Source organism: Gabonibacter chumensis, assembly GCF_024741215.1.
GTDB lineage: Bacteria > Bacteroidota > Bacteroidia > Bacteroidales > Marinifilaceae > Gabonibacter > Gabonibacter massiliensis.
Genome location: NZ_JANSKB010000001.1, coordinates 1,441,782 through 1,499,452 on the forward strand (window position 1 = coordinate 1,441,782; position 57,671 = coordinate 1,499,452).

48 protein-coding genes and 3 tRNA genes (2 of these 51 cut by a window edge) are annotated in these 57,671 nt (G+C 41.0%); 23 read left to right on the forward strand and 28 right to left on the reverse strand.

The genetic code is table 11. The features are described from left to right. From gadC to NVS78_RS06165, 3 genes are all read right to left on the reverse strand, one after another. A protein-coding gene (gene gadC, locus NVS78_RS06155; RefSeq protein ID WP_286358368.1) for a glutamine/gamma-aminobutyrate antiporter GadC crosses the window boundary here: on the reverse strand, nucleotides 1-383 show its beginning. 1,171 nt of this gene lie to the left of the window's left edge; 383 of the gene's 1,554 nt are visible here — the first part of the coding sequence; its start codon is at nucleotides 381-383; its stop codon lies off the left edge, out of view. A 138-nt stretch (nucleotides 384-521) separates the two neighbouring features. Then, the gene (locus NVS78_RS06160; protein WP_286358369.1) at nucleotides 522-1,706 is read right to left on the reverse strand and encodes an MFS transporter; all 1,185 of its coding nucleotides are present in this window, start codon (nucleotides 1,704-1,706) and stop codon (nucleotides 522-524) included. Nucleotides 1,707-1,782: 76 nt separating this feature from the next. Continuing rightward, nucleotides 1,783-2,961, reverse strand: coding sequence for a THUMP-like domain-containing protein (locus tag NVS78_RS06165; RefSeq protein WP_286358370.1), 1,179 nt, complete (start codon nucleotides 2,959-2,961; stop codon nucleotides 1,783-1,785). Between the two features lie 72 nt (nucleotides 2,962-3,033). On the opposite strand from NVS78_RS06165, the gene NVS78_RS06170 reads away from it, so the two are divergent. The 5 genes from NVS78_RS06170 to NVS78_RS06190 all read left to right on the forward strand — a co-directional run bounded on the left by NVS78_RS06170 (nucleotide 3,034) and on the right by NVS78_RS06190 (nucleotide 7,089). After that, the gene (locus NVS78_RS06170; protein ID WP_286358371.1) at nucleotides 3,034-3,462 is read left to right on the forward strand and encodes an N-acetyltransferase; all 429 of its coding nucleotides are present in this window, start codon (nucleotides 3,034-3,036) and stop codon (nucleotides 3,460-3,462) included. 80 nt (nucleotides 3,463-3,542) lie between these two features. After that, nucleotides 3,543-4,334, forward strand: coding sequence for a UDP-2,3-diacylglucosamine diphosphatase (locus tag NVS78_RS06175; RefSeq protein WP_286358372.1), 792 nt, complete (start codon nucleotides 3,543-3,545; stop codon nucleotides 4,332-4,334). A 10-nt stretch (nucleotides 4,335-4,344) separates the two neighbouring features. Continuing rightward, entirely contained in the window at nucleotides 4,345-5,484 is a 1,140-nt protein-coding gene (locus NVS78_RS06180; RefSeq protein WP_286358373.1) for a glycosyltransferase family protein, read from the forward strand. Between the two features lie 48 nt (nucleotides 5,485-5,532). Then, entirely contained in the window at nucleotides 5,533-6,453 is a 921-nt protein-coding gene (locus NVS78_RS06185) for a bile acid:sodium symporter family protein (RefSeq protein WP_286358374.1), read from the forward strand. A 198-nt stretch (nucleotides 6,454-6,651) separates the two neighbouring features. Further along, nucleotides 6,652-7,089, forward strand: coding sequence for a putative signal transducing protein (locus tag NVS78_RS06190; RefSeq protein ID WP_286358375.1), 438 nt, complete (start codon nucleotides 6,652-6,654; stop codon nucleotides 7,087-7,089). Nucleotides 7,090-7,098: 9 nt separating this feature from the next. Here the strand turns inward: NVS78_RS06190 and NVS78_RS06195 are convergent, their stop codons facing one another. The 4 genes from NVS78_RS06195 to NVS78_RS06210 form a co-directional block, all read right to left on the reverse strand. Beyond that, nucleotides 7,099-8,034, reverse strand: a complete 936-nt coding sequence (locus NVS78_RS06195; protein ID WP_286358376.1) for a DMT family transporter — start codon at nucleotides 8,032-8,034, stop codon at nucleotides 7,099-7,101. Between the two features lie 75 nt (nucleotides 8,035-8,109). After that, a complete protein-coding gene (locus NVS78_RS06200) occupies nucleotides 8,110-8,916 on the reverse strand; it encodes a sensor histidine kinase (RefSeq protein ID WP_286358377.1) in 807 nt (268 codons plus the stop codon). A gap of 896 nt (nucleotides 8,917-9,812) precedes the next feature. Beyond that, complete coding sequence (locus NVS78_RS06205; RefSeq protein ID WP_286358378.1) at nucleotides 9,813-10,085, reverse strand: GNAT family N-acetyltransferase; 273 nt, start codon at nucleotides 10,083-10,085, stop codon at nucleotides 9,813-9,815. 77 nt (nucleotides 10,086-10,162) lie between these two features. Beyond that, entirely contained in the window at nucleotides 10,163-11,065 is a 903-nt protein-coding gene (locus NVS78_RS06210) for an alpha/beta hydrolase (RefSeq protein ID WP_286358379.1), read from the reverse strand. A gap of 354 nt (nucleotides 11,066-11,419) precedes the next feature. On the opposite strand from NVS78_RS06210, the gene NVS78_RS06215 reads away from it, so the two are divergent. The 3 genes from NVS78_RS06215 (at nucleotide 11,420) to NVS78_RS06225 (ending at nucleotide 14,151) form a co-directional block, all read left to right on the forward strand. Then, nucleotides 11,420-12,757: a type III secretion system chaperone family protein gene (locus NVS78_RS06215; protein ID WP_286358380.1), complete on the forward strand. Its 1,338-nt coding sequence runs from the start codon at nucleotides 11,420-11,422 to the stop codon at nucleotides 12,755-12,757. Between the two features lie 10 nt (nucleotides 12,758-12,767). Further along, nucleotides 12,768-13,847, forward strand: a complete 1,080-nt coding sequence (locus NVS78_RS06220) for a trypsin-like peptidase domain-containing protein (RefSeq protein WP_286358472.1) — start codon at nucleotides 12,768-12,770, stop codon at nucleotides 13,845-13,847. 76 nt (nucleotides 13,848-13,923) lie between these two features. Then, complete coding sequence (locus NVS78_RS06225) at nucleotides 13,924-14,151, forward strand: hypothetical protein (RefSeq protein WP_286358381.1); 228 nt, start codon at nucleotides 13,924-13,926, stop codon at nucleotides 14,149-14,151. Here NVS78_RS06225 and NVS78_RS06230 read toward each other — a convergent pair. The 6 genes from NVS78_RS06230 to mtaB all read right to left on the reverse strand — a co-directional run bounded on the left by NVS78_RS06230 (nucleotide 14,148) and on the right by mtaB (nucleotide 20,525). Then, a complete protein-coding gene (locus NVS78_RS06230; protein WP_286358382.1) occupies nucleotides 14,148-15,044 on the reverse strand; it encodes a helix-turn-helix domain-containing protein in 897 nt (298 codons plus the stop codon). The two genes, NVS78_RS06225 and NVS78_RS06230, sit on opposite strands and share 4 nt — an antisense overlap. 188 nt (nucleotides 15,045-15,232) lie before the next feature. Then, nucleotides 15,233-16,132: a helix-turn-helix domain-containing protein gene (locus NVS78_RS06235; RefSeq protein ID WP_286358383.1), complete on the reverse strand. Its 900-nt coding sequence runs from the start codon at nucleotides 16,130-16,132 to the stop codon at nucleotides 15,233-15,235. A 376-nt stretch (nucleotides 16,133-16,508) separates the two neighbouring features. Beyond that, a tRNA-Ser gene (locus NVS78_RS06240) sits at nucleotides 16,509-16,593 on the reverse strand. A gap of 35 nt (nucleotides 16,594-16,628) precedes the next feature. Continuing rightward, a complete protein-coding gene (nhaA, locus tag NVS78_RS06245) occupies nucleotides 16,629-17,978 on the reverse strand; it encodes a Na+/H+ antiporter NhaA (RefSeq protein ID WP_286358384.1) in 1,350 nt (449 codons plus the stop codon). A gap of 64 nt (nucleotides 17,979-18,042) precedes the next feature. Beyond that, nucleotides 18,043-19,074 carry a GDP-mannose 4,6-dehydratase gene (locus tag NVS78_RS06250; RefSeq protein WP_286358385.1) on the reverse strand — a complete coding sequence of 344 codons (1,032 nt, stop codon included), beginning with the start codon at nucleotides 19,072-19,074 and terminating at the stop codon, nucleotides 18,043-18,045. Between the two features lie 137 nt (nucleotides 19,075-19,211). After that, the gene (gene mtaB / locus NVS78_RS06255; RefSeq protein ID WP_286358386.1) at nucleotides 19,212-20,525 is read right to left on the reverse strand and encodes a tRNA (N(6)-L-threonylcarbamoyladenosine(37)-C(2))-methylthiotransferase MtaB; all 1,314 of its coding nucleotides are present in this window, start codon (nucleotides 20,523-20,525) and stop codon (nucleotides 19,212-19,214) included. Nucleotides 20,526-20,734: 209 nt separating this feature from the next. Here mtaB and ispF point away from each other — a divergent pair, with 209 nt between their 5' ends. After that, entirely contained in the window at nucleotides 20,735-21,214 is a 480-nt protein-coding gene (gene ispF, locus NVS78_RS06260) for a 2-C-methyl-D-erythritol 2,4-cyclodiphosphate synthase (RefSeq protein ID WP_041504477.1), read from the forward strand. Between the two features lies 1 nt (nucleotide 21,215). Further along, nucleotides 21,216-22,358, forward strand: a complete 1,143-nt coding sequence (lpxB, locus tag NVS78_RS06265; RefSeq protein WP_286358387.1) for a lipid-A-disaccharide synthase — start codon at nucleotides 21,216-21,218, stop codon at nucleotides 22,356-22,358. Between the two features lie 248 nt (nucleotides 22,359-22,606). On the opposite strand, the gene hcp is transcribed toward lpxB, so the two are convergent. Then, nucleotides 22,607-24,250 carry a hydroxylamine reductase gene (gene hcp / locus NVS78_RS06270; protein ID WP_286358473.1) on the reverse strand — a complete coding sequence of 548 codons (1,644 nt, stop codon included), beginning with the start codon at nucleotides 24,248-24,250 and terminating at the stop codon, nucleotides 22,607-22,609. 129 nt (nucleotides 24,251-24,379) lie between these two features. Between hcp and NVS78_RS06275 the strand changes: the two genes are divergently transcribed. Beyond that, nucleotides 24,380-24,865 (forward strand): pyridoxamine 5'-phosphate oxidase family protein, encoded by a 486-nt coding sequence (locus tag NVS78_RS06275; protein ID WP_286358388.1) that lies wholly within the window; start codon nucleotides 24,380-24,382, stop codon nucleotides 24,863-24,865. A gap of 6 nt (nucleotides 24,866-24,871) precedes the next feature. Here the strand turns inward: NVS78_RS06275 and NVS78_RS06280 are convergent, their stop codons facing one another. The 9 genes from NVS78_RS06280 to NVS78_RS06320 form a co-directional block, all read right to left on the reverse strand. Further along, nucleotides 24,872-26,338: a tetratricopeptide repeat protein gene (locus NVS78_RS06280; RefSeq protein WP_286358389.1), complete on the reverse strand. Its 1,467-nt coding sequence runs from the start codon at nucleotides 26,336-26,338 to the stop codon at nucleotides 24,872-24,874. 142 nt (nucleotides 26,339-26,480) lie between these two features. Beyond that, nucleotides 26,481-27,302 carry a twin-arginine translocase subunit TatC gene (gene tatC, locus NVS78_RS06285; RefSeq protein WP_286358390.1) on the reverse strand — a complete coding sequence of 274 codons (822 nt, stop codon included), beginning with the start codon at nucleotides 27,300-27,302 and terminating at the stop codon, nucleotides 26,481-26,483. Further along, a complete protein-coding gene (locus tag NVS78_RS06290; protein ID WP_286358391.1) occupies nucleotides 27,299-27,505 on the reverse strand; it encodes a Sec-independent protein translocase subunit TatA/TatB in 207 nt (68 codons plus the stop codon). The genes tatC and NVS78_RS06290 overlap by 4 nt, the downstream gene beginning before the upstream one ends. Nucleotides 27,506-27,517: 12 nt before the next feature. Then, complete coding sequence (locus NVS78_RS06295; protein WP_286358392.1) at nucleotides 27,518-28,030, reverse strand: ECF transporter S component; 513 nt, start codon at nucleotides 28,028-28,030, stop codon at nucleotides 27,518-27,520. Nucleotides 28,031-28,041: 11 nt separating this feature from the next. Next, nucleotides 28,042-29,931, reverse strand: coding sequence for a TonB-dependent receptor plug domain-containing protein (locus NVS78_RS06300; protein WP_286358393.1), 1,890 nt, complete (start codon nucleotides 29,929-29,931; stop codon nucleotides 28,042-28,044). Then, a complete protein-coding gene (locus NVS78_RS06305) occupies nucleotides 29,928-30,344 on the reverse strand; it encodes a DUF1893 domain-containing protein (protein WP_286358394.1) in 417 nt (138 codons plus the stop codon). Before NVS78_RS06305 ends, NVS78_RS06300 begins: the two co-directional genes overlap by 4 nt. Before the next feature lie 48 nt (nucleotides 30,345-30,392). Beyond that, nucleotides 30,393-31,871 carry a 4Fe-4S binding protein gene (locus tag NVS78_RS06310; RefSeq protein ID WP_286358395.1) on the reverse strand — a complete coding sequence of 493 codons (1,479 nt, stop codon included), beginning with the start codon at nucleotides 31,869-31,871 and terminating at the stop codon, nucleotides 30,393-30,395. A 351-nt stretch (nucleotides 31,872-32,222) separates the two neighbouring features. Next, complete coding sequence (locus NVS78_RS06315; protein ID WP_286358396.1) at nucleotides 32,223-32,750, reverse strand: flavodoxin; 528 nt, start codon at nucleotides 32,748-32,750, stop codon at nucleotides 32,223-32,225. 110 nt (nucleotides 32,751-32,860) lie between these two features. Further along, on the reverse strand, nucleotides 32,861-33,400 hold the full coding sequence (locus tag NVS78_RS06320) for a flavodoxin family protein (RefSeq protein ID WP_286358397.1): 540 nt from the start codon (nucleotides 33,398-33,400) through the stop codon (nucleotides 32,861-32,863). Between the two features lie 342 nt (nucleotides 33,401-33,742). On the opposite strand from NVS78_RS06320, the gene NVS78_RS06325 reads away from it, so the two are divergent. The 9 genes from NVS78_RS06325 (at nucleotide 33,743) to NVS78_RS06365 (ending at nucleotide 47,320) form a co-directional block, all read left to right on the forward strand. Beyond that, entirely contained in the window at nucleotides 33,743-34,858 is a 1,116-nt protein-coding gene (locus NVS78_RS06325; protein ID WP_286358398.1) for an MBL fold metallo-hydrolase, read from the forward strand. Between the two features lie 29 nt (nucleotides 34,859-34,887). Next, the gene (locus tag NVS78_RS06330; RefSeq protein ID WP_286358399.1) at nucleotides 34,888-35,892 is read left to right on the forward strand and encodes a DUF362 domain-containing protein; all 1,005 of its coding nucleotides are present in this window, start codon (nucleotides 34,888-34,890) and stop codon (nucleotides 35,890-35,892) included. Between the two features lie 620 nt (nucleotides 35,893-36,512). Next, nucleotides 36,513-37,067, forward strand: a complete 555-nt coding sequence (locus tag NVS78_RS06335) for an RNA polymerase sigma factor (RefSeq protein WP_286358400.1) — start codon at nucleotides 36,513-36,515, stop codon at nucleotides 37,065-37,067. Nucleotides 37,068-37,204: 137 nt separating this feature from the next. Continuing rightward, nucleotides 37,205-38,377, forward strand: a complete 1,173-nt coding sequence (locus NVS78_RS06340; protein WP_286358401.1) for a FecR family protein — start codon at nucleotides 37,205-37,207, stop codon at nucleotides 38,375-38,377. 102 nt (nucleotides 38,378-38,479) lie between these two features. After that, nucleotides 38,480-42,124: a SusC/RagA family TonB-linked outer membrane protein gene (locus tag NVS78_RS06345; RefSeq protein ID WP_286358402.1), complete on the forward strand. Its 3,645-nt coding sequence runs from the start codon at nucleotides 38,480-38,482 to the stop codon at nucleotides 42,122-42,124. Nucleotides 42,125-42,134: 10 nt separating this feature from the next. Then, a complete protein-coding gene (locus NVS78_RS06350) occupies nucleotides 42,135-43,673 on the forward strand; it encodes a RagB/SusD family nutrient uptake outer membrane protein (protein WP_286358403.1) in 1,539 nt (512 codons plus the stop codon). Nucleotides 43,674-43,690: 17 nt separating this feature from the next. Next, nucleotides 43,691-44,596, forward strand: coding sequence for a hypothetical protein (locus NVS78_RS06355; protein ID WP_286358404.1), 906 nt, complete (start codon nucleotides 43,691-43,693; stop codon nucleotides 44,594-44,596). Between the two features lie 159 nt (nucleotides 44,597-44,755). Continuing rightward, nucleotides 44,756-46,012: a thioredoxin family protein gene (locus tag NVS78_RS06360; protein WP_286358405.1), complete on the forward strand. Its 1,257-nt coding sequence runs from the start codon at nucleotides 44,756-44,758 to the stop codon at nucleotides 46,010-46,012. Nucleotides 46,013-46,063: 51 nt separating this feature from the next. Beyond that, on the forward strand, nucleotides 46,064-47,320 hold the full coding sequence (locus tag NVS78_RS06365; RefSeq protein ID WP_286358406.1) for a thioredoxin family protein: 1,257 nt from the start codon (nucleotides 46,064-46,066) through the stop codon (nucleotides 47,318-47,320). Nucleotides 47,321-47,376: 56 nt separating this feature from the next. Here the strand turns inward: NVS78_RS06365 and NVS78_RS06370 are convergent. The 4 genes from NVS78_RS06370 to tsaD form a co-directional block, all read right to left on the reverse strand. After that, nucleotides 47,377-47,449: transfer RNA gene (locus tag NVS78_RS06370), tRNA-Gly, on the reverse strand. A gap of 196 nt (nucleotides 47,450-47,645) precedes the next feature. Further along, a tRNA-Tyr gene (locus NVS78_RS06375) sits at nucleotides 47,646-47,727 on the reverse strand. Between the two features lie 208 nt (nucleotides 47,728-47,935). Beyond that, a complete protein-coding gene (locus NVS78_RS06380; RefSeq protein WP_286358407.1) occupies nucleotides 47,936-48,865 on the reverse strand; it encodes an NAD(P)-dependent oxidoreductase in 930 nt (309 codons plus the stop codon). A 37-nt stretch (nucleotides 48,866-48,902) separates the two neighbouring features. Then, nucleotides 48,903-49,928, reverse strand: coding sequence for a tRNA (adenosine(37)-N6)-threonylcarbamoyltransferase complex transferase subunit TsaD (gene tsaD / locus NVS78_RS06385; protein ID WP_286358408.1), 1,026 nt, complete (start codon nucleotides 49,926-49,928; stop codon nucleotides 48,903-48,905). A 282-nt stretch (nucleotides 49,929-50,210) separates the two neighbouring features. On the opposite strand from tsaD, the gene NVS78_RS06390 reads away from it, so the two are divergent. Continuing rightward, the gene (locus tag NVS78_RS06390) at nucleotides 50,211-54,608 is read left to right on the forward strand and encodes a translocation/assembly module TamB domain-containing protein (RefSeq protein ID WP_286358409.1); all 4,398 of its coding nucleotides are present in this window, start codon (nucleotides 50,211-50,213) and stop codon (nucleotides 54,606-54,608) included. Nucleotides 54,609-54,719: 111 nt separating this feature from the next. Then, complete coding sequence (gene rocD / locus NVS78_RS06395; RefSeq protein ID WP_286358410.1) at nucleotides 54,720-55,931, forward strand: ornithine--oxo-acid transaminase; 1,212 nt, start codon at nucleotides 54,720-54,722, stop codon at nucleotides 55,929-55,931. A gap of 104 nt (nucleotides 55,932-56,035) precedes the next feature. Here rocD and NVS78_RS06400 read toward each other — a convergent pair whose 3' ends face one another. Further along, a complete protein-coding gene (locus NVS78_RS06400; RefSeq protein ID WP_286358411.1) occupies nucleotides 56,036-56,437 on the reverse strand; it encodes a bactofilin family protein in 402 nt (133 codons plus the stop codon). A gap of 536 nt (nucleotides 56,438-56,973) precedes the next feature. Between NVS78_RS06400 and NVS78_RS06405 the strand changes: the two genes are divergently transcribed. Beyond that, nucleotides 56,974-57,671, forward strand: the start of a protein-coding gene (locus NVS78_RS06405; RefSeq protein WP_286358412.1) for a TldD/PmbA family protein. It continues 1,009 nt past the right edge of the window; only the first 698 of its 1,707 coding nucleotides appear in the window; it begins with the start codon at nucleotides 56,974-56,976; its stop codon lies beyond the right edge, outside the window.

Sequence of the window (57,671 nt, forward strand, 5' to 3'; positions counted from 1 at the left end):
AATAGTGCGTCTCCTGTAGGGTTCATTCCTATGTAAGCAATGGATACGGCTCCGAAAGTCAACACCGTCGGATACCAGATGGTGCTCTCGATCCACTGGAGAAAAATTGCCAAAAAACCGAATCGTTTTCCATAAGCTTCGCCGACCCAACGGAAAACTCCACCTTGCTTTTGTGAAAACATTGCAGCTAATTCGGCAGCGACTAAGGCCGTTGGAACAAGAAATACGATAGCTGCAAACAAATAATAAAATGCGGAGCTTAATCCGTATTCTGCTTCTGCAGGTAGTCCCCGAAGGCTTACTACGGCTGCTACGTTCATGATTGCTAAAGTCATGACGCTGAGCTTTGCTACGGAACTCTTTTTGTTTGAATTTGTTGCCATAATTTAAATTGAAGTTTGGTTAATTAATTTAGAATATTGTTTTATAGTTTACTAAGCTTTATTTGTATTTCAATGTAAGTACGGGAAACAGGGATGAAGGTTTAATTCCTCACAATATTTAACTTTGACGAAGTTTTATCATTCGTCTGGGGAAATTCCTACCGTTTTTGTTTTTCGGCGGAAGTAGACAAACAGGGTGAAAGCAGCACTGATAAACGTATTTAACCAAAAAGGGAAATAGGATGAATCTGTCGAGAATAAGTTTTCCAATGCCCTAATTATGAATGGATAGGTGATAATGGCAATATAATTCATCGACATGACCAGGGCGAGGGCGTAAGTCGGATGGGTAGAACTGTTGGCTGTTTTATCGTAGATGACGGGTTGCATGCAACCGTATCCCAAACCGATTAAAGTCACGCCTAAGACGAGGGTAAATACATCACCTTTGAATGCAAATAGAATTAATCCTGATGTGATGGCAGCCATTGCTATAAAATTCGTGTAGTTTTTAAACCAGGATATGATTTTATTGATAAAAAAACCGGGAAGTGTCATGGATAAGAAGAATACTGAAATGAGGCTTCCAGACATATCGGATTTTCCGATGTGTAAGTTTTCCATGTAAAGAGCTAAATTGAAGGGAATCGTTAAGGCTAAGATCGTGATGAGGTAATAGAATAGCATTAAACCGACCGGCCAATGAAGAGTAAAAGATCGGTGTGGTGTCGACGGGTGTTTGGAAACGGGTGCCGGATCGTTTTTCAGCTTGAAGGCAAATAAAAGGGATATCCCCGATAAGCAATAGACCAAAAAGGAATAATGCCAATTAATATTGGCCAGAATGCCGGATAACAAGGTAGCCAAGACTAACGTGATGTTTGTTATGGAAGAGGCTATACCTAATTGTTTGGTTCGATATTTACCTGTAAAATAATTTGCGATCAAACCGGTTGAAAAAGGAATAACCATTCCGGCACCGATGCCTAATAATGCGCTGATTATCAGTAGAAGAATTAAGGTTTTTACAAATGGATAGATGATGCTGCATCCGAAGAATATGCTTAATCCGATGATTAAGACCTTTTTTTGATTCGTATGCATGGATAGCCTGCCGGCTAAAAGGATAAAGGGGACGATGATAAAGGAGGGAAGTGATTCCAACATTTGTAATTGCAGATCGCTTGCACCTTTAAAAATGGTTTCGAGGGATCCGAGTATAGGAGAAATGGCCAAGCCCGGTAAAGAAGTTACCATGGATATGGAATAGATGGCCAGTAGTGTAAATAGGGAAATGGTTCCTTGTCCCGTTTTTATTTTCATCTTTTTTCTAATTATCGTTCTTTTCGATGATACGAGTATTAGGATAAAAAGTTGAAGATGGCGATGGTTTCGGAATTTATTTACGGCATTGAATAAGAATGGGGGTATTCGGGTGTAAGGTAGTTGCGAATAAGTATATATGGCCACCTTCCGTGATTCTACTTTTTTGACGTAAATCTTTTACCGATAAATTGAAATTTCTTGTTGTTATGTTGGCTTGTGGAATAGTTCGACAGAGCTGTTTTAATCCTTTTCCGGAAAAATCGAAGACTTTGTCAACGACGAATTTTCTCCCGGGAAACTCTTCAATCCACAGATCGGAAGTATAGAGATGACTGTGTGGATGCAGCTTCTCTACATTAAAGCGTTTCGCGGGTAATTTAAAAGCTCCGGCCTTTAATATGGAACTGTTGGGTTCATATAAAAATTTCTTAATATTCGGAGTGAAGGTTATTGTTGTTTCTTTTTCTGCAGAAAGTTGAAAGTCGAAAAGTTGTTTCTCTCCAGTAGAAGTGATATTTAATGTGGAGACGATGGGGTCAACATTTTTTTTTCCGTTTTCCAACACATATAAAAGTTCTTTACTTTCGTTTTTGACTGAAAGCACGTGGATTTCTGCGGTCTCTGGCAAAAGCCTTAGCGTCTCCATAATATCAGCCATAGGTGAGATCTTGATAATAACCCGTTTGGCATTATCTAACAAAAGGGGTTTTAATTGTAGTACGTCCGGTTCGCATTCGGATAAAGCGAATACCCGTTTGTTGCCTTTCGTTCTACGAGCCGGATCGATGTAAAAGGTGTCTACCTTAACGGATTCGGCAATTTCTCCCGCCTCCTGATTTAAGACTTGGATATTGTTCGCCTGTAATAGGCTGAAATTGTGTTTTGCCGCTTCACAGTAATGGGGAGATCGTTCCACGTAAATCACTTTTTTTACTTGTTTTGAAAAATAGAAAGAGTCTACCCCTAAACCGCCGGTAAGATCGCATAATGTCTTTCCTCGAGTCAATTTTTGTTTGTATTCTGCCGTAACCTCGGAAGAGCATTGTTCCGTGGCCAGACGGGAAGGATAAAATAATTCCCGGCAAGCGTACCAAGAGGGTAATTTTTCTTTTATTTGCCGTCTGGCTATGATTTGGTCCACGATTACAGGCATGTTGATTTCCGGGTATTTGGAGGCCGAAAGTAATAATTTATCCGTGTTATCGTTTTCGTGGAGTTTTATAAAATCAATGATAGAATGGGTTAGGATCATACATAAAATGAATTGGGATTTGATTTTCAAACATACGAAAAATTATTATCTTTATCTGATAAAAGAAGTAATATGATTCGTAAATATACGGTTTCGGACGAAGACGTCCTTGTGAAAATATGGTTGGAAGCCTCATCTCTTGCTCACGATTTTGTTCCGGAATCTTTTTGGTCGGAACAGGTCGAGAAAATGAAGAGTCATTATTTGCCTTCGAGTGAGACTTGGATACATGAGGGAGAAAACGGGGAGATCGATGGCTTCGTATCTTTAGTCGGAAATTATATGGCGGCTTTATTCGTGAGACCCGACCGGCAAAAGATGGGAATAGGAGGCGCTCTGATGCAATGGGTAAATAGAAAATATGAACGACTGGAGTTGAATGTATACACGAAAAATATTTCGGCGGTTGCATTTTATGAACGACATGGTTTTAAGGTGTTAAGACGACAAGTCGATGAGATGACGGGATGCGATGAGTTCGTGATGGTGTTTGAGGGGTGAACTTCACGGTATAGTCATTGTTTCTACATCTATTCGTAACAAAATGGTTGTTATTTTGTTGGAGGAGATAAAAAGAAATTATGACAAACAGATTAAAATTTGCAACGGTGATCCTGTCAGATGTACATTTGGGATCGGAACATTCGAAAGTGGAAGAACTGACCAATTTCCTTAAAAGTGTGAATTGTGATAAATTGATTTTGAACGGTGATATCATCGACGGTTGGAAATTGCATCGGAATCCGTTCGGTCGTTGGAAGCAATCCTATACGAACCTAATCAAGGTCATCATGAAAATGATGGAGAATTACGGAACCGAAGTGATTTATGTACGTGGAAATCATGATGACTTTTTAGACAAATTGACCCCGTTGACTTTGTCTAATATTTCGGTAGTAAAGGATTATATTCACGTTTCTTGCGGGAGGCGATACTATGTGACTCACGGTGATATTTTCGATCATATTACGACCCATATGATTTGGTTGGCGAAATTGGGAGATTACGGATACACTTTTTTGTTGTGGATGAATCGTATCCTTAATCAGTACAGACGGAAACGGGGTAAACCTTATTATTCTTTTTCCCAATCGATTAAACACAGGGTAAAATCTGCTGTTTCTTATATTTCCGATTTTGAGAAAGAGCTGTCATCTATCGCGGAGAGTCGCCGTTTTGACGGTATTATTTGCGGACACATTCACCAACCTGCGGACAGGTATTACGGGAATATTCATTATTTGAACTCCGGAGATTGGGTCGAATCGTTGAGTGCTTTGTTGGAGTATCCTGACGGGCGTTGGGAAATTTACAGTTACGAGGCGAGTACCGGCATGCAAATGAAAAGAGAAACATTCAAGATTACGGCTTAATAGGATTCGTATGCATTTTGTTTTTATCATTCAGGGAGAAGGACGGGGACATTTCACTCAAGCTCTTGTTATGCGGGAGATGTTGACGAGGCGGGGAGATGAAGTTGTTGAAGTTTTGATCGGGAAAAGCGAAGCACGGCAGGTCCCGGATTTTTTTCTCCAAAAGATCGATGTACCCGTGTTGACGTTTGAAAGTCCGAATTTTTTACCTTCCGTGCAAAATAAACGTCCTTCTTTATCCAAAAGCATTTATTTTAATATAGGTAGGTTACCGGTTTTCGTCAAAAGTATGCGATTGATCCGTAGTAGATTGGCGGAGTTACAGCCTGATATGGTACTGAATTTTTACGAGTTGTTGACGGGGTTGGTTTATTTATTTACGCCACCGGATATTCCTTTGATTTGCATAGGGCATCAGTATATGTTTTTGCATGATGATTATGTCTTTCCGCGTATTTCCCGCTTGGAATTGGCTTCTTTACGTTTTTTTACCCGGTTGACATCGGTTAGAGCGGTTCGTAAATTAGCACTCTCTTTTTACTCCTTTCCCCCTGCACCGGGATCTCGTGTAACCGTTGTCCCGCCTCTATTGAGGAGAGAGGTACTTCAATATAAGCCGGTAAAAGGAGAGTATATTCATGGTTATATGCTTAATAGTGGTTATGTTTTAGATATTATAGCTTGGCATCGAATACACCCGGAGATTGCACTTCATTTCTTCTGGGATGAAAAATCAGCTCCGGAGACTTGGGAAGTCATACCGGGATTTACTCTTCACCGAATTAACGATATACAATTTTTAAACTGTATGAACGGTTGTAAAGCTTATGCCACGACAGCCGGCTTTGAGTCCCTGTGCGAGGCCCTTTACCTGCATAAACCCGTTTTAATGGTTCCGGTGCATGTCGAGCAGAAATGTAATGCTTACGACGCTGTACGGGTAGGAGCGGGGGTGGAAGCTTCCGAGTTCGATATGGATCGGTTATTGCAATTTCTCCCTTCTTACCGGGTCAATCCGATCTTCAGGGCATGGGCAGATTCTGCAGAAAAGAGGATTGCCAAGGAGATAGATGAAGCTTATGCCCGACGTAAATCTTCTTTGTATGAACGTTTGTATTGTAAAATTGCGGATGTATTATTATCGAGATAGAGTCGTATCTTATTTTAAGATTTCAATTATAATCATTTCCTTTGCAATATGGAATTTACTGCCGTGTTACAACGTTTAAAAATTTGGATGATGCCGTTGGCTATGTTGAGTGGAGGGTTGTTTTATCCCTTTTTCAGTAAATTAGCCGCCGTAACTCCTTGCCTGATATTTTGCATGTTGCTGATTACCTATTGTCGATTGGCTTTCAGGGATATGACGTTTTCTCGTTTACATTTTTGGCTGTTGGGTGTTCAAGTGGTCGGGAGTTTTGTCGTCTACGTTTTGTTCGTTCCTTTCGACCCTTTGTTGGCGGAAGGAATGATGATATGTGTTTTGGCGCCGACGGCTGTTGCCGCCACGGTGATAACCGGGATGTTAGGAGGAAATGTGGCTTGTTTGGCGGCATATACATTGGTAAGTAATCTTTGTGTTGCCTGTATTTCACCTTTTGTTTTTTCATTTATCGGTACTCATCAGGATGTCCCTTTTGGGGATTCTTTTTCTACCATTTGTAGACAGGTTATTCCTTTGTTGATATTACCCTTGGTCGGGGCATGGGTTTTGGAAAGATTTATTCCGTTGGTTCATCGTAAACTGAAGAGATATCAAAGTGTATCCTTCTATCTGTGGACCTTGGGGTTGACCGTTGTGACAGGTAAAACAGTCTCTTTTATCGTGGAACAAAGCGATGTAAATTTATGGGAAGAGATAAGGATTGGATTAGCAACATTTATTCTTTGTTGCTTACAGTTTATTCTCGGGCGTTATTTCGGAAAGCGCTATGGGGAGGTGATAGCCGGGGGACAAGGGTTAGGACAAAAGAACACGATATTGGCGATTTGGATGGCGCAAGTTTATTTATCTCCTCTTTCGTCGATAGGGCCCGCTGCTTATGTGTTATGGCAGAACATTATCAACAGTTGGCAGTTGTGGAAAAAGAGAAAGGATGAAATGAAATATCGAATATAATCTGTTTATTTACCGTGGTTTATTTTGTAGGAATACACGGGGAATACCGTGAATATCCCGCGTCTCGTTATTAGCTGTTATAACTTTTTACCGAATACCGGTAAAAACGAGTCTTCCGGTGAACGGATAAAATTTTGGGGGAAATAGATGGAATAGTCGTTTAGAAGTATTAAATTAGGAAATCTAAATGAGCAAAATATGGATTGGAGTGTAGTTCTTACGTTTACTTATCCCCAGGAGGCTTATATGGCTAAAAATTATTTAGAATCCGAGGGAATAGAGACATTTATACAGGATGAATTAACGGCCCAAAGCGGTATGTACGCTAATGCCATAGGCGGTGTTAAGCTATTGATTCCTACTGATAAATGGGAACAAGGGATAGAGATATTGAAGGAAGGGGGATATATCGGTCCGGCAGATCTTTATCGGGAGGAAGAGATTAAGATCGTGAAATGGGAAAAAGGTATGGATAAAACCCGTTGTCCTTTTTGTGGTTCGACCGATGTCGGTAAAAAAAAGGACCCGGATAAAGTCATGGTTTATATCTTGCTGATTTTATCGGTGTTGTTTCCTATTTTCAGATCTTCGTATAAATGTTTTGATTGTCAGAAAGTCTGGAAATATAGAAAATAAAATGCGTCTCTATACACTTTGCTTGCTGGGGATTTTCGTCCTTGCTTTTTTGTTGATAAGGATGAACCCGATGACGATCAACACGAGTGCGATCGGGTCGTGCCAAGAAAATTCTTGTAGCCCTAAAGCGATAGAGATGATAGCTCCCGTGATGGGTAGAAGGTATATGTAAATACTCTCGACAAAAGGAGAGATGTATTGTAATGCTTTTACGTTTAGAAAATAAGCAATCATTGTAGCGAAAATCAACGTGAATCCCAGTTCTAACCAGATATGGACGGGAGCTTTTCCGGTAAATACAGGAGCATGGAGTAGTTGAAAAATACCGAAAGGCAGTGTAACGATAAAAGCGGCCAGGCTCATCCATTTCATGACGACGATCGGGTTGTATTTTTGTGTGTAGGGTTTGATCAGGATCAGGAATAACGCCGAACAGACGGAGGCGGAGAAAATCAGTATATCTCCTGTAAACGAATCTTTTGCTCCGTTTACATGAGGTACGATTGAAATGTAGAGTGTACCGGCCAAACCAAGTAAGATGCCGATGGCTTTGTTTATGGTAAATTTTGCGTGCAGGATGAAAACGGCTAATGCAATTACCACGATGGGTTGTACCGTGCGGATAACAAAAGCATCAACGGGTCCCGTGAGAGCCAAACCGTTGATATAAAGTAGCAGGTTCGCACCCATTCCTAAAGCTCCTCCCAACATGATGATGCCGATCTCTTTTCCCGAAGGGCGGTTTTGTCTTGTCGCGTGAAGGAAAAACGAGATAAGCCAGAATCCTACCGTGCTGGCGATACAACGGATTAATACCAGTCCATGGGCTCCTATCCATTCGGGCATCACGATTTTCATGAAGTTGGTATTAAAACTATATATCAATATGGTGGCCAACGCCATAAGGTGTCCTTTGTAGGCTTCTGGTTTTTGAGATATCTCCATAATTCTTTTTCGGAGATAAACGAAAAAATGAAGTTAAAGTTCCGTTTTTTGATTTTTTCGATACTGAAAAAACGATCAGAGTATTAATTCCTCTTTAGGAATATCATTTTTCTTTATAGAAAAAAATACAGACGTACCTCTGTCTTTTTTCGATTGAATTCGGATATCGCCTCCTAATGCTTTGATATAAGCTTGGCAAATGGAGAGTCCTAAGCCGGGGCTATCAGAAAAATCGTTTCCCCTATAAAACCGTTCAAACAGATGTATCTGTTGTTCTGCCGACATTCCGCATCCGGTATCTTCCACGACAAAGTCTACGCTATGTTGTCTGTTATTAATTTGGCAAGCAATTCGAATAAACCCTTTGTTCGTAAATCTTTGAGCGTTGGAAATTATATTCAAGAGAATTTGATGGAGTTTCATCTGATCGGAGTATACGATAATGTCTTCTACCGTTTTGTCCAGGTAAAGCATTACATCCGGGTGTGAATAGCTGAGACGGATATTGATTAGATTCTGACAAAGTTCTTTTACGTTAAAGACAGAAGGAGTAATATCGATATCAACATTGTCGACTTGAGAGAATTGAATGATATTGTCGGAAAGATGTAGTAGATTATCCGTATTTTGATAAATCAGATTGATGTATTCCTGTTGTTGAGTGGACGTGAGTTTCTGGTCTGCAATGACAAGGCTTGTCCATCCCAAAATACCGTTTAATTGATTTCTGATCTTATGTCCCAAGTTTGATAGAAATAGGGACTTGGATCTTTCGACACGTTTGAATTTTTCTTTTATATCCTCTAATCTGAGTTCATTTTGTTTTTGGTCTGTAATGTCGCATATGGTCAACAGCATTCCCCCGGAAGGTTGCGTATACATATAGGAGCCGTAGATTAAGACGTGACAATTGTGTATCTTTTTATCTGATATTTGTATTTGCAAAGTGGCCTCTAATTTTGAGAAGTTGGATTTATGCCGTAAGGAATTAGTGATTGTTTGTCGGATTATACAGGTTTTGCATAATTCACCTTTTCCACATTCTCCGGCTTCAATCGCATTTATACAGTTGAATAGTTCCCCCACTCTTTTGGGTGAGGACTCTTGAGTGGAGGTAAGGGCATAAAAATTTGTTTTTAAGACGATGAAATCGGGATTTATCAGTAAAACGTATGCTTGAATATTTTCGAAAATACTTTCAGAAAAAGAAGTGGTGTCTTTTATTTCTCGAATCTTATGTTGAAGTTGTTTTTTTAAATACAACATTCTGTATATTAATAAAACAACTACACCACATAATAGGATGATAAAAATATGATATGCCATTGAATTCAAAATCTAAAAGTCGATAATATACAAAGATTGCAAAAAAAATTCTTATGCCAATGAAAAAGAGTTGAATTTTTGCAGACATTTTAGCTGATGAAAAAAGGATCAATAATTAAATGTTTGTTAATTGCCGGATAAGTGAGGGGGAAAGAAAAATGAAGATGACGGGTAAACACAATAAATTGCCGGACAGTCAAATGAACGGACGGTATCTCGTCTCGCGATGGGCGGGGCTGTCTTTGCGCTTTCTATACCGGTCTCCGCTTGAGCGGTCTCCGTCAATTTGAATACCTTATCTATCTCTCTGGTCGAAAATAGGTGACGTATTAATAGAGGTTACACCTGATTCGTCGGCGGAACGAATCGTTTCGATGACGTTTGGCTCTGTACGATCATAAATAAAAAACCGGGATCTAAAGCTCCCGGTTTTTTCAGACACCGTGTTTCTGTTACGAGAATATCAAATTCTGGTATTCCGGATGCCGGGCAACATAACTTCTGGAAAAAGGACAAGTGGTAATCACTTTTAAATGATTTTCCCGGGCATACTCTAACGCATGTTTTACTAAAGCGGAGGCATATCCTTTGTTTTCCATCTCTCCCGGAACATAGGTATGTATGATGTCGATTCCTTCTTTGAAGGGTCTGTATTCAACGACTGCCGTATGTCTACCGTCCCGAATCTCAAATTTGTGATCGTGTGTGTTGTGTATAATTTCCATGATTTACAGATTAAATATTTATAATATATTTTATACGTAAACAGCATGGATATCGTTTGTCGTTTCGGGTGGAAATTTTACAGGTGTTCTTCTACAGAGAGTAATTGTCGTTTTGCTCTGTTCAAGTCGTTGAATGTAATGTCTATTTTGTAATTTTTTTTATTTATAATGCAATTTCGAATAAACCATACGATGGCGTCCAGATCCTCCCGCATGGCAAGCTTAGAGATTTCGTGCCCCATGCCTTCGTAGCGTTTTAAATAAAAAGGGTAATTTTCTAAGGTGAACAGGTCTGCCAAGTGGCTGGAGCCTAAAAGTAAATAGGTGCTTAAACGCATCCCTTTGTAGATGACGACATGATCTTCTGTACCGTGGAACATCATTGTTGGAGCGGGATCTATTTCGTATTTAGGCAGTCCTGTCATGCTGAAAAGTGCTCCGGAAAAGCTGATGACCCCGGCGTATTGAAACTCCTGCGGTAAGATCGTTGGATATTTGTTCGGATTTCTTTTGTGCCAATCCGCCGATAGAACAACCAATGCTCCGGCACTCGATCCTGAAAGGATAATTGTTTTAGTATCGATGTGTAAGGTCATGGCATTTTTTAGAATGTAGGACGTGGCATCGAATAGGTCTTCCCGGGCTATGTCGATGGCCTTTGCCAAAGGAGTTATGTTTTGAGCCGATACATCCGGATGGTCTTTTAGTCCCAGTCGGTAATCTATGGATGCTATTATAAATCCCTCTTCCGCCATTCGATTAAAGTAGAAATTATATACTGCCCGATTTCTTTCTCCATGGGTAAATCCTCCACCGAAAAGGAATAGGATCACCGGGGCATCATTAGACAGATCGGACCGGGAGATAATATCCATTTTTAGTCTTTGATTATCTTTTTCCGCGTATATGTAAGTTCGTTTTGACAAAAGCGGGTTTAACGGAGTTCCTTCGTCGGGTATGTTGAAAGATGGTGTATTCATATTATCAGATCATATAAAGGGTTTTTTGCATGTATTACGAATTGTATTAGGTAAAGTTATATACCAATCAATTCATAAATATTAAGCTATCGTTTCTTATTGTCGCAAGATAGGTAAAATAATTTTTATTTGAATACTTTTAAGTTTAATGGAAGAATGGTAGGATTGGATGGCAATAAAGTGCATGGTCTAAAATATTAATAAAATATATTTCCAGATCGGGGAGTTATCAATTATTTCATAATTTTATGACGTCTGTGTGATTTTGTTATTAAGAAGTATGAAGGTATTTAATAAATCTTGTTAGATAGAGATTTATAAAAACAATGTAATAAAAATTAAATGGCTGCAATTATGAAGCAAACCTTGACTTTTAATCTTTCCACCATAGCCTCGACGGAAAGTAAGTTGAATGTCGATTCGTTCGACACGAGTGTAGAGGCTTTTGAAAGTAAAGAATATTTACGTTCTTTTTATGCTTTACTGGATTATATCGATGCTGAATTTCGCACGAAATACGGGAATGTGCAGGGTACAGAATTCAATATTCCTCATGGATCCATAGTGGTTAACTTAAAGTTGGAAGATGATGAATTGAAAATCACCGCTCCTTTCCTTTCCGTTCCCGAAAAAGGACGTATTCCTCTGTTGCGTCAGATAGCCGGATTAAATTTCAATCATATGGATTTGGCACGGATTTCCCTTCAGAATGATCGATTGTTTTTTGAGTATAGTTGTCCTATTGCCTTGGTCAATCCCTATAAGATTTATTATGTATTGGAAGAGATTTGTCGGGTCGGTGATAAATACGATGATGAATTCGAAGCGAAATTCGGGGCGAAACGGATTTATGAACCGAAAGTTACTCCTTATGATGCCCAGACCGTAGACGCCGTATACGATGTCGTGCAATTAAGCTGTAAGGAGTGTATGGATGCCGTTAATTATTTCGAGGGAGGACGCAAATACGGGTACGCGTGGAATGTTGTTGATACTACGTTACTGAAGATTCTGTATTACGCTCATCCTCAAGGACAATTGCTTAATGATTTGAATAAGGCGGTTATCGATATGGACCGAGAGGATATTCCTTTGCCGGAGGTAGTAACTCACGGTAAAGAGATCGTACTGCATGTTCAATCCATGACGAAGGAGCAATTGGCGGAAAATCTGTATTTTGTGGAGACCTTTATTCCCGGTAAACGTCGTTCCAATTTGAAAAATATACAGGAGAATTTTGAAAATACTTACGATCGGGCTTCCAATGCCTTAGAGGCAGAGGATTATATGACTTGTTGCCTGATGATTATTTATAAATTCTACGAAATGTATTTTTATAATAACGTACAGGATGATGTGAATGCTGTTGTCGTAAGAGCTTTACAAGAGACCTCTGCCAAATCATGGGAAGAGGCGGCACCTGTCCTGCATGAGGCGATGGATGATATCATGGAAGGTAATTTGGAGCCGGAGGAAGAGATGGATATGTCCCGATACATGCAAAATGTTCAGCAAATGCAACAGCAGGCCATGCAAGCTATGCAAGGAGTGAATACGGAAGAGATACAGAAGATGCAGCAACAAGCGATGCAGGCGATGCAAGGGATAAACATGGAAGAGTACATGAAGAATGTTCAGAATATGATGGCTTCTATGTTTGGAGGTAACAATAACGACAATAATGACAAATAAGAAAGAGGACATGGAACAGAATATATTTAACGCGGTTTATAAAGTAAATCATGCCGGAGGTGCCGGTAGTTGTTTTTATCTAAAAGAGTATGATTTGTTTGTGACGAATTATCATGTTGTCGATGGATTTCATCAAGTGGCGATACAAGACAATGATAAAAATCGTTTTTTGGCTAAAGTGGTTTTGGTGAATCCGGCTTTGGATATTGCCTTACTGAGCGTGGAAGGTGACTTTTCGCATTTGCCGGAAATCGTTTTTGCGGAGACGGATACGATACCAATCGGACAAAAGATCAATGTTGCCGGTTATCCTTTCGGGATGCCTTTTACCGTAACGGAAGGAACCGTGTCTTCTCCCCGTCAGCTGATTAATGAGAAGTACTATATCCAAACGGATGCTGCCGTTAATCCCGGTAATAGCGGAGGACCTATGTTTAATGACCAAAACGAGGTCGTTGCTATTACGGCCAGTAAAATAACCGAGGCCGACAACATGGGTTTCGGTATTCCGATAAGTTCTCTGAGGCAAGTGTTGAAACAGGTTGCCGATATGGATAGAACCGCGTTTAACGTACAATGCGGGAGTTGCGACGAGTTGATTGCGGAAGAGGACGAGTATTGTCCTTCCTGTGGTGAGAAATTGCCGGAAAATATTTTTAAGGAACAGGGACTGACAGATTTGGCTGTTTTTTGTGAGAAGGCGATCGAAAGCATGGGGATAAATCCGGTTTTGGCCCGGGTCGGATACGAGTGTTGGACGTTTCATAAAGGAAGCTCGGAGATTCGTATGTTCGTTTATCAACGTTCCTATCTTTTCTGTACGTCGCCTATTAATATCCTTCCCAAGAAAAATCTGGAACCCGTGTTGACCTATCTGCTGAATGCGGATATGAAGCCTTATCAATTGGGATTGGACGGCAATCAGATTTATCTCTCTTATCGTATTCATATTTCGGATATATTTTCCGAGTACGCGGACGAGATCCAAAAAAATATTACGAATTTGGCTTTTAAAGCTGACGATTTGGATAATTTTTTGGTGGATACATACGGATGCGAGCTATCGGAATACGCTAAAAAGGATGCTTAATATATATACTCGGAAATCCATGGATTTCCGAGTATATAAAATAATAGCTATCTTTGCAGGACAAAAGATAGCTATTATGAATATAGGAAAGTTTACCCGACGTGATTATATCAAGGCTAATCGCAAGGCAAGCCGAGAGGCCGAGATTGAAACTCACACCCGCCCGATCCATTTCAATCGGGTGCACAGATCAAAAAAAGTCTATGACCGTAAAAGGATAAAGGCAGGCGATAAAAAGGGCTTGCCTTTTTTTATGTTTCCCGATAGAGTAGCATCCCCGACCAACTTACCGACTGTTTTTTAGCATACCGTTCGATATTCATTAGGCGTGGACCCCACGATGTTTTTGAACATGCGACTCAAATGGTGAGGATATTTAAATCCCAACGAATAAGCGATTTCACTAACAGATTTGTTACTTTCTATCAACAGCTCTTTGACTTTGCCGATAACGGTCAGTTGTATATGTTCTTGTGCCGATTTGCCTGTCTCTTTTTTTATCAAATCCCCGAAATAGTTAGGTGATAGGTGTAATTGAGCGGCGCAATACTGTACCGAGGGCAACCCGATGGTTTGCGGTTTATCCGATTCGAAGTAGGCAGAGAGTAGTTCCTCGAAATTTTCCAGTAGACCGCGGTTTACCGCCTTCCGTATAATAAACTGACGATCGTAGAAACGTACGCAATGGTTCAGCAATACTTCGATGTTAGCGGCAATAATCTGTTTGCTGTGTTTATCGATAGAGTGCTCCAATTCTTCTTGGATTTCTCGAAAACAGTTAAGTATGATCTGGCGTTCCCGTTCTGACATGTGTAAGGCCTCGTTTGACTCGTAAGAGAAAAAAGTATACTCCTTTATTCGTCGAGCCAGAGAGGTTCCGTAAAGTAAATCAGGATGGAAAAATAGAGCCCAGCCTTTGGGGTTACGGGTCTCTCCTCCGTCATCGACACCTGCAACTTGTCCCGGAGCCAGGAATACGAGTGTACCTTCCTGATAGTCGTATTTGTTACGACCGTACAAGAGAGTACCGCAATCGAGTTCCTTAAGAAAGATGCAGTAAAAACCGAAGTTTTTGCGACTGTGTTCGAGCACCTCGAGTGTTGAAAAATCGACCACGCTCACCAATGGATGCAAGGTCTCCACGCCCAACCTGTTGTTGTAATCCTGAACGGTCTCTAATTTAATAATTTCACTCATATTTATTGCTTTTGGTTATAACAAAAATAAGGATTTTATATGAAAAAAATATAGCTGCTTTTTGTAACCTGTAATTTTGGTTAGTAATTCCGTAATGTATGTTCATGTATTGTATATAAGCGTTTTAGTGTCGGCTTGGAAAATAAATATAAACTTGGTCTTGTTGCAAATAAAAATAAGATTACGATTTAATATTTCGATCTGTACTCGTTGGGGCCATGACCTGTTAACTTTTTGAATAATCGGTTAAAACATAGAGAAGAAGAGAAACCTAACTCTTCGGAGATTTGTACGATTGTTTTATTGGTTTTTGACAATTGTTTTTTGGCCATCTCTATACGTTTGAGTTGAATATATTCGTGTATGGTTTTACCGGATTCATGCTTCAACAGATCTTCAAAATAGGCCGTGGATAGATGAAGTAAAACGGCGCAATAGCTGGATGAAATCATACCTCTGGAACCTATTTGACCGCTCGTAAAATAATGATTTAATATTTGCTTTGTTTTTTTTATGAGATTTTCGTTCGCTTTATGTCGCGTAATAAATTGTCGATCGTAAAAACGTACACAATGATTTAATAGCAGTTCTATTTTAGTAGTTATCAATACATTGCTATAGTTGTCTATCGAATGATGAATTTCTTCGTTGATTCTTTCCAAGCAAGTGTGGATGATTCTTTTTTCACGGGATGAAAGGTGAAGGGCCTCGTCCTGCTGATAAAAAAAGAACGTGTAATCTTTCATATGTTCTTCGAGAAATGTCCCTTTTATCAGATCCGGGTGAAAGGTCAATAAATATCCGTTTGAACAAGGCATCTCGTGATTTTTTTCGGTATCAACGAGAACTCCGGGAGAGAGGAAAAGTAGAGTTCCGTCCGAATAGTCGCAAAACTTCCGTCCGTAGCCAGAGTAGTTGCATTTATATTCCTTCAACCAGACGGAATAGAAACTGAATTGTAATAATACCTGTCGCTTTTCGTTCGCTTTCGAAAAATCGATAACACTCGCTAAGGGATGTAGTGTTTTTTTCCCAAAATAAGTATTGCATTGATGTATAGTATCTATCTTCACTATCTCTTTTTTCATTATCGAGCATTTGTTCGGGACAAAATTAACTGCTTTCTCCTATACTTGTTTCTTTATCTTTTTAAAACGGTAATTTTGGTACAAACATCCGTAATCTGTCTACGGTCCGGATGTTACCATACTTCTGTTGCTGTCGTATTAGGATTTTGTAGGTAGGTTGGTTATTGTTTTTCGTTCGACTCCCTTGTAAATTATAAAAGAGAATCAGCATGGTAAGCGATTCTCTTTATTTCCTATATAAGCGGAGAGAGAGGGATGACTCGGAACATAGTTCCTCGTGAACGCGTTACGAACCCCGTCTATCGCTTCGTTCGAATCCCGATAGTATCTTATATATAAAAAAGAGCTAACTTTCTTATTGTTAGCTCTTTATAAGCGGAGAGACAGGGATTCGAACCCCGGGTGCCTCGCGGCACAACGGTTTTCAAGACCGCCGCAATCGACCACTCTGCCATCTCTCCGGATGCGGGTGCAAATATAGAGATTTTCATTTATTTTAAAAATTATTCTTCTCTTTTTTTTCCAGAGCATATTTTAAGATAAGGTAACCGCAAAGCCCTGCAAATAAAGATCCTCCGATGATTCCGATTTTTGCCTGGTTAAGAAGAGTCGCCCCGATCTCCGGAATTTCCGCGTAAGACAGATTCGCTATAAATAAAGAGACCGTAAAACCGATACCGCCGATCATAGATATTCCGAATAAAGAACCTTCATGCATACGATCCGGCATGGAAAGCCAACCGGTTTTGACAGAGAGGTAAGTGAATGAAAAAATGCCGATCAACTTGCCTAAAACCAATGAAATGAAAATGGTGATGGAGATCCCTTGTAACGAGGCAAAAGAAAAACCTTCAAAGGAAATACTGGCATTGGCAAAGGCAAATAATGGCATAACGACATAGTTGATAAGGGAATGCAGATCGTCATCCATCGCCTGTAAAGGGCTGATTACTTTGTCAGAAGCCGATTCTATGCTTTTTAGAATAGACAATTCCGAGTTGCTGAGTATAAGATCGCTGGAGTTTTCTCCTTCCGGTAATCTTTTTAAACTTTCCCGAATGTTATTCACGTATTTGTAAATGCGTAATTTCGGTCGGGCGGGAACCGTGAAGGCCACGATTACCCCGGCTATCGTCGGATGGATACCCGATTGGACAAACAGGTACCATACCACAATACCCAAAAATATATAGAACAGTTTATTATGGATTCCTGATCTACCTCCGATATATAACAATAGTATAACGCCTGCCGCGGCGATAAGAAATTCCGTTATCAATTGCTGACTGTAGAAAACGGCGATGACGATAATCCCTCCGATATCGTCGACCACGGCAAAAGCCGTTAAAAAGATTTTGAGACTTAGGGGTACTTTTTTTCCCAGTAAAGAGAGTACGCCTAAAGAGAAGGCGATATCGGTAGCCATGGGGATCGCAGCTCCTCTGGCTGCCGGTCCGGATTCTCCGATCAACATGAATAGAAGAACGGGAACGATCATTCCGCCGCAAGCGGCAATAACCGGTAATAAAGCTTTTCTGGGAGAGGATAACTCACCGACCAGGAGTTCCCGTTTGATCTCTAATCCTACCGAAAAGAAAAAAATGGCCATTAAAGCATCATTGATAAAGGCTAATAGGGTCATGGAACCTCCGCCGTGCTGCTGAAAAAGATTGAAACTTCCTATATTGAAACTGACCTCTTGCGAAAAGAAATGGTTGTAATATTCTTTTAATGGGGAGTTGGCTATTATCATGGCTAATAGTGCCACGAACAGAAGAATTGCCCCACCGTTGATTTTGGCCTGAATCAATCTACGTGTAGAAAACTTCAACGTATCCTTCAACATATCCTTCGTTTTATATTAGAAATAAGGTAAAATTAATGATTCTTGTTATTCTTTCGAATGTTTGCTACTTTTTCTGATTTATAAAATGGGATTGGGAAAACCACTCGGCAAACCGTTGTATACCTGTTTCAAGAGAGATGGCAGGAGTGTAGTTATAGTCTTTTTGTAGCCTGGTCGTGTCTGCCCATGTTTGATAAACGTCTCCGGGTTGCATCTCCATGAAAACCTTTTTGGCTTCTTTCCCCAAATTTTTTTCCAGTACATGGATAAAATCCATTAATTTCACCGGTTCACCTCTTCCTATATTATATATGGTCGCTGGTGTACCGGGAAAATCTTCTCTTTTCATTCCGGGGGTCGTAATTATTTTTTCCATTCCGGTGATGATATCGTCGATATAGGTAAAATCTCTGGATAGATGACCGTTATTAAAGATTTTGATCTCCTTATCGTTTGTAATGGCATTGGCAAATAGGATAGGAGCCATATCCGGCCGACCGTATGGACCGTATACCGTAAAAAAACGAAGTCCTATGGTTTGCAACTTGTATAAATACGAATAGGTATTGGCCATTAATTCATTACTTTTTTTGGAAGCGGCGTAAATGGATATCGGGTGATCCACCTGATCGTCTTCTCGGAAAGGAACGGAATGATTGTTTCCGTAAACGGAGGAAGAAGAGGCGTATACCAATTTGAGGCATTGAAATTTTCGGCAGGCTTCCAATAAATTTAGAAAACCGACAATATTACTTTGGACATAGGATTCGGGGTGAGTAAGGCTGTAACGGACGCCGGCTTGCGCAGCCAGGTTTACAACGCAATCAAATCGGTGTGTGGCGAATAGTTTTGTTAATCTTTCCGTGTCACATAAATCCATTTGACAAAAGGTATAACGCGAATCTATTTCGGATTTGATTTCTTTGCCGTATTCATAATTTTCAATTCCGCATGCCCGCAGTCTCTCTTCTTTTAAGGTGATATCATAGTAATTATTAACGGAGTCAATGCCGTAAATGGTATGATTGTCGTTTAAAAGTCTTTTGACAAGGTAAAAACCGATGAAGCCGGCTGTTCCCGAAATTAATATATTCATGTTTTCTTGTTTCAGGTTCTAAATTGTCCGACAAAATTATAAAATAAAACAGAAATAACTTATCATGGATGGTTTAAATCCACCTGTTTTATTCGGGAAGAGGTATTTGGAGCGAAAAAACGGGATGCTTGTAGATGTCAATAATGAATGAGTTGGATTTTTCCCGTAAGATTTCCGTTTTCGTTGACTTCTCCTAATTTAACGGGAACGATCTGGTTTGTCAATGTACGATCGTAGGGGATTTCGACTCGAATGTAATTATCTGTGAACCCGCCCATCGAGCCGTTTATTTCACTCTCTTCGAAAAGTACCGGGCGAATCTCTCCCTGAAAAGATTGATAAAAAGATTGGAGTTTTTGTTCTGAAATATCTAATAAGAGATTTACTCGTCGGTGCTTTTCTGGTGTGGTAACAATTAACGGAATATCCAAAGCCTTTGTTCCGGAACGTTCTGAATAAGGGAATACATGAAGTTGAGAGATGGGTAATTCAGAAATAAAATTTCGGGCGTCTTCAAAAAATGTTTCGGTTTCACCCCGCATGCCGGCGATAACGTCTACCCCGATAAAAGCGTCGGGTAAAAGAGATTTGATTGTTCCTATTTTTTCAGCAAAAAGTTCGCGGTTGTAACGCCGCCTCATGAGTTTCAGGACCTCGTTATTTCCGGATTGTAACGGTATATGAAAATGTGGCATAAAATGTCTGGATGCAGCAACGAACTCGATGATTTCATCCGTTAATAAATTGGGTTCTATGGAAGAAATCCTGAACCGGGGTATTTCGTCCAATTGATCTAATGTCCGGAGTAATTCAAAAAACGACATACCGGTATCCCGGCCAAAATCCCCCGTGTTGACACCTGTTAGTATAATCTCTTTTATACCTTTATCTGCGGCGCTTTGTGCGGCTTTCAATACCTCTTTTATTTGGGCGCTCCTGCTTTTTCCCCGGGCGTAAGGGATGGTACAATAGCTGCAGAAGTAGTCGCAACCGTCTTGAATTTTCAGAAAGCAACGGGTACGATCTCCGTAAGAATATGCCAAATCGAACTGTTCGATCCGGAAGATATCACAAGCGTGAGGTGGGATGGATTCCTGGGTTTCGAGATGTTGTAAATAGTGTGCGACATTGAATTTGTCCCGGGCACCGAGTACCATGCTTACTCCCTTGATGTTTATGATTTCCTGGGCTCGAAGTTGGGCATAACATCCGACGACGACAATATAGGCTCCCGGGTTACGGTGGATGATTTTCCGGATCATCTGACGTCCTTTTTTTTCTGCAATGTCAGTAACGCTACACGTGTTTATCACGAAGATATCAGCTCCTTCTTTTTCTCCTACCGTTATTGTCCCTACCTGTTCCAGGCTATGTTTTATCGTTGATGTTTCCGAAAAATTCAGTTTACAGCCCAAGGTGATATAGGCTACTCTCTTCCCTTCGATAAGCATTGTAATCTTTATTATTTAATTGTAAATCTTCCGTCTGCTACGCGACAAAAGTAATGATTTTATGGTTAAAAACAGAGGCATTTGTGCTTAGTCGTAGGAATTGAAATGAAATATTAGTTATTTTGTCTTTCCATATTTGTATCCTTCTCTGTATGCTGAGGATAAATGAGGGGATATTATCGAAATATGTAATTAATAATTTGATTGTTATGAAGATAAAGACGGGTTTTGGAATAGATGTGCATCGTTTGGCCGAGGGGGAAGAGTTTTGGTTGGGAGGAATTAAGTTGGAACATGAAAAGGGATGTGTGGCTCATTCGGACGGTGATGTTTTGATTCATGCTATTTGTGATGCCTTGTTGGGTGCGGCCGGATTGGATGATATCGGTTCTTACTTTCCGGATACGGATCCGGCCTATAAGGGAATTGACAGTAAGGTTTTATTAAAACGGACGATCGATATGGTGAACGCGAAAGGATATACTGTCGGTAATATCGATTGTGTCATTTGCTTGCAGCGGCCTAAAATTAAATTGCGGGTATTGGAAATGCGGGAGTGTCTGTCAGAGATTTTAGGAATGGAAACGGAAGACCTGACCATTAAGGCAACAACCACGGAGCATTTGGGATACGAGGGGCGGGAAGAGGGGGTGACCGCTTATGCTTCGGTATTGATGATAAAGTTATAATATGAAATATTACATTATTGCGGGAGAAGCATCGGGAGACTTACATGCTTCCAATTTAATCAAAGGATTGAGACGGGAAGATCCGGAAGCCGTTATACGGGGATGGGGGGGAGATTTAATGAGAAATGCTGGTTGCGAGATCGTACGCCATTACAAAGATACGGCTATTATGGGATTTCTCACGGTATTGAAAAATCTGGGTAAGATTAAAGAAAATATCGAAGCCTGCCACCAGGATATATTGGCGTGGAAACCGGATGTGGTTATATTGGTCGATTATGGGGGGGTTAATTTGCGGGTGGCCAAATTTATAAAAGCTGCCGGTATCCCTGTTTTTTATTATATTTCACCTAAAATATGGGCATGGAATACCGGGAGAGTAAAAAAAATCAAATGCCTGGTAGACCGGATGTATGTCATATTCCCGTTTGAGGTTGATTTTTACAGGCAATTTGATTATACGGTTCAATATGCCGGAAATCCCTTGGTAGATGCTATTCATGATAGGGATTTCAAAGATGAAAGTTACGCGGATTTTATCCGGGGTAATCGACTTCCCGATAAACCGATCATTGCTTTATTGGCGGGGAGTCGCTCTCAAGAATTGAAGCATGTCTTACCTAAAATGTTATCGATGGTAAAACATTTTCCCGGTTATCAGTTTGTGATAGCCGGTGCTCCTTCCATGAGTGATACGGATTATGCTCCTTATATAAAGGGCATGGATATCAGGATCGTGTATGGCCAGACGTACAGATTGTTAAAGCAGGCACGATGTGCCTTGGTAACTTCCGGAACGGCGACGTTAGAGACGGCTATATTGAAGACTCCTCAGGTCGTTTGTTATAGCGGAGAAGGGGGTGCCCTCAGTTATTTTCTTTTTAAAACTTTCGTAAAGGTAAAGTATATCTCTTTGGTTAACCTGATTGCCGGAAAAGAGGTTGTTCGAGAGTTGTTGATGCAGAAATTGAACGAAAAGAACTTATTGAAAGCTTTGTCGGCGATATTGCCGGATGATCTGGCGAGGAAACAAATGTTACGGGAATACGATGAGGTGAATCGTCGTCTGGGAGATTCAGGCGCCTCCGAACGTTTTGCCCGCATGATGATCCGGGATTTAAAGGCGTTGAGAGGTCGTGGGTAAAATTGTTTTCCCTTTCCTCGATCCGATCGTGAATATAATCCGTTGCACTCTTCGTTTTCATACTGCAAAAATAAGGATTCTGGAGTAAAGATGAAGGATTCGTCAAAAGTTTACGTGCTCTGGTAGTCCCGGAATAATTTTTTCTCGTGATATGAAAAATAGGCAGCCATTATGGTCAGGCGAGTCTGAATCCGGAATGAATGGCCCCAGATCTCACCTTGACCACGAGATGATCTTTTATTTTGGTTTTAATGGTTGATTAGTTGTTTTAAATCATCGTCTACGTTCGATATGGTCGACAATCCGAATTTTTCTACCAGAACTTTTAAAACATTGGGACTGAAGAATGCCGGTAAGCTTGGCCCTGCATGTATGTTTTTAATTCCGAGATAGAGCAATGCCAACAACACGATGACGGCTTTTTGTTCGTACCAGGCGATGTTGAAAACGATGGGCAAGTCATTGATGCTTTTTGCGCCGAATATTTCTTTTAATTTACTGGCCACTTTTATCCATGAATAGCTATCGTTGCATTGTCCGGCATCTAAAATTCGGGGGATGCCATCGATCTCTCCTAAAGGAAGTTTATTGTAACGGTATTTAGCGCATCCGGAAGTAAGTATGACCGTGTCTTGTGGTAATTTCTGGGCGAATTCCGTGTAATACTCCCTGCTTTTCATACGGCCGTCGCATCCGGACATCACAACAAATTTACGGATCTTGCCGCTCTTTACCGCCTCTACGATCTTGTCCGCCAAAGCGATAACCTGATGATGGGCAAATCCGCCGGTGATGGAACCTGTTTCAATCGCTTCCGGCGGTAAACATTTTTTTGCATGAGCGATTATGTCACTGAAATCTTTGGGTCGATTCCCGTTTCGGGGAATGTATTTGAAGCCGGGGAATCCCACGGACCCCGTGGTATACACTCGATCCGTGTAGCGAGCATCGGGATGCGGCGGAACCAGGCAGTTCGTGGTAAACAGGATGGGACCGTTAAAATGTTGGAATTCGTATACTTGTCGCCACCAGGCATTCCCGTAATTACCTGCAAAGTGTTTGTATTTTTTGAATGCCGGATAGTAGTGTGCTGGAAGCATTTCACTATGGGTATAGATATCGACACCCGAACCTTCCGTTTGTTTTAGCAGCTCTTCTAAGTCTCGAAAGTCATGGCCGCTAATTAATATTCCGGGGTTATTTCTTACGCCGATATCGACTTTTGTAATCTCCGGGTTTCCATAGGCGGTCGTGTTTGCTTTGTCCAACAGGGCCATCGCATCTACTCCGTTTCTACCGCATTCGAGCACCATTTGAATAAGTTGTTCCGTGGATAGATTCAAAGTGGTGGCCACCAATCCCCGGTCTATGAATTCGTATATATTCTGATTTTCTTGTCCCAGGTTATAAGCGTGTTCCGTGTAAGCGGCGATTCCTTTCATCCCGTAAATAAGAAGTTCCCGTAAAGCACGTACATCTTCGTTCAAGGTGGATAGGACTCCGATGGTTGTTGCTTTTTGTTCCATTTCTTCTGTGGAATTACACTGCCAGTAAGCCCCTTCGAACGTGATGTTTCGGATATTCCCTTTTTTGTCCAAAAAGGTTTGCTTTAATTGTTCCCGCAAAAGAAGTGCCCGTTTTATTTTATCTATAAATCGGTTCCTGTCGAAATTGGCGTTGGTGATAGTCATAAAAAGTCCGTCGAGGATAAATTGATCGGCGGAATGGTCTACGGCTTTCAGCGCTCGTAGCTGTACCCTGTAATGGGCGATTCCTTTTAACAAAAAAAGTAAGAGATCCTGGAGATTGGCGACATCAGGCGTTTTTCCGCATACGCCGCGGACGGTACAACCACTTCCTTTGGCTGTTTCTTGGCATTGAAAACAAAACATTTTTTCCATCGTAGATTTATTATAGTTTATATTAAAGGTTTCGTTTATTTCGGTAACATTTATACGGTAAATCACATATAAAAGATTGTAAAATATTAGATTTGTTAATCTGTTTAAAACGGAAGGATCATGGAAGAAAAATTCGATACAATCCGAAGAAAAGACCGGGTATTGGACCGGGAGACTGCGATCCGGCTTTTGGAGAAGGGAGAATACGGCATTTTGTCTATGGTCGGAGAGAACGGTTACGGGTACGGACTTCCTTTAAGTTATGTGCTGGAGGATAAACATATCTATTTCCATTGTGCTCCGGAAGGAATGAAGTTAAACAATTTGAAGAAGGACAATCGGGTAAGTTTTTGTGTGGTAGGAAAGACACGCGTTATTCCGGAAAAGTTTACCACGGAATACGAAAGTACTTTAGTGTTCGGAATGATCTCGGAAGGGCTTCCGGAATGTGAACGTTTACATGCGTTGCGTTTGATCGTAAAGAAGTATTCCCCGGATTATGTGGAGATGGCCGAGAAATACATTGCTGCTTCTTTCCATCGTACCAATGTGTTACGTTTGGATATAGAGACAATTTCCGGAAAGGGGAAAAAAGTGGGTATTTGAAACATATTACATGGCTTTTGGTGTTAACGGTACCGGAGGTGCCGAGGGTACCGGAGATTCGGGAGGATTGGCAAGACGATGAAGTTCACGGTAAGAATAGGTGTATTTTTTGCCTTCTGGATCTCTTGCCGTGAGTTTTTTCGTGTTTTTCAGAAATGCTTCTTTCAAGGCATGATTTAAAACTTCCCTGCAGTACTCCTGCATGATTTCCGAGTACCGACTTTTAACATTGTAATTTTTCAGGAACAGAATACAGGTGAACAACATTTTTTCTCTGCGTATACCTTGTGACATAAGGATACTCTCGTTGGAATCTTTCGGTTGACAAAGATAGGTCAGATTGGCGATAGCCTGTTTATTTACCGGGTATAGTTTATAAGCCTGCCAATAGGCGAGTATGGCTCTGTTATTCTCTTCGGATGTGCTGTAAGCATTACCATTCATTACTGAAATTCGGGAAAGTAACATGTTGTCCGGTTGTAGCTGCGTTTCAACTTCCCGAAAAATCTGGAGCGCTTTGTAAGGATTCCCGGTTTGAATTAATGTTTCTCCGTATCTCAGGGCAACATCGATATCCGTGTGGTTGCCCTCTTCATCCAGAAATAATGAATCTGCTTCGGCAAGCCATTTTTCTGCCTGTGAAAAGCGTTTTAGTTGGAATAGAGTTAATCCGTAATACTTGATAGTTACGCGAGAAACTCTTTCTTCTTCGGTTAATTTGGCAAATATCGTGTCACACTCTTTGTAGCGTTTATCGAAGTATTTTAATATTCCCCTACTTTGTGCCAGGAGCGGGTAATTCGGATTATACCGAACTGCCGTATCTGCTAAAGCGATGATTGTATCCATCCATTCGGGCCAAACTTTTTTGTCTTTGCGTATCGTATTGATCGCTTTCAAAGCGATTCTCCCGTTACTTTTATCTTGTTCGAAGGCGCGGATGTAAAAAGATAGAGCATCTGCAATAAGGTTCAGTCCGTTCGTACAATCTCCCAGGCTGGAAAGTAATGAAATGTTGGCAGAATCTACGGTTAATAATTTCGTGTAAACCTGTATGGCTTTAGGATAATCCGAAATCTGCTGATAGAGGCGTCCTAAAGAAAAATTGATGACAAAATGTATTGAATCTTCTCGTGATAATTGTTCATAATACTTCAATGCGATCGTTTGGTGTCCGGCCAGATTGGCAGATCGAGCCATGGCCAGTTTGGCGTCTTGATTGGCGGTGTCGAGGGAATACCATTTTTTGTAATATTGATAAGCTTTACTATAACGCATTAGTCCTTCGTTAGTTTTGCCCGCGTAAAAAAGGAGGGAGGGAGACTCTGTTCCCGTGTCGAATAACGAATCAATATAAACGGCTGCCTCTGCGTATTTACCGGTTATGATCAGGTTTTTGATCCTGTTGTCCGAATGTTGGGCTGTAAGCGTAAGAGCACAAAAAATTCCTATTGAAGCGAGTAATATTTTCATAGCAGAGGTCTTAGCAGGTTCTATTTTTTTATTAGTACTTTGAGCAAATATATGAAAAAAAATCAAATCAACTAATTTTTTAGTTATTAAATGCCGTTTTTATTGATTAACTGCGACGAATGCATGGAGAGAAGCAGGTCGTTCAATTGCTATTGTTTGTTCTAATTTTCTTTGAAACAGTGCGTTTAACAAACAGAATGCTTATTTCATAGAGTAAATACATGGGCATGGCAACCAGGGAGAGTGTGAATACATCCGATGTCGGGGTGATGATAGCGGCAATGACGAGAATAGTTACGATCGCATGCCGGCGGTAGTGTCGCATAAACGGAGCGGAGATAAATCCGAACAGGGCGAGCAGCCAACATAAAATAGGAATTTCAAAAACAATTCCCATCATCAGGTTCATCATTAATAAGGTATCCATGTACGATTGTAACGAAATCATATTTTCGATCTCGGTGCTCACTTGATAGGTGCCGAGGAAACGGAAGGTCAGCGGAAAGATTAGCAGGTAGTTTAGTGCTGCGCCTGTTATAAACATAGCGTAACCACCGCCGATCATTCGTAAGGCGTATTTTTTTTCTTTGGTGTATAAAGCGGGAGAGACAAAACGGAATAGTGAATACAGGATATAGGGAGAAGCGCAGAATAGGCCTACATATAGGGCTGTTTTTACGTGAATGATAAATTGCTCTGCTAATCCCGTATTTATCAATTTGACGGAAAAAATTCCTGAATTTGCCTCTGGACGGGACAGCCGGCTCCCAACGAGATGAAAGATCCTGTAGGTGATGAAATCATCTTGTTTGGGCGCCAGGATAACGGTGAACAGTTCCTCTTTAAACAGGAAGGCTACGATTCCGCACCCGATGGTTACAGCCGCTATCTTCAACAGGTAAACTCTTAGTTCATCCAGATGTTCCCAGAAAGTCTGTTTTTTATTGCCGTCAGTTTCGTTCATGGTTTCAATGCCTCTTCTTTTTCCGGTTTCGTTTTTTCATTTGTGGTACCCATACCGTTCATTCCTTCTTTGAAACTGCGTACTCCTTTACCGATTCCTTTCATCAGTTCGGGAATCTTCTTTCCCCCGAAAAATAGTAACACGACAAGGATAATAAACAGGATTTCCTGTGTTCCGATTCCGATAAATAATGGTGTAATCATGGCGTTAATTATTTATTTGTTGATTAAATGTTTAATAAATAGGTATCCACCGAATACCTGTAAGCCAATACCGGGTAGTCCGATGCGAAAGTCCTGTACTGCCCGGAAAAAGTCTTTCATGAGAAGCCATTCTCCCCATATGCCGATGAACTGGTAAGAAAATACGACAAAGATTAGAATGGGTAACGAAATGTGTTTGAAACGATGAGCACACCACCCGGCAATTGCGGCTAACCCTACCGATTTCATCAGAACGACGGGTAGTGCTGCCGGAAGAGGCATCCCGAAGAACAACGAATTGATTGTCGGAGAGAAAACAGCAGTAAGTAATCCGACTTTCCAACCGTATTTATAAGCCCCGACAAGGGTGAAAAAGTAAATGGGAAGCCAGGTGATACCTCCTTGAGGAAACAGATGGCATAGCCGGGGAAAAATCACGTTACCCATTATAAATAAGATGGTTACCCAATAGGTTTTTGCTTCATTGTACGGTAACGAGTAAAGTTTTACGCTTGTAGTTTTCATATTCGGTCATGTTAAAAATTGATATTCACCCCACCCGTAAACGTGGCTTCGGGCATCGGATAACCGATGTTGATCTCGTAACTTTGTGCAAGCAAGTTTTCTCCACGTACGAAAAGGTCTGCAAAACGGGAGACCCGGTAACTTCCCCGCGTATTCCACAATATAAAATTTTCTTTTGCCTTAGAAGGTTTGACTTCTGTATAAAGCCCTCGGACATACATTATTCCCGTTGATATATTCCATCTTCCCCGGGTAAAGTCGGCTCCGGCATAAAGTTTATGTTCGGGGGCTGCAATAACAGGATGTACCATTCGTAACCAACTGTAATTGGCTGATATATTCCAGGACCGATTCGGTCGGTAAGACATATTAGTTTCAATTCCCCAATTCTCAATCTTTCCGGTGTTGATATTTTTATGACGTTTATCTTCCATAACTACGGTTTGAATGGTATTGTCGCCGTTGATATGGAAAAGGTTTATTCCATACGACAAGGTATTTTTCATTAAACGTTGGGACCAGGAAAGTTCGTAACTTATGATCCGTTCTGGTTTGAGATCCGGATTTTTCGAACCGAACATGTATAGTTCTCGAAGTGTCGGATTTCGAAATCCTTTGCTCATCAAGGCTTTCAATTCGGCGTTCGGTTGAAATTGCATACTTATTCCGACTTGAGGAATCCATTCTGTTCCGCTTTGGGAATGGTGATCTATCCGAATCCCCGCGTTGAAGGTAAAGATTCTTCCGATAGACTGACGGAAATCCATGTATCCGGCTATTTCATTTTCCGATTTGTTGACTATATCCGTGTGATTGCCATTCAGAAATTTATTCCAAGCTTCACCTCCGATGTGTTGATAATCCGCGCCGACGGTTATTCGGTTACCGGTAAATAGCGTTGTACTTTGGTACCAGGTGAGTCCTAACATTTTATCGGTGGAATGAAACCGGTAATTCAACGGTTCTTCTTCGCGGGAATAGCCATCGTTAATTCTATGGCGTCCCCAATTATAATAGAATTTCAAGGCTCCCGATGTATGGTTGTAGTTATTTTCGAGAGAGAAAGAGGTTACGCCACGGGTAATCCGTGAATCGTTATCGAAAACGGGAGAGGTCATCGTGCCGGGATTGGACGTGTTATAATGGGTTAGGTTTATATCTGCCAATAAATTCCAACCCCGATTTAATTCATATCCCAATTTGGCATAACCTCCGTATTGCTCAAATTCCATATCTGAACGGTGGCCGTCGGTCCGGTTGTAAGAACCGGTCACGATGCTGTTGAAACGTCCCTGCCGGATTTGATTGGAGAGTTCGGTTGTCAGGGTATTGTAAGAGCCGTAACTTACTCTTGCGTGATTCTTTATACCATTATCCTTTTGTTTACGTGTGACAATGTTAATGACGCCGCCCATAGCGTTTGAACCGTACAAAACGGATGCTGGACCTCGTACGACCTCCACTTTCTCCGCTAACATGGATTGATAGGCATCAGCTAACGGATGACCCATTAGTCCCATGTATTGCGGGTGACCGTCTATTAATATCAGCAAGCCGGTTGTCGGGTTGCCTCCGATGCCGCGTAAACTCATACTCCCGGCGGCTCCCGTGGATATGCCGTATCCCATAATACTCCGGCTTGTAGTGAAAAATCCCGGTATTTGTTCTGTCAGTATGGGTAATAAAGATTGTTCGTACCTGTGTTCGATCTGGTTTCGTTTGATTATTGATATACTCATGGGGAGATGACGGATATCCGTTTCATTGCGCGTCCCCGTAACGACAACTTCATCTATCGTGTAGTTTTTAGTCGAACGGGTACTGTCTTCTTGGGAGTATGCATCTAATTCTAAAAATAGTAAAAAGTTGACTATTAGAATATAGGTTATTTTCTTGTTCATTTCCTATTGTTTCGTATGAAGTTTTGTATCGTGGAGAAGATGTCTTGCGTCGATTTTACCTTAAAGCAGGCGGATTCCAACGGACACCATCCGGTTTTAGTCCGGTTTTTAATAAAAGGAACAAGCTGTCCGAAGTCAACCCGGATGTTAGTGTCTTGTAATAGTTCTAAGGCCGGTTGACTGATAACGTCCGCGTATATCCGTCGTGTATTTCCCAATATCATCAACGTGGCTGCCGCTTTGCCTACGACCTTGTCTGCAATGACGGCTCCCTGTAGGAAGGGAGCGTCCTGACGAAGCAGCCCGTATAGATCGGCTATTCCGGGTTGTTTGAAAGTACGGATAGACTCGTTGTTGGCGATTACGCAGGAGTATTGGTCTGAATGCAGCAAGTGAATTAAGTTTTCGATCATCGTGTTACTTGTTTCAATTGTTAGATAAATGAGGTTATTTTTAATAGGTTATACGATTCGGTGCGACTGGTGTCCTTCCACGTAAATGGCACTAAAAGGGCGGGCCGGACATAAATTTTCGCAAGCTCCGCAGCCGATACAGTGCTCTGTGTTTACTACCGGAATCCGGGGCGAAGTCGATACGTTCGGATCGGAGGTGACCATATGTATCGCCTCTGTCGGACAATGGCGAGCGCAATTGCCACAGCTAACTCCGTCAGTCAGAGGAATGCAATTTTCTTTTACCCATACGGCATGACCGATTTGTATCGCCGATTTATCCGCGGGAGTAATCGGATGAATGGCACCGGTAGGACAGACCTCTGAACATTTTACACATTCCGGCCGACAATAGCCTCTCTCGTAGGACATTTCGGGTTGCATGAAGGTAGAGAGGGTATGGGAGGGACGTAATACATGATTGGGACAAACCGATACACATAATTGACAAGCGGTACAATGTTTATTGAAATTGCGTATACTCAGTGAACCGGGAGGGGTAAGGGAGGTGATGCGTTCGGGAATTTTTTTATCTTCAATGACAGCTAAACCGCCGTCTACTTTTTTCTCTTGGGCCTTTAACGCCGTGGTTGTAGCGAACAGGGCCGTTACCGCAAGGAAATTACGACGGGTTTTGTTGATCCGTTGCTCTCCGTTTTCGGTTTTAAGCGTGTCGGGCCTTGTGTATTTGATGGCATTCCGTTTGCATGTCCCTATGCAATCCATGCAGGTTACGCAACGGCTGTAATCTATTTCGTGTTTTTCGGAGTTAATACAGGATGCTTTGCAATTGCGGGCACATAGATTGCAATGATTGCAGTTGGAGGTGTCGATTACAGGTTTGTAAATAGAGTAACGGGAGAAAAATCCGAGAAGAGTGCCGATAGGACAAATCGTGTTACAATAGCTGCGACCGTTCTGCCGTGCCAATAGCGTGAGGACGACAAAAGTCGTGATAGCGATCCCTAAAGTCATTGCGCTTTTCATCCATACCTCAACGGAATAAAACGTATAGCTGTTTATCCTTTCGGCTCCATAAGCCAATAGGTTATTTCCCCATAGCCAAAGAGGTGTAAACAGATTCGAAACGATACGGCCGTAAGCGCTGTAAGGATCGAGTAAGGCGACTAACGAGCCGACGCTTGCGAATAAAGCCATGATAAACACGGATAATATGCCGTATCGTAGCCAGGATAAAGCGGGCGAATAGTGAAAGCGATTCTTTTTTTGTTTTCCGGCCAGCCAGGAGATGATATCTTGAAATATACCGAGGGGACAAGTGACAGAACAATAGATGCGTCCGAATACTAACGTTAGTATGATAAGAAATGCCACCACACCAACATTCCATGCCAGTAAAGCGGGTAGAAGTTGTATTTTGGCCAACCATCCGAACCACGTGTGTATTGTTCCCGTGAAGTCGAGGAATAGCATGGATATGAGGGTAAAACTCACGATGGCGATTGTTAGTCTGATAGTACGTAACATGATATTTATTTTTTAAGGTAAATATTCGTATACCGGAAAATAGATTTACCCGATTTTCCCGTAGATTATTGTTTTTATATTCTTTTTTCCCGATTCCCATGCATTCGGGGATTGGATCGTGTTTAGTGTTTTATTCATTAAGTAATTGGTCGTGTTGATGTTAATGCAAAATTAACGAGTTGAAGGGGTATGTTTTGTATATAGATTACAGAGAGTTATACCAATTTTACGGATTCGATTTTTATGTGAAACAGATTTATGTATAAGAATAGGCGGGAAGATGAATTTTGAAATTCTCTTGCCGCCTGCATAAGGTATCTACCGACCCCCTTTGGGGTTGTCCTTTCAACTTTATTTTACAACTCCGATTTCACGCAACCATTTCTCTACCTCTTTGCGTGAGGCCTCTGCTTTCTCGCCGTTCGTTAAAAAACCTTTTTTGCGTTCGTGTTTGTCTGTATGCTTTACGAAATCTGTAAAGCAATTCTGTTCGCCTCCGCCTCCGTGAGTGCAGAAAGGGATAAGAGTCTTACCGGAAAAATCATAGCTTTCGATAAATGTCAGTATAGGCATAGGCATTGTTCCCCACCAATTCGGATAACCGATAAAAATGGTGTCGTACTGTGCAATATTTTCGACTTTGGTTTTGAGGGCCGGGCGGGCATTGGTCTCTTTTTCTTTTTTAGCGACGTCCGTACATGCGCGGTATTCTGCCGGATAGGGTTTTGCCACTTGAATCTCAAACAGGTCTCCACCCGTAATCTCCTTGATATGGTTCGCTATTGCCCGGGTATTTCCACCGCGAGAGAAATAGACGACTAATACTTTTTTCCCTGTCGAAGCTTTTTGGGCCTCTGAATTTGTGCTGAACATTGCCATAACCATCATGATTGATATTAAACTTTTTGTGACCATTTTTTTAATTTTAGGTTTATATTCTTTTGATAAAAATTTTTGTCCTATTTATTAGTTTGAGGAGATATTTGTCATTAAATATTTTTACCTGTTTCGTAGGCTTCTTTTAAGACAGGTTTGTGCTCTATTTCGCCGATTTTCCATACTCCCGTACCGTAAATAGCCCCTTTCTCGACGGCTCCGTTCAGGCAATCCAAAAAGCCTCGAAATCCTTCCAGAGTACGCTCCATTGCCTGTTTATTCGTGTCTGCTGCCGTGACAATGAAGTAGAATTCTTTGTTGTTGATTTCCGTGTAACGAGTACAGGTACGGTCAATCATTGTTTTCATTTGAGCACTCATCGTATAGAAATAGACAGGAGTGGCCATGACAATCACGTCGGCAGTAATCATCTTCTCTACAATCTCGGCTGCATCGTCCTTCTGCGGACAGGGCTTTCCGTACATGCTACAAATACCGCATCCCGTACAGTAATGAATAACTTTATCCGTTAGAAATATCTTCTCTGTCTGGTGACCTGCTTCTTTTGCTCCTTTTATTAATTCATCGCATAACGAGTCGGAATTTCCGCCTTTTCGCGGACTTGATGATAATACCAATATTTTTTTATTCATATGTTTAAATTTATTTTATAGGTAAATAGATGACTTTAATATGGTATTGTTGTTTTGTCATTGTATTCGTACGCTATTTTGTATGACAAAATTAGGTCGGATAAATCGAAACGCGGATATATGGATTACGGATTGTTATACCAATATTACCGATCACCGAATTGATAAAGGTTATATAAAGGAGAGGACGGGTATGAAGCAAAAAGTTAATAGGTAATAACGTTATAAATTTTTGTTCGGTTTTTATTTTTGATCTGTAATAATGGTAGGAATATCTGTAATTGGTATACTCATTGTCTTTTGTTTTGCGTTTATATTTGTATCGGATCAATAAAATAATAGATGAGGATAATACGTATGACGCTGACCATTATTGTATCGGTTGTTATAGTACTTGGTATTATAACCATGATAATACTGAATCATCCCAGTTTCGGTAAGGCTCCAAACGGGAAACGCTTGGAGCGTATAGAGCTGTCACCTAACTATCGTAACGGACAGTTTCAGAATCTTACCCCAACACAACAGATGACTTCGGATAGGGGAAAGTTGGCTGCGATGTGGAATTTCCTCTTCGATAGGCGGGAACGGCTGAAACCTCAAAAATCACTTCCCGTACAGAAGCAAGATTTACATCGATTGGATCGTAAAGAAGACGTATTGATATGGTTCGGTCACTCTTCCTATTTCATTCAGGCGGACGGTATCCGTTTTTTAGTAGATCCGGTTTTAACCCATGTTTTTCCAGCATCGTTTATGTTTCAACCTTTCAAGGGTTCTGATCTTTATACCCCGGACGATATTCCTGATGTGGACTATCTCATTATTTCGCACGATCACTGGGATCATTTGGATTACGAGACGGTAAAGCGTATGAAACAGCGGGTGGGGAAGGTGATTTGCGGATTGGGAGTGGGAGAGCATTTTGAGTATTGGGGATACGATAAAGATTGTATTATCGAATTGGATTGGGAAGAGAGTATCAGACCGATGGAGGGGATGCAAGTGCATTGTTTGCCTGCTCGCCACTTTTCGGGTCGCGGGCTTTCGCCTAATGGCACTTTATGGGCTTCTTTTATGTTAGAAACTCCGACACAGCGAATTTTTATTGCCGGAGACGGAGGATATGATACTCATTTTGCAGAAATCGGTGAGAGATTTCATCCGATAGATCTTGCTATTATGGAAAACGGACAATACAACAACGACTGGCGATACATTCATCTATTGCCTGAGGATTTGGTGAAAGCTATTCAAGAGTTGAATGCCAGACGGGTATTTACGGTACATCATTCCAAGTTCGTTCTAAGTAGACATACGTGGGATGAGCCTTTGAATAACATCTCTCGGGCGGCTACCCAAGAGGGTATTGATTTGCTTACGCCGATGATAGGCGAAAAAGTTTATTTTAAAGATACGACACAGGTGTTTACCGAATGGTGGAAAGAGGGAGAATAATATCTTAGAACATAATAAAAAAGATCGATATGAAGAAAAGTGTATTTACATTAATGGTTGCGGTTATATTGCCTTTTTCCGTGTTTGGTTCTTCCCGGGAAAATGGGGATAGACAGACGTTACGAGAAGAAAATTCTGACGGACGGGGGGCGGTAACGAAAAAGACGGCGAAAGTATATATGACGAAAGAGATTACCCCGCAGAGTCTTAAACGTATTTACGAAGCGTTGAATCGTCCCGCAACCGGAAAAGTGGCCGTTAAATTGAGTACGGGAGAACCGGGCGGCAATAACTATCTGAAACCAGCATTGGTTGGTGATTTGATAAAAGCCGTGAACGGGACGATTGTCGAGTGCAATACGGCCTACGGGGGAGGACGGGCAACGACGGAAGCTCATTTGAAGGCAGCAGAGGATCATGGCTTTACGGCAATCGCACCGGTTGATATTATGGATGCCGAAGGTGAAATTCGTTTACCGGTCAAAGGAGGTAAGCACATTACCGAGGATATTGTCGGTTCGCATTTTAAGAATTACGATTTCACTTTGGTTCTTTCACATTTCAAAGGTCATGCTATGGCCGGTTTTGGCGGAGCCGTTAAAAATATATCTATCGGTATAGCTTCTTCTTCTGGTAAACTTCTTATTCATTCGGCAGGAAAGAGTACTACTAATTGGGAACATCCGCTTCAGGATGATTTTTTAGAGACGATGGCTGAGGCGGCCAAAGCTGTTGCCGATCATTGCGGGGACAAAATTATTTATATCAACGTGATGAATAATCTTTCGGTGGATTGTGATTGCGATTCCAGTCCTGCCGATCCTCAAATGGGCGATATCGGTATTTTGGCTTCACTCGATCCGGTGGCTCTGGATAAGGCTTGCATCGACCTGGTTTATGCCTCTTCTGATCACGGACGCGTTCATCTGATAGAACGTATGGAATCGCGACATGGAATTCATACCTTGGAGTATGCGGAAAAAATAGGACTCGGTAGTCAAGAGTATGAATTGATTCTTTTGGATGACGAATAGTATTTTGGGGTTGGTATATATTTAAGTTTATAAATAAAGGAAGGCGGTGATAGCTGTTTTCATCTGCGGATGATGTTAAAAGTATTGATTTATGCTTATCTGAACTATATTTACTTCTCTCGTGAGATCACAAGTGGTTATCGGGAGAAGCACGTCCTAAAAGCCATTGCACGTAATATCAAAAAATTGCGGCCCGCGTAACTGAATGTAACTTTTTTGACGGAAAATCCAGAAAACGATACATTATTGGCGAACAACATTACAAATTACTTGTTGTAGAAAGGGTCGGGACGCATAAATTTATTGAAAAGAAAATATATAAGCACCAGGATACAAAAAAAGGCTGGATAACTTTGTATTGTTAGACAGCCCTTTTGTATATTAGTTGTGATGCATTCAAAGTTGAATGCATTTGTTTTGTTGTGGTAGATCGTTTTTTTGGGGGGGGATTTTTGTGTATAATGTAATGATATGTATCATGTGGATATGATATTTACAAGATGGATTAATACAAAAATGGATGTAAACGGGCGTTGTATGATAAAAAAAGCTATTTTTGTTGAAAATTAGATAGAGAAGTGAGCCCCCCCAAAAAAACAAAAGATCAAATTATATGTGATTTGCTGCATTTTCATGATCAGCGAGGGATAAAACTTTTGTTTGAAACTTACTATAAATCTTTGGTATCTTGGGCTAATATCTTTTTAAATGATTTGGGAATCGCGGAGGATATAGTACAGGAATTTTTTGTTATGTTATGGAATGAGGAGATGTGTCGGAAGTTAAAGCCGGAAACTCTTCCTTCTTTTTTGCGTGTGGCGGTACGCAATCGTTGTTATAACCGATTGATTAAACGGGATGTTTTCACTCGTTTTGTAAGTGTGGAACGTGTTCAGTATATGTTCGAGGAGTATGACGATTCGAAAGATATGATGATAGCTAAGGTAATGGACGAAATTGCCCTTTTACCTCCTCGTAGTCAAGAGATATTGAGTAGTGTCTTTGTCGAGGGAATGAAATACCGGGAAGTGGCAGAACGTTACGGAATATCTGTTTCGACAGTGAAAACCTTGTTAGGGACTTCCGTGCGTAGACTTCGGGAGCGGATGGGACGAGACGGATTTCATGATTTTTTGTTAATCTATTGTAAATGGCCTTGTAAAACACCTGTTTAGATACTTGTTCGGTCTGAAAAGGGCCGATAATAAACGACGTTTGAAGTGTTAAAATTGTTCCCGAGGATAATTTTTTTCAAAAATCAATAGACTTTTTTATTCTCTTTTTTGTACAGAGAATGAAAAATCGATGATTTATGAAAAAAACGAAATTAGACTGTGAGACGGAGGATTGGTTGATTGCCTTTTTTAACGGGGAGTTGAATGCCGATGAGGAGTCGGAGGTTGGGGTGTGGCTGGAAAAAGAACAGGAAAATCAGGAGGCCTACGAGGCATTGATGCAAGATTATTTGCATGTACGTTGGTCTTTGGAACATCTTCATATACGAGAAAAACATGCGAGAGAGAAAATATTTTCTTCTTTACGAAAAAAAAGGAATCCATGGATATATTATAGCGTTGCGGCATCGGTTGCCATTTTGCTTGCTGTCACAGCCGTGTTGTTCGTTAATAGAGAGCAAAGGGAGCCTCGAGTCGAGATTGCAATCGCTAAAATAAGGCCTGTTCATCCGCAAGCCGTTTTGGTTTTATCGACAGGAGTGAAAGTCGATTTAACGGAAGAAAGTTGGAAAATCATACAAGAGCGGGATGGCTCCACGGTAAAGGTGGATAGTGATCGGGGTATATGCTATGATTCCTGTGGAGAGATGAAACAATCGGAATTGATTTATAATAAAATTATCGTACCGCGTGGAGGAGAATATTTCGTGACCTTGAGCGAGGGAACGAAGATCTGGCTGGATGCCGAGTCAGAGCTTGAGTATCCGGTATTTTTTACCGGAAATAACCGGGAGGTACGATTGAAAGGAAATGCCTATTTCAGCGTGACGAAAGATACCGATAAACCTTTTGTCGTACAGGTAGGGAGTTTTTCCTTACGGGTTTACGGTACCGAATTCAACGTGAATGCTTACAACCCGCGACAAATCGAGACGGTATTGGTTGAGGGTTCGATCGGTTTAAAAGCGAATGCTTTTACTTCCGAGCAGATAATGAAACCGAACGATTTAGCGCTATCGAATCCGGGAACAGGGCAGAGCGAGATTCGTCAGACAGATATCTATCCTTATATTGCTTGGAAAAATCAGGAGATCGTGTTTGCAGACGAGCGATTGGAGACCATCATGGAGAAATTAGCGCGTTGGTACGATGTGGCCGTGTTTTTCCGGAACGAGAGTTTGAAGGAATTGCGCTTTGATTGTAACATGCGGCGATACGCGGATATAAACGATTTATTCTTTTTTATGGAGAAGACTTCCGGAGCCCGGTTTACATTGAACGGGAGAACGGTTGTGGTGAGCAAAAAATAAGTGATGAAGAATTGAGCCTCTTCATCACTTACTGTTAACTAATAGACGGGTTCGATTGAGCCTGAACCTGTCCAGTATTAATTCTATTTCAATTACAAATGTATGAAAAAAAAGGAAATCATGTATTATGTCTTCGGTAAGAGGCATAAAAAAATTAGGATGATCATGAGATTGTGTTTCATTTTTGTGGTTTTTCTGCAGTTCGTGACGTTTGCGAATAGCGTGGGACAAGATCAGGTGGTGAGTTTGGATTTGAGAAATGTGAGCTACTACCGTTTGTTTAACGAGATCCACGAGCAGACAGGATTACGTTTTATTTACAACACGAATCAATTGGAAAAGATGTCGAAGATCAATGTGCATGTAAAAGAGAAGAGCGTGAGTGAGGTCTTGCGGGATGTTTTTGCTAATACTCCGTTTACGTTTTTATTCGAGAAAGACGTGGTGATGTTGGTGCAACGGACGGATCAGAAAAAGGAGATTAGGATTACGGGAAGGGTAACGGATGTGAATAAATCACCGTTGTTCGGGGCGACGGTGATTGTAAAGGGGTACAAAATCGGAACTTCGACCAATAAAGACGGGCGGTATTCTTTAACCTTGCCTCATGTGGATAAGATTGTTTTATTGTTTTCCTTCGTGGGGATGGAAACTCGGGAGGTAAAATATGTAGGAAAAGATACGATAGATGTCGTGTTAAAAGAGGATATAAATCAAATCGATGAAGTCGTTGTCAATTCCGGCTATCAAAAAATTGAAAAGAGACATTTGACGAGTGCTGTGACGACGATCAAAGCGGATGATATTATGACGGTAGGATTGAACTCTATAGACCGGATGCTGGAAGGTCATGTACCAGGTATGGTATTTATGCAAAATTCGGGGCAAGTAGGAGCTACTCCTCGGTTAAGAATTCGCGGAACCTCTACGGTATTAGGGAATCAGGAGCCGTTATGGGTTTTAGACGGAATCATCTTGTCCGACCCCGTAGATATCGACCCATCCGAGATCAATGACTTGGATTTCGTGAATTTGCTCGGTAACGCGATAGCGGGAATAAACCCTGCGGATATCGAACAGATCGACGTATTGAAGGATGCGGCAGCTACGGCATTATACGGAGCCCGGGCGGCCAATGGCGTGATTGTGATCACGACAAGAAAAGGAAGGATCGGGGCTCCTTCGGTCTCTTACTCTTTTTCCGGTAGTTTTGCACAAAGACCGCATTACCGGGATCGGGGCGTCAACATGATGAATGCTTCGGAACGAATCGATTTTTCTCGTGAAATTATTGAAAAAAGATTGAATTATCCCAGTATGACCTCTTTAGTCGGTTATGAAGTCGTTATACAAGATTATTTTGACGGGAAAATAGATTTTGCGACTTTTCGTAAAACCATCAAGCGTTTTGAAGATGCGAACACGGATTGGTTCGGGGTCTTAACTCAAAACTCTTTTTCTCACAATCACACGTTGAGTGTTTCGGGCGGAACGGATAGGGTGCGGTATTACGCTTCACTCGGGTATATGGATGAGCAAGGAGTTTTGCAGCAAGAGAAGGGTAAGCGTTATACGGCGAATGTAAATGTTACTACCAATTACAAAGGTTTTCAAATCTCTCTCTCTTTGCAAGGGAATGTGAGTGACCGACGGTATACTCCGGGCGATGTCGGTTTATTGGATTATGCCTACAATACGAGTCGGGCCGTTCCGGTATACAATGAAGATGGAGGGCTGGATTTCTATAAAAGAACGATGAGTCGGGGTACATTTGATTTTAATATTCTGAATGATCGGGCTAATACATATGATCGTTTACGAGGGAACGGAATAACACTTACTTCCGTTATTGATTACAGGGCTTGTTCGTGGTTAAAAGCGGGGGTGACGCTGTCTTATTCTACAGATAATTCTTATCGAGACATCTATCATGGAGAAAACAGTTTTTATGTCTCCGGGTTACGCCAAATAGCAGAAGATTACGATTCTATGTTGCCTTATGGCGGGGAGTTGAAGAAAGACGATACCCGAAAAAATTCCTATATGGTTCGTGGACAGTTGGATTTTAATACATTTCTTGATCAGGAAGAAAATCATCAGATCATGGCTTCCGTGGGAGGTGAAATTTCTTCAACGAAATATACGGGATTGGCTCAAACGCATCGTTGTTACCTGCCCGAGCGGGGAAATATCTTTAATGCAGTCGATATTGAAAAATATCCGAAGTATGCAGAATGGCTGGCAACTAATCGTGAGGCTTTAGGTGTTTTGAAGGAAGACTTACAAAATCTGGCATCTGCTTTTGCAACGTTTACTTATAGTTATGCCGATCGGTATATTTTTAATGTGAACGCCCGGATCGACGGATCCAATGAATTCGGTAGTCGTGCCAATGATAAATTATTGCCGATTTGGTCTTTTTCTGGACGCTGGAATGTCAGCCGGGATATGTTGAAGAACATTGCATGGATAGATGATTTGGCTTTACGTGCTTCTATGGGGATTCAGGGGAATATGATCAAAACGGTCTCTTCCCAGTTGGTACTTGAGAAGGGAGGGATAAACAGTTCGTTTAATAAATATGAATCGAAAATAAAATATTTCCCTAATCGGGATTTGAAATGGGAGAAAACCAACTCCTATAATTTCGGGTTGGATTTTTCATTTTTCAAAGGTAAACTTCGGGGTACGGTTTCCTATTATTACAAGCAAACAAATGATGCTTTTTTGAATAAAACAATATCAGAAATCAATGGTATTTCGTCCTATATCGTGAATAAAGGAGTTTTACGGAATCAGGGGTACGAATTGACCTTAAATTTTATTCCGATTCAAACCGGTTTTTCCCGAAACGATTTTACCTGGAGGTTCGATCCGCAGATCGGACAAGTTTTAAATCAATTGATCAGTAAGGCAATCGGCAACAAAGATAGGTCATTGCATGACGAGGTTACTTATAGTGATTATCTGAATGGTAGTGTAGAGATTGCCGGGCGTCCCTTGAATACTTTTTATTCGTATAAATTTGCCGGATTGGACCCTAATGACGGACGTCCCATGTTTTGTAACGTGGATGAATTTGAGGGAGAGGGAGAAGATAAGGTAAGTATTCGGGAGAAATACAGTAAAATGACGAAAGACGAAGTGTTTCGGACGGTTATGGAGCGTTCCGGTACGCGAGTTCCGTTTATTCAGGGCGGATTGGTAAATACTTTTTCCTATAAAGGGTTTGTACTTAGTTTTAACTTGACCTATAGCCTGGGTTCCAAAGTCCGGTTATTGAAGTTATATGACCAGATGGGAAGAGGTACGCTTGCTCCACAGCCGATACAAAATGTCAGGAAAGAATTTGTGCATCGGTGGAAAAAATCGGGTGATGAAAAGATAACCAATATACCTGCTTTGATTGCAAATGCGGATTATCAAAAAACGTTGTCTCCTTGGTGGAGGAGTGAACCTTATAAATTTGCGGAGAGTATATGGCAAATGTACGATAATTCTAATATTCGGGTCGTTAGTGGGAATTATTTAAAATTACAGTCGTTTTCTTTACGCTATATCGTATCCGATGAACTTTGTCAGAAATTAGCTTTAAAATCGTTTTACCTGAGTTTCACGGGAACCAATATGTTCACGATATGTTCCAAAAAATTAAAGGGACAAGAGCCTACTCAATCGGGAAGTTCCAATAATATCAATCTTTCCGTACGTCCGAATTATTCTTTTAGTTTGAACATAACCTTTTAAACGAGTAATGATGAATAGAATATATAGTTTTATGATTTTAGTGATGTTTTGTATGACATCATGCGGGGATTTTCTGGAGGAGTATTCGACTCAGCTGAACTACGCTACGTCGAGTAGCGATTTGGAAGAGTTGTTGGTCGGGGGAGGCTATTTGCCTTTTAGGACCGATACGGAGTATTATGTTTTTTCGGTGGTCGGCGAGGGGGCTCCTGATTTCCCGTGGATTCACGTGATGGACGACGACGTGACGGATTATTTGAATACGAATAGTCCGCATGAAGATAACGTGGGAGATCTTTTGGCTGCTTTCTATTGTTGGCAAAAAAATCCTTTTTCCAAATTTGGAGAAAGCTATAGGGATATTACCTGGGAACGTATGTACGAGCGAATAGGTGTGATGAACGTTATTCTGGGCAAAGTAGATGAGTTCACGGAGGATCCCGTGGAATTACGAAACCGGATAAAGGGAGAGGCTCTATTTTTGAGAGCGAACTTCTATTTTTTATTGGTTAATTTTTACGCGAAACCCTATGCTGAACGTTCGGCGGTTCAGGAGCCGGGAGTACCCGTGAAGATAACGGATGAGGTAGTCGACAAATATTATTCCCGTAATTCTGTGGCGGAAACGTATAAGCAAATTGTGACGGATTTGGGGCATGCGGTAAAGTGTTTGTCCGGCTTATCCACGGAATCGGTATTCCAAGCCAATCAATCTGCGGCTCGTATCCTATTAAGCAGGGTATATCTTTATATGGGAGAGTGGGAAAAAGCATTGCAACAATGTGATTCGGTTGGAAAAGAGTATGGGTTACTGGATTTGGTCGATAGGGATGTGAATCTCGATTTCACTTACGAGGCCTCTCCGGAAACAGTCTTTACTCAAGGCTCATATACTATGGGGGCTTTGATGAAAAACCTCGATATGTGGAAACATTGTTTTCAGGTTTCCGATGATTTGTACGGGCTGTATAGTGAAGGTGATTTGAGAAGAAAGAACTTCTTTAAAATTGTATCGGGGTACTATGAACCGGCTATTTTAGTGATCAGAAAATGGAATAAGCCCTATGACAAGCCTAAAATTTCTGATAATTGTTTGATACGCTATGCCGAGGTATACTTGAATAAAGCGGAAGCATTAGCTATGTTGGATCGGGATGCCGAGGCAATTCGTGTGATACAGGAATTAAGAGCGAAACGCTTTGTGCCCGGAGAAGAAGTGAATACGTATTTGAATGGAGAAAGGGTAGCGGTAAACTCTCTTTCCGGAGAACGATTGGTACAATTTATCCGGGATGAACGAAGAAGGGAGTTGTGTCTGGAAGGACATCGTTGGTTTGATTTACGACGCTATGCCGTTAGCCCTAAATATCCGATGGAAAAAGAGATTAGACATAAATACTTCGTTCCGGGAGGACAGTCAACGGAATATTATCTGTTAAAGAAATACAGTGAAGACGGGGGATGGGTTTTACCGATACCCGATTACGTGATTACGTTTAATAACGGACTGATAAAAGATAATGAACGAGAAGATCGAAATGCGTTATAATATAAAATGGATGAATTATGAAGATAAGATTACTATTTTGGTGTTGTGTGTTGATTCTATTTTGGAGTTGTTCGGACGATGACTCCGGCACCATGCACGAGTTAACCAATTGGTTTGAGATACAAGACAATCCGAATGATGAGTTACAGCATTTGGCTTATCTTATTTATAAAGATACGGGAATCCCGATTTTTTATAATGATACGATCGGTTGTGAACAACGGGGTGTCAATGCAGACGGAACTCCTTACTATTATTACGAAATCCTGGACGGAAGGTATACTCTTTCGGGGACGGCGAATTTGACGTATAAGATATCTCCGAATAGAAATAAGATCAAATTAGGATTAGAATTATTGAGAGATCAGGTGATTCGACGTTTGCCCAAACGGGTGCGCGTAAATAGCTTTTTATTGGTCGATACAATCTATTTAAATGATAACAGAAAGAAGATCGAATTGAACGTTTACCGTAGTATGATGACTACTTTGGTAGGTAAAATTATTTGTATTGATAAAATGACGGATCAGGATAAAGACATTTGGGCTGCCGAAATATTGAGCACGTCAGTAGCTGCTTACATGATCAATAACACGGGCAATGAGTTGGACGAGTTTTATGCGGTAATCAGAAGCATACCGAGTGGGAATGAGCCTCCCGACCCCACCTTTGCCAATTATGGGATGTTTATTTATACGATGGGCGAACCAGAGCCTTCTCATGAAGATTTTGGCTGTCTTTCTTCTGTACCCACGGGGTCTTACGGATTCACTCTTCCCAAAAGAGAAAAAGATTTGAATGACTATATCATGGCGTATTACAGTTGGAAAGAATCTGATTTTTTGGAAAAATATAAGAATTATCCGAAGGTTCTTGAAAAATATCAGTGGTTACGTAATTATATGGATCGGGAATTTAAATAACGAAATTGACGATTGTAGATTAAAAAATTGTGTGATTTAATGATTCAGTGATTGGGTGATATCATGATTCAATCACTGAATCGTATAATCACAGAATCCGGGAATCACTGAATCTTTTGGGGTAAGTGTTTGTTTGTATTCTTATATAAAATGAACTATATGAAATTTATTTGGTTATCGGTATTATGCATATTGAGCGAGGTATGTTTTGCTCAGATGAAGATAGAAACATTGTCGTTTGATACGGAATTGGCGGAGGCTTTTCGAAAAGCAAAAAAAGAGAAGAAATTGGTATTTATGGATAGTCACACGAGATGGTGTGACGGGTGCCGGAGAATGGAGAAAGAGGTATTTACCGATACTTCGGTGGTTCGTTTTTTTCAATCGAACTTTATAAATGTATCCGTGGATATGAGTGAGGGCGAGGGGAGGACATTAGCCGGAAAATATAACTTACGTGCTTTTCCCGCTTTATTGTTTTTGGATGCGAAAGGGAAAGTTGTGCATCGGGTCATCGGCTATTGTCCGTCGGAAGAGTTTATAGCGGAAGGAAAAAGAGCCATGGATACCAAACGTTGCTTGAAAGGGATGACGAAACGGTTTGAAAGAGGAGATCGATCTCCGGAGTTTTTGTCTGATTACGTGACTGTGTTGAGAAAGGCGAATAGTCCGGATTGTAAAGGCGTGGTCAAGTTGTACGTTGGCGCAACCGGGTTGAAAAAACGATTCGAAGCGGGAGAGAGGGGATTTCCTTTTATGGATGAGTATGCTGACGTACTGGAGATTGCGAAAGATGACGAAGATTTACGTGTATTCGTTCCGGAGTATTTGTCCGCTTTGCCTGTTGAACGGATGGCAGAGAGGAGAAACTGGCAATGGCTGAGGTGCTACTGCATATTGCGTTTTACGACGGCTATGCGTAAGGTTGCCGATCATCCGGAGGTTTTTGTCCGGATTGCGGGGGGAGTCGGGCCGTTAAATCAGCTTATTGACAGAACTCTGAGACAAGAGATGTTTTATTACCTGCGTTGGTTACATGATCCGAAATTCAGCTGGAATAAGCAAGCGTTTGAATCCTTCATGAGTTATTTAAAACGTTTCGATACTCCGATAGCATCGGAGTGTTATATTCAACTTACCGCCTTAAAGTGTGTTGTGCAGAAAGATTACGAGGGGTTGTTCGAGAATATGCGACAGGTTTTACAATACAACGTGTTGCCCGTGTCGTCCGGTAATGCCTATTTTCGTAATTTTTTGACGGCATTGAAGGATTGTCAGGATGTAAAATGGGTAAAGGAGGGAATTTGTTTGATCGATGAAGATATATTGATTCGGATTTCGGAAGAACAAAAGAGAGAATGGGAAAAATTAAGGCAACAATTGGTTAGACATACAGAAGAATTAGGTAGTGAATAAAAAAGAATCGGAAAGGAATTTCTTCGTTAAATAGTTGTAAACAAAATGTATATGAGAAAAATATATTTGGTAATTGTATTATTTATGTTGACCCTGTGGGAGATACAGGCACAAAATCGTCAAATTCGTTTTGAGAAAAGTCGTGTTTGGCAAAATATTTTACAAAAAGCGGCTAAAGAGAATAAATTGGTGTTCGTGGATTTTTACGCCTCTTGGTGTGGCCCGTGTAAACAGTTGGTAGAGAATGTTTTTTCAAGGGATAGCATTGCGGATTATTTTAATAATACTTTTGTATGTGCTCGTTTTGATATAGAAAAAGATGAGGATGGTAAAGTTTTGTTTCAAAAATACGGTATGCAGGTGGTACCGACTCTCGGATTTTTTGCTCCGGGTACAGGAGAATTAGTCCATTTAGTCGCAGGAGCTAAAGACAAGGATTGGTTGATGGAGCAAGCTAAACTTGCTCAAGATCCGCAAAACAGTTTAGGGGGAATGGCAAGACGTTTTAAGAATGGAGAGCGAGACGATGTGTTTCTTTATAAATATTTGGGGATGCTTGCAGCCGGAAATTTGGATGATTGGCGGAAATCGGTTATTTCTGATTATTTAAATGATTTGACCGAGGAAGAGTTCGTGAATAGTAAAACTTGGGAAATAATCAAGAGTAATATTCGTGATCCTTTGGATAAGGCTTTTAAACGCGTGATGAACGAACGGAAAAAATTCTATGATATTATTGATTCTGAGGTAGTCGATGCTTTTTTAGCAACAGTAATTAATGCTACGGTAGATGATATAACCGGAAATATGTTGGGAGGACAAATGAATAACAGCAAAGGACCGGGAACGGAGGAGGTCGTGAATTATCTAAAATCTTTGGATTATCCTGTCGTGCCGGGAGCCTTGATTCGTATACATACAGCGGAATATCGTCAAAAAAGAGATTTTGACGGAATGTTAAAGTATATGCGAGAAGTAATAGAGGCGAAATGGTTTATGAACGGGGAGAGTCGTCAGTTTGTAATTGATAATTTAGGAACTTTAGTCTTGTGTCCGGATACCTCTGTTATCCGGAAGGGGATTGCGTGGATTGACGAGGAGTTTAGAGTGGCAGACAATTACCTGTATCAAGCTAATTTGTTACATGTGAAGGCAAGCTTGTTGGAAAAGACAGGAGATCTCGATCAGGTAAAACAGGTAAAGGAGCAGGAGAACGTCTACTTGAATAAAGCTATAAAACAGAGCGGAGGATATATTATGCGTGTTTTTAAAACTTGCCGGGAGATTTCCGGGGATAGAATTTTATGATGGTAGATACAAAAAGGGACTGGCTAAAACTTGTTAGACAGTCCCTTTAAAATGAGAGCGGAAAACGGGACTCAAACCCGCGACCCCCAGCTTGGAAGGCTAGTGCTCTATCGACTGAGCTATTTCCGCAAATATAAGTTCCTGTCCCGTGTGGATGGCCTCGCTTTGTTCGGCGATCCTTCAGGGGGAGACCTTACTGATTTTTGATAGCGAAAGACGAAGTCTTTCTTGTTGATTGAAAAATATTTAACCTTATAAAGGTGGACTTTTGACGGTAAACTTTTTTCAATCACGGATACTTTCAGCATCCGCTATTAAAAATCCGTGGGCAGTGATGGATTCGAACCACCGAAGGCTAAGCCAGCTGAGTTACAGTCAGCCCCATTTGGCCACTCTGGTAACTGCCCTTGTTCAAAGAACGTTTGCTTGTCGTTAGCGGGTGCAAATATAGGGCTTTTTGTATATATTGCAATAGTTGTAATCGATTTTTTGAGTGAAAATCGAGAGGTATTTAAGTAAATGAAGCTATTTATTTCTTTATTTGAAAATTACGATTCCATACCCCGAAGCATAAAATGAAGGAGGAACAATTCGAATTGTTCCTCCTTCATGTATTTAGTTGACCACGTTGGTCGGGGTTCCTTTGAAAAAGTTCAATATGTTGTCGACCGCTTCCCGTCCGGTAGCGATGCGGGTATCGATGGTTCCGGTACCGTTGTGCGGAGCCAGTATCACGTTATCCAGGCTATAAAGGATTTCGTTGATATGCGGTTCGTTTTCGAAAACATCCAAGGCTGCTCCGGCAATTTTTTTGTTCAGGAGGCATTCAGCCAAAGCTTGTTCGTCAATTACAGCCCCTCGGGCCGTGTTAATCAAAAAAGCACTCGGTTTCATTAAACTTAATTCCCGTTTTCCGATCATATGCCGAGTATCATCGGTAAGAGGCGTATGGATGGAAATGAAGTCGGATCTTTGTAAAAGCGTGTCCAGATCCACTTTTTCATATCCTTCAACGGTAGTACGACGATTATGATAGATCACTTTCATTCGAAAAACGGATGCCATCTGGGCTACTGTTTTCCCGATGTTACCCATGCCGATGATACCGAGAGTCCTTCCTTCGAGTGTGTAGCCCAAATTCTTCATGGTTCCCCACATGCTCTCTTTTTCTACTCTTAAACGACGGTCGCATTCTGCAATTCTGCGGGCCAGGCTTAGCATAAGTCCCATGGCCATTTCTGCGGTCGGGAAACAGACGGCTTTGGGCGTATTACAGACGGCAATACCTTTCGAGCGGGCGAATTTGATATCGATGTTATTGAATCCGACGCCGAAATTGCTGATTAATTTCAGGTTCTTGCCGGCTTCAATGACCTCATTATCGATCGGACGAGTGAATATGCCTAATAAAGCATCGTATTCAGGAACCATTTTTATTAACTCTTCTTTAGAGAAGAATTCTCCCTCCGGCAAAGTTACCGTCTGTTCTTTACCCAAGGCTGTAAAAGATTCACGAGGGATATTATACGTAACTAATATTTTCATGTGATTGTAATTTAATAAATGAATTTTTATATTGTGGTCAAATTTTTAAACTCATTCTGGCATCGGCAGGAGCTTCTAAACCGATGAACTGGGATTTTAGGTACTTGTAATATCCCGTGACCGCTACCATACCTGCATTATCGAGCGAGAAACCGAGGCGGGGGATATATACCTCCCATCCGAGTCTGTCCGCTTCCGCGTGTACGGCTTTTTGTAATCCAGTGTTTGCAGAAACACCGCCTCCTATGGCAATTTGCTTGATCCCGGTCTGTTTGGCTGCTTTTTTTAGTTTAGACATAAGTATATCAATGATTGCTTTTTGCAATGAAGCGCAAAGGTCGTTCAAATTGTGCTGTATAAAATCAGGATCGTTTTTTATTTCGTCCCGGATGGAATATAAGAAGGATGTTTTTAATCCGCTGAAGCTGTAATCCAGACCCGGTATTTGTGGTTTGTTGAAAGGGAAACGTTCCGGATTCCCTTCTTTGGCTAAGCGATCGATGAGCGGTCCGCCGGGGTAGCCGAGTCCCATGACCTTGGCACATTTGTCGTAGGCTTCCCCGGCCGCATCGTCGATGGTTTGTCCGATTACTTCCATATCGAGGTAATCCCGAACGACAATGAGTTGGGAGTTGCCTCCGGATACTAATAACGTGAGAAAAGGAAACTGAGGATGACGGGCTTCAATACCCGGTTCTTTGATGAAATTAGCCAAGATATGTGCCTGTAAATGATTAACCTCGATCATAGGTATTTGTTTGGCAATGGCAAAGCCTTTGGCAAAAGAGGTCCCCACGAGCAGTGAACCCAGTAATCCCGGACCCCGGGTGAAAGCTATGGCGGTAACCTCGTCGGCACAGGTTCCGGCAAGTTTTAAGGCTTGAGCAACCACGGGTATGATGTTTTGTTGATGGGCTCGGGATGCTAATTCCGGAACTACCCCGCCATAAGCCTCGTGTACTTTCTGACTGGCAATGACGTTGGATAATACCACACCGTCTTTCAGAATTGCGGCAGAGGTGTCGTCGCAGGAAGATTCGATCCCTAATATGATAATACTCATTGTTTTTTAATTTAGAATTAACATGACCGGACGAGGCAAATGCGATAAAATTGTTTTGTGTTTGTAATGAACAGTAGAACATGAATTTATAATTGCATTACTGCTAAATCTATTCATTTTCAATTTTTCAAATTATTTTCCTTTTCTGGTCATAAAATGTTCTGCAATATTAATAAATTTGCGTTCAACTAAAACGGCTGTGTTATAAAAAAAATAATAAGTATACTATCTACGTGCTTGGTCGGGTTGGGACTACTGGTCGCAATCCTTTATCTGGCATTTATGACTCCTTGGGTACAAACGAGGGTTGTGGAGTTTTTTACCCGTCAGATTGAGAGGCAAACGGGGACGGAAATTTCCATAGGGAGAGTAAACTTCCGTCCGATCGAATCGTTGGTTCTCGAGGATGTGTTGATAAAAGATGCCCGGAAAGATACGCTTTTGTTTTGTAAACGTTTGGTAACGAAGGTGGATTCCGTTAGTTTCGTGAAACGGCGTTTTACTGTGACGGAAATGGGATTTGAGAAAGCCCTTTTTAATCTGTGGGTCACGCGAGGTAAAGAGGGAGGTGTCACGAATATAGAGTTGTGGTTGGATGTTCTTTCCAATGCAAGGGATACCTTGTCCTCTTCCGTTACCTCGGCATCTCCGTTGGAATGGAATGTAAATTTGTCCAAGGTATATTTGAAGGATTGTCGTTTCAAATACGCGGAGGATGAATATGAGCCGGAGGAGTACGGGATCAATTGGACAGACGTGGACTGTCGGAAGTTGAATGTAGTGATTTCCGATATCGATTTTTCAGGAGGTAGGTACGGGGCGTATGTTTCGGGATTGACATTGGAAGAAAAATCCGGGTTTCGTTTATTGAATTTATCCGCAAGAATCCTGGCAGAAGACGATCAATTGTTGATTACCAAAGGTTTGATACAGACAGAAAGAAGCGAACTTTACCTGGATACGTTGCAATACAATTGGGTTCCGAACGAAAGGTATTGGCATTTCTTCACTCAAAAGATGAAACAGCGGTATGTTTTTTCTCCTTCCACTTTACACTTTGACGATTTGGCTTATTTTAACGGGGAGTTGTTGGGTATGAATAATATCGTTGTCGCGAGTGGGGAGGTTTCGAGTACGGTAAATCGACTGGAGGGGCGTCGGTTGGAAATTTACCTTGGGGAGAAAAGTGTTATTAAAGGGGAATTTAAATCCGAAGGATTACCCCGTTTCTGGGAGACGGATTTTGATATTGCGTTCCGGGATAGTAGAATTGCTCCTGAGGAATTGGAAGGTATTTACATGCCTTGGTTGGAAAGTCATTATGTAAAGTTGCCGGACTTGTTGCATAAATACAGGACTTTTGATTTGGAAGGGAATTTTAAGGGTAGAATAGAAGATTTCATATTAACGGCAAAAAGTGAGACTCCCGGGCTTCTGGGGAGTATAGGATTAACCTATAAACCGGATACGGTAGCCGGGCATCGGTACCATGGAAGTTTCCGTTTTTATCATGTGGATTATGGGTTTCTTACCGGACAATCTTATTTGGGGAATGGTTCTTATTTCGGGAAATATACGGGGTATTTGAGAGATTCATCGTCTGCTTTTACCTTGAATAGCCGAATTGGCCATGTAAACCTGTATCACGGTTGGGTGCGAAATATCGCTTTGGATGTTCATGGAGATAACGACTATATGAAACTTTCTTCGTTCGTGGAAAATGACAGTATACAGGCCAAAGTAGCGTTAGACTATACGTACGGGGGGGATACGATTCGGCTGGCGGATGTGTCGGGAGAGTTGCATGTCCGGCATTGGGATTCGTGGAATACGCCTGTTTTTGGAGAACGAGAATCCTTCGGTTTCCGTTTTTTCGGTAATTACGAACAAAGAAACGAAGATGCGGAAGTGAAGTTATCCGTTTCAGATCTCTCGTATGAAAATATTCGGGGAAAGTTCACCGTCGATTCGATACGTTTGGATCATAAAAAGATAGAGGACTATGGATTGACAGATTTACGCTCCTCCATGGCGGATGTACGCGTGGAAGGCTTTTACGCGGGGCTTACTTTCGAAGATTTTGTGGATAATCTGATCTGTCGTTATATCCCGGCTTATCGCTATGCTGTAGATAAAGCATTGGGACCGGGGACGAATTTTATTTGTGAAGCGGCACTCAAAGAAATAAGTCCCGTGTTGAAAGTTATCTATCCCGAGTTAACGGTTTCAGACGGGACGAGCTTCTCCTGTGATTTCAATGATTATCAAGGGAGTTTGCGAGTGAGATTGGAAGCGGACACGTTGCGTTGGGGAGATATGCATTTGTATCATTCGAAAATCCGGGCGACCGGCGATTCTTTGACTTTACAATGTATATATACCGCGGATGAATTGAAATACAAACGTATAGGACAATTGTATAATATTCGCAATGTGACGAATATAAAGACCAATGACGTGGACAATGCCCTTTCATGGGGAAATTGGGAAAAGGAAACTTATTCCGGTTCCTTGTCGGCTAACTTACGATTGATGAAATATCACGACCGGTATATTACACAAGTTTTTGTAAATCCCGGTACGATCGTTATGGCGGATAGCGTGTGGCAGGTCGAAAGGGCTCTTCTGTTAAAAGAGGATAAAAATATCTTCGTGAATAATTTTGTTATCTATCGTGGCGATCAACGTTTTAGCTTGCAGGGAAAAATCGGTAGCAGTCCGAGGGATACGCTTACTGTTTCTTTTGATAATTTTGATCTGGCGGAGTTTAATAGGATTATTTTCGATAATAAGGTGAAACTTTTTGGAAAAGTAGTCGGGCGGGTGAACGTGTCCGATTTTTATAAAGATCGTTTGGTTTATGCTAACGTAGACGTGAATCGGTGGGGTATAAATCGGGATACGTTGGGAACAATGAAGATCCGTTCTTTTTGGGATGCTCCGGGGAGTGCATTGCAAATGCAGGTCTCGGACCAGATCGGTGATCAGGTGCCGTTGTTTATATCCGGATATTATAAACCCTCTTCGGACAGTATAAACATAAATATGTCTCTCTCCGGTATTGATATGAAATATGTATCTAATTACTTTCCGGATCTTATCAAAAAGGGTTCGGGTTCGGTTTTCGGTGATTTATCTTTGGCCGGAACGATGGAGGACGCTAAGGTCAACGGATTTTTAGGCATGGATACTGTTTCCTTCGCTTTGACCGGGTTGAATACGGATTTTTCTATTGACGACCGGATACAGATAAGAGACAACAGAATTTTGTTGGATCGTTTTGCTATTCGGGATGCCGCTGCCAACGAGGCAACTTGTTCCGGATATTACGATATAGGAAGCAGTTTGTATGATGTGAATGTACAATTAAAGAATTTCATGGTGTTGAATACGCGGATGGAACAAGGCGAATCTTTCTATGGTCAATTGTATATTAGCGGGCTGACTCGTATGCACAATTTGAACGGGCCGACTAATTTTGCTGTAAATATAAAGACGGAACCTCATTCTAAAATATACGTTCCCTTGACATCTGCCACTTCGGAAAATAGCGGACAATTTTTGCATTTCATGGGTAACGAGCGCTCGGATACCCTGAGGCGTCCTTTTGAGTTTCAGCATTCCTTGGCAGATTGGGTCGATTTGAATGCTAACCTGGAGATTAATAATAATCTGGAGGTACAGATTATATTTGATCCTACGATCGGGGATATATTGAAGACGGTGGGAAGTGGGAATATCAGAGTTTCTTTGGATAAAGACCGTCAATTAAATGTTTTTGGTGAATATAAAATCGAAAAAGGGGATTATCTTTTCACGTTGAGTAATTTGGTCAACAAAAAATTTATTTTGACTCCGGGGGGAAGTATAAAATGGAATGGCTCTTTGGATGACGCTATCATTGATATGAGTGCTGTTTATCATTTAAAAACGTCGTTGAATGATTTATTGTCCGGCGTGGAGAAGGGGACAACCAAGGTTCCCGTGGAGTGCGTGCTGAACTTGAAAGAAAATTTGATGAATCCTTCCGTGAACTTCAGTATTAATTTCCCTTCTTTGGACGCCCAGATGAAAAGTTTGATACAAAGTCTTTTCGCCAGTCAGGATGATATCAATAAGCAGATGTTTTCTCTTTTGATATTGAATAAATTTTACACTCCGGATTACGTGGATAAATTGGAGGGTAAGGAGGAGAGAAATGCCGGTTATCAGGTAGGAGTGACTACCGCGAGTGAGTTGCTTTCTAACCAGTTGTCTCGTTGGTTCTCGCAAATCAGTAATAATTTTGATATAGGGTTCTCTTACCGTCCCGGGGATGAGGTGACTACCAATGAATTCGAACTGGCTCTTTCCACTCAAATTTGGAACAACCGGGTGACTATTTCTGCTAACGGTAATGTGGTCGAAAAGGCTAAAACGACTTCTAATAGTCCGATCACGGGAGATTTTGACGTGGATGTAAAAATCAATAAGCAAGGTACTTTAAAATTGAAGGCTTATTCTCATACGGATGAGAAGATCACGTACAATGCCACGGAGACGGTTCAAGGGGTCGGTATCTCTTATCAAGAGACTTTCGATACATTCAAAGAGTTGTTACGAAAATATTTTGGTTTTTTCAAACGGAAAAAATCTTTACCGGAAGATATGCAAGCGGTTGATAATAAAGTACAAGATTAATATCCTGTATGCTCTTTTTTATTTTCGATTCAGATGTCATTGTTTTTTTCCTTTTTTTTAATGAAATTGGGAACGTTACATGAATACGTATAACCAACTAATATTAAAAAAATGACAGAAAAAGATTACATGGATCGTGAGGCCAAATATGGTGCTCATAATTATCATCCGCTACCCGTGGTGTTAGAGAGAGGAAAAGGAATTTTTGTATGGGATGTGAACGGGAAACGTTATTTCGATTTTCTTTCCGCCTATTCTGCCGTGAATCAGGGGCATTGTCATCCGAAGATCGTGAAAGCTATGACCGATCAGGCCAAAACGCTGATGTTGACTTCCAGGGCATTTTATAATAATGTTTTAGGCGAGTGGGAAGAATACATCACCGAGTATTTTGGATATGATAAGGTGTTGCCGATGAATAGCGGGGCAGAAGCGGATGAAACGGCTTTAAAGCTTTGTCGTCGTTGGGGATACGACGTGAAGGGTATTCCTGCCGATCAGGCGAAAATCATCGTCTGCGATAATAATTTCCACGGTCGTACGATTACGATTGTGACTCTTTCTAACGATCCTTCTTCTTACGCGGGTTTCGGACCTTTTACTCCTGGGTTCGTACGTATACCTTATAATGATATTCCGGCCTTGGAAAAAGAGTTGAAAGATCCTAACGTGGCGGGATTTTTATTGGAGCCGATACAGGGGGAGGCCGGCGTGTTCGTGCCTGAGGATGGCTACCTGAAAAAGGCTTATGATTTGTGTAAGGCCCATAATGTGTTATTTATGGCTGATGAGGTACAAACCGGAGTGGCTCGTACGGGGCGAATGTTGGCATGTGATCATGAAGGAGTCCGGCCGGATGTTTTGATTTTAGGAAAAGCCATATCCGGAGGCGCAATGCCTGTTTCCTGCGTGTTGGCCGATGATGAGATTATGTTGACTATTAAGCCGGGAGAGCATGGTTCTACCTACGGAGGTAATCCGATTGCGGCAAAAGTGTCTATGGCGGCTTTACAGGTCGTGAAAGATGAGGAATTAGTAGAAAATGCCGAAAAATTAGGTAAAATTTTCCGGAAGAAGATAGGAGAGATAAAATCCGATATGATCGAGTCGGTTCGCGGTAAGGGCTTATTGAATGCCGTGGTAATTAGGCCGAAGAATGGAAAGACGGCTTGGGATGTATGTTTGAAATTGCGGGATAACGGTTTGTTGGCTAAGCCTACCCACGAACATATAATTCGTTTTGCACCGCCTTTGGTAATTAAGAAGAAACAATTACTCGAAGCGGTCGACATCATTAAAAAGACCCTTGAAGAATTCGAGTAGACAAGGTATAATCTCAAAGAGGTATACAAGATAAAGTTTATAACCGTTGTAAAACAGATTTCTCTTTATTTTACAACGGTTATTTTTGTACAATCGAAGCCTATTTATTTTTTAGGGGGAGTGTGAGGCAGTTGGGGTTCCGCTTTCTTTTCTTCGATCATTTTACATTCTCCGTTAAATTGAGCTCCCGGTTCTACAATTAAAGTGTGTGTGACAATCGTTCCTTCTATGATGGATTTCGATTTCAAGATCACGCTTCCTTCCGAAATAATATTTCCGGTTAATTTGCCGAATATTTCAATGTAAGGGGCTTTTGTTTGTCCTGTGATATTTGCTACCGGGCCAATAATTATTTTTCCGTTCGTTGTCATGTTTCCCTTTAGAGTCCCGTTGATACGAATGTCTTTATCCGTTTGTAAATCACCTTCCAGTGTAAGCCCTTCGTTTAATAAGTTGAAAATGTTTTCTGTTTCTTTCTCTTTTGCCATGGCTTTCTTTTTTAACATATATATGAATATTAAGGATTGATAGGTGATAGTATATCAGTATTTTAAACCTAATGACGTAACTCATAAAACGAACGTTTTATGAGAATGGTAATAGGTATATTTTTTAGAAATTAGATACAAAGTAATATATAATTATAACTCTGATTGACAATTAGATGGTTTCAGTATTGGAATGTAAATATGATGTAATAATAGAATACGAATCGTGTTTATAAAACCTTCGTTTAAAGCGTAATATTATAAAATAAAAATGATATGGATAGTATAAATGGAGTAAAATCTATGTGATTTGAATAAAATATAATCATAACTACATGAAATATAGCGAGTAAATGTTTAAAATTGTTTTTATATATAATGCGTTTATAGGTATTGATTATCACTTCGAGGAGGGTATCTCCCCCGGTATTTTAGGTTTATTATAACATAATTTTAAAATATCAATTTATTTATTCTTAGATTTATCTTGCTATATTTGTTACGAGGTTTGTGCGTAACCTTATAAATTTATTTATTCACTTAAATTTACACAAATGAGAAAATGTAGATTGGTTATTTTAAGCTTATTTCTTTTTCTGTTGTTTTTGCCGGGTGCTTTCGGGCAGGAACAGGATAAGTTACTGCAACTTTTGAAGCAAGAGTTAGCGTATGATATGAAAGAGTTGCAGAAACAGGAATTTCCTCCTTATCACATGAATTTCCGTGTTTTGGATGATAGAAATGTGAATATATCCAGCTCTTTCGGGGCGACCATGTCGGTTCAAGACTATCGTACCCGTATGTTGGTACCTCAGATCCGTTTAGGTGATACGTTACTGGATAATTTTAAATATAATTACATGGGAACGGCACCGGATCAAAGAAGAAATTACCGGGGGTCGTTACTTCCTTTGGAAGATGAAAACGGAGAGGACGGTATAAGGCAGGCTATTTGGTCGGAGGTTATAAAGCGTTACAATTTTGCCCTTGATATGTACGAGAAGGCAAAAACACAAAGTACGGTAAGTGTGGATAACGAGGATAAAGCCCCTTGCTTTTCTTCCACTCCAGTGGAAAAATATTATGAAGCGCCGATTCCGGCAGAAAAGCAAGCTATTGATGTAAAAGCCTGGGAAAAGCGTTTGAACGAGGTTTCTTCTATATTTAAAGAGTCTTCTTTATTGCAGGAGGGACAGGCCAGCTTGAGTTTCCGGGTATTGCGTACTTATTTTGTGAATACAGAGGGTACGGA

Bases quoted from the DNA above. Each gene is read 5' to 3' on its own strand.
- NVS78_RS06160 (WP_286358369.1), bottom strand. From the start codon at position 1,706: ATGAAAATAAAAACGGGACAAGGAACCATTTCCCTATTTACACTACTG.
- NVS78_RS06165 (WP_286358370.1), bottom strand. From the start codon at position 2,961: ATGATCCTAACCCATTCTATCATTGATTTTATAAAACTCCACGAAAAC.
- NVS78_RS06170 (WP_286358371.1), top strand. From the start codon at position 3,034: ATGATTCGTAAATATACGGTTTCGGACGAAGACGTCCTTGTGAAAATA.
- NVS78_RS06175 (WP_286358372.1), top strand. From the start codon at position 3,543: ATGACAAACAGATTAAAATTTGCAACGGTGATCCTGTCAGATGTACAT.
- NVS78_RS06180 (WP_286358373.1), top strand. From the start codon at position 4,345: ATGCATTTTGTTTTTATCATTCAGGGAGAAGGACGGGGACATTTCACT.
- NVS78_RS06185 (WP_286358374.1), top strand. From the start codon at position 5,533: ATGGAATTTACTGCCGTGTTACAACGTTTAAAAATTTGGATGATGCCG.
- NVS78_RS06190 (WP_286358375.1), top strand. From the start codon at position 6,652: ATGGATTGGAGTGTAGTTCTTACGTTTACTTATCCCCAGGAGGCTTAT.
- NVS78_RS06195 (WP_286358376.1), bottom strand. From the start codon at position 8,034: ATGGAGATATCTCAAAAACCAGAAGCCTACAAAGGACACCTTATGGCG.
- NVS78_RS06200 (WP_286358377.1), bottom strand. From the start codon at position 8,916: ATGTATACGCAACCTTCCGGGGGAATGCTGTTGACCATATGCGACATT.
- NVS78_RS06205 (WP_286358378.1), bottom strand. From the start codon at position 10,085: ATGGAAATTATACACAACACACACGATCACAAATTTGAGATTCGGGAC.
- NVS78_RS06210 (WP_286358379.1), bottom strand. From the start codon at position 11,065: ATGAATACACCATCTTTCAACATACCCGACGAAGGAACTCCGTTAAAC.
- NVS78_RS06215 (WP_286358380.1), top strand. From the start codon at position 11,420: ATGAAGCAAACCTTGACTTTTAATCTTTCCACCATAGCCTCGACGGAA.
- NVS78_RS06220 (WP_286358472.1), top strand. From the start codon at position 12,768: ATGGAACAGAATATATTTAACGCGGTTTATAAAGTAAATCATGCCGGA.
- NVS78_RS06225 (WP_286358381.1), top strand. From the start codon at position 13,924: ATGAATATAGGAAAGTTTACCCGACGTGATTATATCAAGGCTAATCGC.
- NVS78_RS06230 (WP_286358382.1), bottom strand. From the start codon at position 15,044: ATGAGTGAAATTATTAAATTAGAGACCGTTCAGGATTACAACAACAGG.
- NVS78_RS06235 (WP_286358383.1), bottom strand. From the start codon at position 16,132: ATGAAAAAAGAGATAGTGAAGATAGATACTATACATCAATGCAATACT.
- nhaA (WP_286358384.1), bottom strand. From the start codon at position 17,978: ATGTTGAAGGATACGTTGAAGTTTTCTACACGTAGATTGATTCAGGCC.
- NVS78_RS06250 (WP_286358385.1), bottom strand. From the start codon at position 19,074: ATGAATATATTAATTTCGGGAACAGCCGGCTTCATCGGTTTTTACCTT.
- mtaB (WP_286358386.1), bottom strand. From the start codon at position 20,525: ATGCTTATCGAAGGGAAGAGAGTAGCCTATATCACCTTGGGCTGTAAA.
- ispF (WP_041504477.1), top strand. From the start codon at position 20,735: ATGAAGATAAAGACGGGTTTTGGAATAGATGTGCATCGTTTGGCCGAG.
- lpxB (WP_286358387.1), top strand. From the start codon at position 21,216: ATGAAATATTACATTATTGCGGGAGAAGCATCGGGAGACTTACATGCT.
- hcp (WP_286358473.1), bottom strand. From the start codon at position 24,250: ATGTTTTGTTTTCAATGCCAAGAAACAGCCAAAGGAAGTGGTTGTACC.
- NVS78_RS06275 (WP_286358388.1), top strand. From the start codon at position 24,380: ATGGAAGAAAAATTCGATACAATCCGAAGAAAAGACCGGGTATTGGAC.
- NVS78_RS06280 (WP_286358389.1), bottom strand. From the start codon at position 26,338: ATGAAAATATTACTCGCTTCAATAGGAATTTTTTGTGCTCTTACGCTT.
- tatC (WP_286358390.1), bottom strand. From the start codon at position 27,302: ATGAACGAAACTGACGGCAATAAAAAACAGACTTTCTGGGAACATCTG.
- NVS78_RS06290 (WP_286358391.1), bottom strand. From the start codon at position 27,505: ATGATTACACCATTATTTATCGGAATCGGAACACAGGAAATCCTGTTT.
- NVS78_RS06295 (WP_286358392.1), bottom strand. From the start codon at position 28,030: ATGAAAACTACAAGCGTAAAACTTTACTCGTTACCGTACAATGAAGCA.
- NVS78_RS06300 (WP_286358393.1), bottom strand. From the start codon at position 29,931: ATGAACAAGAAAATAACCTATATTCTAATAGTCAACTTTTTACTATTT.
- NVS78_RS06305 (WP_286358394.1), bottom strand. From the start codon at position 30,344: ATGATCGAAAACTTAATTCACTTGCTGCATTCAGACCAATACTCCTGC.
- NVS78_RS06310 (WP_286358395.1), bottom strand. From the start codon at position 31,871: ATGTTACGTACTATCAGACTAACAATCGCCATCGTGAGTTTTACCCTC.
- NVS78_RS06315 (WP_286358396.1), bottom strand. From the start codon at position 32,750: ATGGCAATGTTCAGCACAAATTCAGAGGCCCAAAAAGCTTCGACAGGG.
- NVS78_RS06320 (WP_286358397.1), bottom strand. From the start codon at position 33,400: ATGAATAAAAAAATATTGGTATTATCATCAAGTCCGCGAAAAGGCGGA.
- NVS78_RS06325 (WP_286358398.1), top strand. From the start codon at position 33,743: ATGAGGATAATACGTATGACGCTGACCATTATTGTATCGGTTGTTATA.
- NVS78_RS06330 (WP_286358399.1), top strand. From the start codon at position 34,888: ATGAAGAAAAGTGTATTTACATTAATGGTTGCGGTTATATTGCCTTTT.
- NVS78_RS06340 (WP_286358401.1), top strand. From the start codon at position 37,205: ATGAAAAAAACGAAATTAGACTGTGAGACGGAGGATTGGTTGATTGCC.
- NVS78_RS06345 (WP_286358402.1), top strand. From the start codon at position 38,480: ATGAAAAAAAAGGAAATCATGTATTATGTCTTCGGTAAGAGGCATAAA.
- NVS78_RS06350 (WP_286358403.1), top strand. From the start codon at position 42,135: ATGAATAGAATATATAGTTTTATGATTTTAGTGATGTTTTGTATGACA.
- NVS78_RS06355 (WP_286358404.1), top strand. From the start codon at position 43,691: ATGAAGATAAGATTACTATTTTGGTGTTGTGTGTTGATTCTATTTTGG.
- NVS78_RS06360 (WP_286358405.1), top strand. From the start codon at position 44,756: ATGAAATTTATTTGGTTATCGGTATTATGCATATTGAGCGAGGTATGT.
- NVS78_RS06365 (WP_286358406.1), top strand. From the start codon at position 46,064: ATGAGAAAAATATATTTGGTAATTGTATTATTTATGTTGACCCTGTGG.
- NVS78_RS06380 (WP_286358407.1), bottom strand. From the start codon at position 48,865: ATGAAAATATTAGTTACGTATAATATCCCTCGTGAATCTTTTACAGCC.
- tsaD (WP_286358408.1), bottom strand. From the start codon at position 49,928: ATGAGTATTATCATATTAGGGATCGAATCTTCCTGCGACGACACCTCT.
- NVS78_RS06390 (WP_286358409.1), top strand. From the start codon at position 50,211: ATGACTCCTTGGGTACAAACGAGGGTTGTGGAGTTTTTTACCCGTCAG.
- rocD (WP_286358410.1), top strand. From the start codon at position 54,720: ATGACAGAAAAAGATTACATGGATCGTGAGGCCAAATATGGTGCTCAT.
- NVS78_RS06400 (WP_286358411.1), bottom strand. From the start codon at position 56,437: ATGTTAAAAAAGAAAGCCATGGCAAAAGAGAAAGAAACAGAAAACATT.